At 70.7% G+C, this 57,465-nt stretch carries 50 protein-coding genes (1 of these 50 only partly in view); 30 read left to right on the top strand and 20 right to left on the bottom strand.

Features of this window, described 5'->3' with window-relative positions; all coding sequences use genetic code 11:
• Both ABZ915_RS32775 and ABZ915_RS32770 read right to left on the bottom strand, forming a co-directional pair.
• Nucleotides 1-336 carry the 5' portion of an anthrone oxygenase family protein gene (locus tag ABZ915_RS32775; protein ID WP_361810753.1) on the bottom strand. The gene continues 144 nt to the left of window position 1, outside the view, so the window shows 336 of its 480 coding nt (coding positions 1-336); its start codon is at nt 334-336; the stop codon falls past the left edge of the window.
• 126 nt (nt 337-462) lie between these two features.
• Nucleotides 463-1,158, bottom strand: a complete 696-nt coding sequence (locus ABZ915_RS32770; protein ID WP_361810751.1) for a DUF2293 domain-containing protein — start codon at nt 1,156-1,158, stop codon at nt 463-465.
• Nucleotides 1,159-1,220: 62 nt separating this feature from the next.
• Here ABZ915_RS32770 and ABZ915_RS32765 point away from each other — a divergent pair, with 62 nt between their 5' ends.
• Entirely contained in the window at nt 1,221-1,862 is a 642-nt protein-coding gene (locus tag ABZ915_RS32765) for a uridine kinase (RefSeq protein WP_361810749.1), read from the top strand.
• A 75-nt stretch (nt 1,863-1,937) separates the two neighbouring features.
• Nucleotides 1,938-2,351 carry a PPOX class F420-dependent oxidoreductase gene (locus ABZ915_RS32760; RefSeq protein ID WP_361810747.1) on the top strand — a complete coding sequence of 138 codons (414 nt, stop codon included), beginning with the start codon at nt 1,938-1,940 and terminating at the stop codon, nt 2,349-2,351.
• An 18-nt stretch (nt 2,352-2,369) separates the two neighbouring features.
• Here the strand turns inward: ABZ915_RS32760 and ABZ915_RS32755 are convergent, their stop codons facing one another.
• Complete coding sequence (locus ABZ915_RS32755; protein WP_361810745.1) at nt 2,370-3,497, bottom strand: magnesium and cobalt transport protein CorA; 1,128 nt, start codon at nt 3,495-3,497, stop codon at nt 2,370-2,372.
• A gap of 149 nt (nt 3,498-3,646) precedes the next feature.
• Here ABZ915_RS32755 and ABZ915_RS32750 point away from each other — a divergent pair, with 149 nt between their 5' ends.
• A complete protein-coding gene (locus tag ABZ915_RS32750; protein WP_361810743.1) occupies nt 3,647-4,456 on the top strand; it encodes a methyltransferase domain-containing protein in 810 nt (269 codons plus the stop codon).
• A gap of 40 nt (nt 4,457-4,496) precedes the next feature.
• Here the strand turns inward: ABZ915_RS32750 and ABZ915_RS32745 are convergent, their stop codons facing one another.
• On the bottom strand, nt 4,497-5,441 hold the full coding sequence (locus tag ABZ915_RS32745; protein WP_361810741.1) for a PfkB family carbohydrate kinase: 945 nt from the start codon (nt 5,439-5,441) through the stop codon (nt 4,497-4,499).
• Nucleotides 5,426-6,334 carry a pseudouridine-5'-phosphate glycosidase gene (locus tag ABZ915_RS32740; RefSeq protein ID WP_361810739.1) on the bottom strand — a complete coding sequence of 303 codons (909 nt, stop codon included), beginning with the start codon at nt 6,332-6,334 and terminating at the stop codon, nt 5,426-5,428. The genes ABZ915_RS32745 and ABZ915_RS32740 overlap by 16 nt, the downstream gene beginning before the upstream one ends.
• 100 nt (nt 6,335-6,434) lie before the next feature.
• Here ABZ915_RS32740 and ABZ915_RS32735 point away from each other — a divergent pair, with 100 nt between their 5' ends.
• The gene (locus ABZ915_RS32735) at nt 6,435-6,863 is read left to right on the top strand and encodes a VOC family protein (protein ID WP_361810737.1); all 429 of its coding nucleotides are present in this window, start codon (nt 6,435-6,437) and stop codon (nt 6,861-6,863) included.
• Between the two features lie 36 nt (nt 6,864-6,899).
• On the opposite strand, the gene ABZ915_RS32730 is transcribed toward ABZ915_RS32735, so the two are convergent.
• Nucleotides 6,900-7,454 (bottom strand): methylated-DNA--[protein]-cysteine S-methyltransferase, encoded by a 555-nt coding sequence (locus ABZ915_RS32730; RefSeq protein WP_361810735.1) that lies wholly within the window; start codon nt 7,452-7,454, stop codon nt 6,900-6,902.
• A 53-nt stretch (nt 7,455-7,507) separates the two neighbouring features.
• Nucleotides 7,508-8,380 (bottom strand): glycerophosphodiester phosphodiesterase family protein, encoded by an 873-nt coding sequence (locus ABZ915_RS32725; protein WP_361810733.1) that lies wholly within the window; start codon nt 8,378-8,380, stop codon nt 7,508-7,510.
• 330 nt (nt 8,381-8,710) lie between these two features.
• Here ABZ915_RS32725 and ABZ915_RS32720 point away from each other — a divergent pair, with 330 nt between their 5' ends.
• The 7 genes from ABZ915_RS32720 to ABZ915_RS32690 all read left to right on the top strand — a co-directional run bounded on the left by ABZ915_RS32720 (nt 8,711) and on the right by ABZ915_RS32690 (nt 17,381).
• Complete coding sequence (locus ABZ915_RS32720) at nt 8,711-9,574, top strand: MHYT domain-containing protein (protein WP_361810731.1); 864 nt, start codon at nt 8,711-8,713, stop codon at nt 9,572-9,574.
• 40 nt (nt 9,575-9,614) lie between these two features.
• Nucleotides 9,615-11,762, top strand: a complete 2,148-nt coding sequence (gene uvrB / locus ABZ915_RS32715) for an excinuclease ABC subunit UvrB (protein WP_361810729.1) — start codon at nt 9,615-9,617, stop codon at nt 11,760-11,762.
• Between the two features lie 164 nt (nt 11,763-11,926).
• Complete coding sequence (locus tag ABZ915_RS32710; RefSeq protein WP_361810727.1) at nt 11,927-12,505, top strand: TerD family protein; 579 nt, start codon at nt 11,927-11,929, stop codon at nt 12,503-12,505.
• 46 nt (nt 12,506-12,551) lie between these two features.
• Nucleotides 12,552-14,516, top strand: a complete 1,965-nt coding sequence (locus ABZ915_RS32705) for a TerD family protein (RefSeq protein WP_361810725.1) — start codon at nt 12,552-12,554, stop codon at nt 14,514-14,516.
• Between the two features lie 222 nt (nt 14,517-14,738).
• A complete protein-coding gene (locus ABZ915_RS32700) occupies nt 14,739-15,740 on the top strand; it encodes a TerC family protein (RefSeq protein WP_361810723.1) in 1,002 nt (333 codons plus the stop codon).
• A gap of 130 nt (nt 15,741-15,870) precedes the next feature.
• Nucleotides 15,871-16,173: a hypothetical protein gene (locus ABZ915_RS32695; protein WP_361810721.1), complete on the top strand. Its 303-nt coding sequence runs from the start codon at nt 15,871-15,873 to the stop codon at nt 16,171-16,173.
• A gap of 110 nt (nt 16,174-16,283) precedes the next feature.
• On the top strand, nt 16,284-17,381 hold the full coding sequence (locus tag ABZ915_RS32690; RefSeq protein WP_361810719.1) for an ionic transporter y4hA: 1,098 nt from the start codon (nt 16,284-16,286) through the stop codon (nt 17,379-17,381).
• On the opposite strand, the gene ABZ915_RS32685 is transcribed toward ABZ915_RS32690, so the two are convergent.
• Together ABZ915_RS32685 and ABZ915_RS32680 are read right to left on the bottom strand one after the other, a co-directional pair.
• The gene (locus ABZ915_RS32685; protein WP_361811063.1) at nt 17,371-18,660 is read right to left on the bottom strand and encodes an MFS transporter; all 1,290 of its coding nucleotides are present in this window, start codon (nt 18,658-18,660) and stop codon (nt 17,371-17,373) included. The two genes, ABZ915_RS32690 and ABZ915_RS32685, sit on opposite strands and share 11 nt — an antisense overlap.
• 94 nt (nt 18,661-18,754) lie before the next feature.
• The gene (locus ABZ915_RS32680; protein ID WP_361810717.1) at nt 18,755-19,801 is read right to left on the bottom strand and encodes a S66 peptidase family protein; all 1,047 of its coding nucleotides are present in this window, start codon (nt 19,799-19,801) and stop codon (nt 18,755-18,757) included.
• Between the two features lie 100 nt (nt 19,802-19,901).
• Between ABZ915_RS32680 and aroQ the strand changes: the two genes are divergently transcribed.
• The gene (aroQ, locus tag ABZ915_RS32675; protein ID WP_361810715.1) at nt 19,902-20,375 is read left to right on the top strand and encodes a type II 3-dehydroquinate dehydratase; all 474 of its coding nucleotides are present in this window, start codon (nt 19,902-19,904) and stop codon (nt 20,373-20,375) included.
• A 26-nt stretch (nt 20,376-20,401) separates the two neighbouring features.
• Here aroQ and ABZ915_RS32670 read toward each other — a convergent pair whose 3' ends face one another.
• From ABZ915_RS32670 to ABZ915_RS32650, 5 genes are all read right to left on the bottom strand, one after another.
• Nucleotides 20,402-21,154 carry an amino acid ABC transporter ATP-binding protein gene (locus tag ABZ915_RS32670; protein WP_361810713.1) on the bottom strand — a complete coding sequence of 251 codons (753 nt, stop codon included), beginning with the start codon at nt 21,152-21,154 and terminating at the stop codon, nt 20,402-20,404.
• Nucleotides 21,151-22,053, bottom strand: coding sequence for an amino acid ABC transporter permease (locus ABZ915_RS32665; protein WP_361810711.1), 903 nt, complete (start codon nt 22,051-22,053; stop codon nt 21,151-21,153). The genes ABZ915_RS32670 and ABZ915_RS32665 overlap by 4 nt, the downstream gene beginning before the upstream one ends.
• The gene (locus ABZ915_RS32660) at nt 22,050-22,934 is read right to left on the bottom strand and encodes an ABC transporter substrate-binding protein (RefSeq protein ID WP_361810709.1); all 885 of its coding nucleotides are present in this window, start codon (nt 22,932-22,934) and stop codon (nt 22,050-22,052) included. The genes ABZ915_RS32665 and ABZ915_RS32660 overlap by 4 nt, the downstream gene beginning before the upstream one ends.
• A gap of 347 nt (nt 22,935-23,281) precedes the next feature.
• Nucleotides 23,282-23,938, bottom strand: a complete 657-nt coding sequence (locus ABZ915_RS32655) for an MBL fold metallo-hydrolase (protein WP_361810707.1) — start codon at nt 23,936-23,938, stop codon at nt 23,282-23,284.
• 45 nt (nt 23,939-23,983) lie between these two features.
• Entirely contained in the window at nt 23,984-24,673 is a 690-nt protein-coding gene (locus ABZ915_RS32650; protein ID WP_361810705.1) for a maleylpyruvate isomerase family mycothiol-dependent enzyme, read from the bottom strand.
• Between the two features lie 223 nt (nt 24,674-24,896).
• Here ABZ915_RS32650 and uvrA point away from each other — a divergent pair, with 223 nt between their 5' ends.
• Nucleotides 24,897-27,896, top strand: coding sequence for an excinuclease ABC subunit UvrA (gene uvrA, locus ABZ915_RS32645; RefSeq protein WP_361810703.1), 3,000 nt, complete (start codon nt 24,897-24,899; stop codon nt 27,894-27,896).
• Between the two features lie 58 nt (nt 27,897-27,954).
• Here the strand turns inward: uvrA and ABZ915_RS32640 are convergent, their stop codons facing one another.
• The 3 genes from ABZ915_RS32640 to ABZ915_RS32630 form a co-directional block, all read right to left on the bottom strand.
• Nucleotides 27,955-28,866, bottom strand: a complete 912-nt coding sequence (locus ABZ915_RS32640) for a carbohydrate kinase (protein ID WP_361810701.1) — start codon at nt 28,864-28,866, stop codon at nt 27,955-27,957.
• Nucleotides 28,863-29,924: a LacI family DNA-binding transcriptional regulator gene (locus ABZ915_RS32635; RefSeq protein WP_361810699.1), complete on the bottom strand. Its 1,062-nt coding sequence runs from the start codon at nt 29,922-29,924 to the stop codon at nt 28,863-28,865. Before ABZ915_RS32635 ends, ABZ915_RS32640 begins: the two co-directional genes overlap by 4 nt.
• Before the next feature lie 122 nt (nt 29,925-30,046).
• Nucleotides 30,047-30,997, bottom strand: coding sequence for a hypothetical protein (locus ABZ915_RS32630; RefSeq protein WP_361810697.1), 951 nt, complete (start codon nt 30,995-30,997; stop codon nt 30,047-30,049).
• A 305-nt stretch (nt 30,998-31,302) separates the two neighbouring features.
• Here ABZ915_RS32630 and uvrC point away from each other — a divergent pair, with 305 nt between their 5' ends.
• The 12 genes from uvrC (at nt 31,303) to pgi (ending at nt 46,959) form a co-directional block, all read left to right on the top strand.
• Nucleotides 31,303-33,375: an excinuclease ABC subunit UvrC gene (gene uvrC / locus ABZ915_RS32625; RefSeq protein WP_361810695.1), complete on the top strand. Its 2,073-nt coding sequence runs from the start codon at nt 31,303-31,305 to the stop codon at nt 33,373-33,375.
• A complete protein-coding gene (rapZ, locus tag ABZ915_RS32620; RefSeq protein ID WP_361810693.1) occupies nt 33,372-34,367 on the top strand; it encodes an RNase adapter RapZ in 996 nt (331 codons plus the stop codon). The genes uvrC and rapZ overlap by 4 nt, the downstream gene beginning before the upstream one ends.
• Complete coding sequence (yvcK, locus tag ABZ915_RS32615; protein ID WP_361810691.1) at nt 34,364-35,431, top strand: uridine diphosphate-N-acetylglucosamine-binding protein YvcK; 1,068 nt, start codon at nt 34,364-34,366, stop codon at nt 35,429-35,431. The genes rapZ and yvcK overlap by 4 nt, the downstream gene beginning before the upstream one ends.
• Entirely contained in the window at nt 35,422-36,411 is a 990-nt protein-coding gene (whiA, locus tag ABZ915_RS32610; RefSeq protein WP_361810689.1) for a DNA-binding protein WhiA, read from the top strand. The genes yvcK and whiA overlap by 10 nt, the downstream gene beginning before the upstream one ends.
• A gap of 149 nt (nt 36,412-36,560) precedes the next feature.
• A complete protein-coding gene (locus tag ABZ915_RS32605) occupies nt 36,561-39,524 on the top strand; it encodes a M14 family zinc carboxypeptidase (RefSeq protein ID WP_361810687.1) in 2,964 nt (987 codons plus the stop codon).
• Nucleotides 39,525-39,775: 251 nt separating this feature from the next.
• The gene (gap, locus tag ABZ915_RS32600) at nt 39,776-40,783 is read left to right on the top strand and encodes a type I glyceraldehyde-3-phosphate dehydrogenase (RefSeq protein WP_361810685.1); all 1,008 of its coding nucleotides are present in this window, start codon (nt 39,776-39,778) and stop codon (nt 40,781-40,783) included.
• A gap of 138 nt (nt 40,784-40,921) precedes the next feature.
• Complete coding sequence (locus ABZ915_RS32595; RefSeq protein WP_361810683.1) at nt 40,922-42,133, top strand: phosphoglycerate kinase; 1,212 nt, start codon at nt 40,922-40,924, stop codon at nt 42,131-42,133.
• 6 nt (nt 42,134-42,139) lie between these two features.
• Nucleotides 42,140-42,916, top strand: coding sequence for a triose-phosphate isomerase (gene tpiA, locus ABZ915_RS32590; protein ID WP_361810681.1), 777 nt, complete (start codon nt 42,140-42,142; stop codon nt 42,914-42,916).
• Between the two features lie 108 nt (nt 42,917-43,024).
• A complete protein-coding gene (gene secG / locus ABZ915_RS32585) occupies nt 43,025-43,261 on the top strand; it encodes a preprotein translocase subunit SecG (protein ID WP_361437046.1) in 237 nt (78 codons plus the stop codon).
• A gap of 223 nt (nt 43,262-43,484) precedes the next feature.
• Complete coding sequence (locus ABZ915_RS32580; protein ID WP_003976875.1) at nt 43,485-43,820, top strand: RNA polymerase-binding protein RbpA; 336 nt, start codon at nt 43,485-43,487, stop codon at nt 43,818-43,820.
• 144 nt (nt 43,821-43,964) lie between these two features.
• Nucleotides 43,965-45,233: an MFS transporter gene (locus tag ABZ915_RS32575; protein WP_361810679.1), complete on the top strand. Its 1,269-nt coding sequence runs from the start codon at nt 43,965-43,967 to the stop codon at nt 45,231-45,233.
• A gap of 73 nt (nt 45,234-45,306) precedes the next feature.
• The gene (pgi, locus tag ABZ915_RS32570) at nt 45,307-46,959 is read left to right on the top strand and encodes a glucose-6-phosphate isomerase (RefSeq protein ID WP_361810677.1); all 1,653 of its coding nucleotides are present in this window, start codon (nt 45,307-45,309) and stop codon (nt 46,957-46,959) included.
• A 45-nt stretch (nt 46,960-47,004) separates the two neighbouring features.
• Here the strand turns inward: pgi and ABZ915_RS32565 are convergent, their stop codons facing one another.
• From ABZ915_RS32565 to ABZ915_RS32555, 3 genes are read right to left on the bottom strand one after another with little or no spacing between them, the layout of a single operon-like run.
• Nucleotides 47,005-49,287, bottom strand: coding sequence for an FtsX-like permease family protein (locus tag ABZ915_RS32565; RefSeq protein WP_361810675.1), 2,283 nt, complete (start codon nt 49,285-49,287; stop codon nt 47,005-47,007).
• 6 nt (nt 49,288-49,293) lie between these two features.
• Nucleotides 49,294-50,046, bottom strand: coding sequence for an ABC transporter ATP-binding protein (locus ABZ915_RS32560; RefSeq protein ID WP_361810673.1), 753 nt, complete (start codon nt 50,044-50,046; stop codon nt 49,294-49,296).
• Nucleotides 50,043-50,558 carry a PadR family transcriptional regulator gene (locus tag ABZ915_RS32555; RefSeq protein ID WP_361810671.1) on the bottom strand — a complete coding sequence of 172 codons (516 nt, stop codon included), beginning with the start codon at nt 50,556-50,558 and terminating at the stop codon, nt 50,043-50,045. The genes ABZ915_RS32560 and ABZ915_RS32555 overlap by 4 nt, the downstream gene beginning before the upstream one ends.
• Nucleotides 50,559-50,688: 130 nt before the next feature.
• Here ABZ915_RS32555 and ABZ915_RS32550 point away from each other — a divergent pair, with 130 nt between their 5' ends.
• The 5 genes from ABZ915_RS32550 to ABZ915_RS32530 all read left to right on the top strand — a co-directional run bounded on the left by ABZ915_RS32550 (nt 50,689) and on the right by ABZ915_RS32530 (nt 57,340).
• Nucleotides 50,689-51,960, top strand: a complete 1,272-nt coding sequence (locus ABZ915_RS32550; protein ID WP_361810669.1) for an ABC transporter substrate-binding protein — start codon at nt 50,689-50,691, stop codon at nt 51,958-51,960.
• 139 nt (nt 51,961-52,099) lie between these two features.
• Entirely contained in the window at nt 52,100-53,746 is a 1,647-nt protein-coding gene (locus tag ABZ915_RS32545; protein WP_361810667.1) for a glycoside hydrolase family 13 protein, read from the top strand.
• Between the two features lie 39 nt (nt 53,747-53,785).
• On the top strand, nt 53,786-55,111 hold the full coding sequence (locus tag ABZ915_RS32540; RefSeq protein ID WP_361810665.1) for an ABC transporter substrate-binding protein: 1,326 nt from the start codon (nt 53,786-53,788) through the stop codon (nt 55,109-55,111).
• A gap of 8 nt (nt 55,112-55,119) precedes the next feature.
• Nucleotides 55,120-56,490, top strand: a complete 1,371-nt coding sequence (locus ABZ915_RS32535) for an ABC transporter permease subunit (RefSeq protein ID WP_361810663.1) — start codon at nt 55,120-55,122, stop codon at nt 56,488-56,490.
• 10 nt (nt 56,491-56,500) lie between these two features.
• Complete coding sequence (locus tag ABZ915_RS32530) at nt 56,501-57,340, top strand: carbohydrate ABC transporter permease (protein WP_361810661.1); 840 nt, start codon at nt 56,501-56,503, stop codon at nt 57,338-57,340.
• Nucleotides 57,341-57,465 lie beyond the last annotated feature (125 nt).

Raw genomic sequence — 57,465 nt, 5'->3', positions numbered from 1 at the left:
GTTGCGCGGCACGTTCGCCACCACGGTCAGTCCGAACGAGCCGAACAGATACAGCGCACTGCCCAGCAGCAGCTCCACCGTCCCGTCGTCCGGCCACAGCACGAAGGTCACCACGGCGATCACGGCGCACAGCACCGCCGACCCCACGAACACGGTCATGAACGCCGGCGTCACCGCCGCCACGTTGATCGCGTTCATCGCCGCGACGCCCTGCGCCGGCGGCAGGGCGGCGAGCCCTCTCATCACGAACGTCGAGAACGCGCAGAAGACCCCGGCCACCAGCCCGGTCCCCAGTACACCCAGCACGACCAGCACCAAGTACGGCCCGTGGATCATGCGCCAACCACCTCCCGCCTCGAATCGGGCGCCGCCACCCGCCCGCCACGACCGCGGCCCGCCATGCGCCGGCCGACACCTGCCCCGATCTCACCCATCCCACCCATCTCGCCTGTCTCATCCATCTCAGCCGACATCCATCCCGGCCGCTCGCCACCCGCCCAGCACCGTCTCCACGACCGCCGCGATTCGCCGTCGCGCCTCGTACCGCTGCACCCCGCTCATCAGCAACTGGTCGTACGGCGTGTCCAGGTGCCGTACGGACGCCACGACCGCCGAGACCACCGCCCCCTCGGTCAGCGCCCGCCCGGCCGCGCTCCGCCCGACCCGCCCGCTGCCGCGCAGGGAGGCGTGCAGGGCGATCGCCCGGGCCCGCTCGGCCGGGCAACCCGGGAAGAGCCGCCGGACCTCCGCCGCGAACGCCTCCGCGAACCGCGTGTCCTCGGTCGCCCTGTGCCGCGCGTCCCGCGCCCGGCGCCGCCGTCGCGCCTCGGCGTCCGCCAGACACCGCTCCTCGGCCCGCGCCAGCGCCCCCTCCTCGACGAGGACGCCCTGCCGCTCGTAGCGGCTCCTGCGCCGGTTGAAGCGCACCACCACCGCCGACAGCGTGCTCTCCTCGCGCGACCTGCGCGTCAGCGCGGTGTCGCCGCGCGGCAGGAAGACCAGATGTCCCAGGTCCGCGCAGTCGAGACAGCGTGGCACGCCCGCCTCCAGCACGAGCAGCGACAGCGGCCCGCGCCGGCACGCGGCACAGCGTTTGCGCCGCTGCGGCTGGATGACGAGAAGTCCGGCGTGGAACGAGGTAGTTGCGGGTCGCACCATATTCGGTTCCTTCCCCCCGGCGCCCGGGCCGGCACGCCATGGGGGTGGGGCCGCGCGGCATCATGGGCCCTGTGCGACTCGAAGCGATCACCTGGGACCGGCTCGGTGAGCTGCTCGCCGACCGGCTGTCCGAGCTGAAGCCCGCCGACGGCGGCTCCTGGCCGCGTGTCGCCTTCGACGGGGCCCCGGCGGCCCGGCCGGGCGACCTCGCCGAACGCGTCGCGCAGGCCCTGCGGGTGCGCGGTCGCCCCTCGCTGGTGGTGGGGACGGAGGGTTTCCTGCGCCCGGCCTCGCTGCGGCTGGAGCACGGCAGGCGGGACGTGGAGTCGTACTACAGCGGATGGTTCGACACCGGTGCCCTGTGGCGCGAGGTCTTCGGCCCGCTCGAAGCCGGCGGCACCGGCCGTGTCCTGCCCGACCTGTGGGATCCCGCCACCGACCGGGCCACCCGCAGCCCCCACGTCCAACTCCCGCCCGGCGGCCTTCTGCTGCTGCACGGCCCCCTCCTCCTGCGCCACTGGTTCCCCTTCGACCTGACCGTCCATGTCCTCCTCTCTCCGGGCGCCCTGCGGCGCCGCACCCCCGAGGCCGACCACTGGACGCTCCCCGCCTTCGAGCGCTACACGGCCGAGACCGACCCCGCCGAGACCGCCGACGTCCTGGTGCGCGCCGACGACCCCCGGCATCCGGCGTGGAACGGCTGACCGGCCACGGCAGCTGGGCGGGGCGTCTTCCCGTGAACCCTTTTATATGCGCGTGCATTTAATTATGCTGGCGCCATGACGATCTCCACAGACGATCGCGTCTCCTTCGACGACTCCGTCCGCACCCTCCTCGACGGCAGGAACTTCGCCGGCGTCGCCACACTCGGCCCCGACGGGGCACCGCAGAACTCGGTGGTCTGGATCAAGCGCGAGGGCGACACCGTGCTCTTCTCCTCCGTCGACGGACGCCAGAAGGTACGCAACCTCCGCCGCGACCCCCGCGTCAGCCTCTCGGTGTTCGACCTGGCGAACCCCTACACCTCGGCCGAGATCCGCGGCATCGCCGAGATCCTCCCCGACGAGGGCAAACGGCTCCCCTACGAGCTGTCGCACAAGTACCTCGGCACGGACCCGCCCGAGGAGAAGGACGACGAGGTCCGCGTGATCGTCAGGATCGTCCCGACGAAGGTCGTGGCCTTCTCGGCCTGACCGGCCCGTCGGCCGGGTTCAGAGCCAGCCGTTGCGCCGGAAGCCGCGGTACAGGGCCAGACACGCCACGGATATGACACCGATGACGAGCGGATAGCCGAACCGCCAGTGCAGCTCCGGCATGTGATCGAAGTTCATGCCGTACACCCCGCACACCATCGTCGGCACGGCGATCACCGCCGCCCACGCCGTGATCTTCCGCATGTCCTCGTTCTGCGCGACCGTCACCTGCGCGAGGTGCGCCTGAAGGATGGAGTTGAGCAGTTCGTCGAAGGCCGCGATCTGCTCCTTGGCCCGCATCAGATGGTCGAGGACGTCGCGGAAGTAGGCCTGTATCTCCGGCGCGACCACTCGGATCGGCTTGGTCGCGAGGTCCTCGATCGGGCGGCCGAGCGGCGCCACGGCCCGCTTGAGTTCGAGGAGTTCACGCTTCATCTGGTAGATGCGGCCCGGATCCACCCGCGCGCCGTTCTCCGCGAACACATCCGTCTCCACCTGGTCGATGTCGGCCTGCACCGAGTCCGTGACGGTCAGATAGTCGTCGACCACATGGTCCGCGATCGCGTGCAGCACCGCCGCCGGCCCCTTGGCGAGCTGCTGCGGATCCGACTCCAGCTCCTCGCGCAGCGGACCCAGGGAGCCGTGCATTCCGTGCCGCACCGTGACCACGAAGTCGTGGCCCACGAACACCATGATCTCGCCGGTGTTGACCACCTCGCTCGTCGCCGTCAGTTGCTCGTGCTCGACATAGCAGACCGTCTTGAACACCGCGAACAGCGTTTCGCCGTAACGCTCCAGCTTCGGCCGCTGATGGGCCTCGACCGCGTCCTCCACCGCCAGCGGGTGCAGGTCGAACAGCTCGGCGAGGCCCGCGAACTCACGGTCCGTCGGCTCGTGCAGCCCCAGCCAGACGAAGCCGTCTCCGCTCTTGCGCACCCGCTCCACGATGTCCACCAGATCGCCGTCCTCGGGGACCCGGACGCCGTCCTGGTACGTCACGCAGTTCACCACCGAGGAACCCAGCGGGGAGCGCGCGGGGTGACTCAGGTCGACCTTCGGCCGCCGCCGGGCCAGCCGCGCCACTCGGCGCAGGCCGCCGGCCCTGCCGAGGCCCGTGACCTTCCGCAGATTCCCTGCCATGGACATCTGGATCTCCTTGCGTGGATCCCCTCGCGTAACGCTTCCGCGCCTTGCCGAGCCAGTTTGCCAGTCCTGCCCGAGCAGCGGGTAAGCCTGTGGAAACGGGTGATTCCGCTTGGTTCCCGCCTGTGGACGAAACATTGGATGATCTCGGTATGACGCCATCCGATTCGACGCCGTCCGACGGGTATCTCCTCGACAACCGGCAGGACGAGGCGGGACAGCGCTTCGACGCCTTCGCCACCCTCTTCGACCCCACGACCTTCCGTCATCTCGAAGGACTCGGCATCGGCCCCGGCCTGCGCTGCTGGGAGGTGGGAGCCGGCGGCACCTCCGTGGTGTCCTGGCTGGCGGAGAAGGTCGGCCCCGCCGGCAGGGTGGTCGCCACGGACATCGACATCTCGCGGGTCGCCGCGGCCGCCCGCCCCCCGGTGGAGGCGCTCGTCCACGACGTCGGCGCCGAGGAGCCGCCGGGGGAGGGCTTCGACCTGGTGCACGCCCGGCTCGTCCTCGTCCATGTGCCGGACCGGGAGAGAGCGCTCCGGTCGATGGTCGAGGCGCTGCGGCCCGGCGGACGGCTCCTGATCGAGGACGCCGATCCCGCCCTACAGCCCCTGCTCTGCCCCGACGAGCACGGCCCCGCGCAACAGCTCGCCAACCGGCTGCGGCACGGCTTCCGCAAGCTGCTCGCCGACCGCGGTGCCGACCTGTCCTACGGCCGCAAGCTTCCCCGCCTGCTGCGCGAGGCCGGCTTGCGCGACGTGCAGGCCGACGCCTACTTCCCCATCGCCTCACCCGCCTGCGCCGTCCTGGAGTCCGCCACCGTGCGCCAGATCCGCGAGCGGCTCGTGACCGCGGGGCTGGCCACCGACGAGGACATCGACCGGCACCTGTCCAACATCGCCGCCGGCTCCATGGACCTGGCCACGGCACCGATGATCTCGGCGTGGGGGCGGAAGGCGTAGAGCGTCCCCGGTCAGTTCCCTCCGGGCCGGGCCGGCGCCGTCACCCGGGCGCCGACGGCCTGCCGCCCACCCGTTCCACCGCCCGAGCCCCCGCCCGGCAGCCCGCGACCGCCGCCTCCTCGGGGGCCGCGCCCGCGAGGAGCGAGGCGAGGAACGCGCCGGTGAAGGCGTCCCCGGCGCCCGTGGTGTCCCTCGGCGACGCCTGCGCGGCCGGGACCCGGGCCAGCAGGGCGCCGGACCGGGCCACCAACGCACCGTCCGCGCCCGCCTTCGCCACCACCAGCGGAACATGGCGGCTCAGCTTGGCCGCCGCGTCCACCGGATCCGGCAACCCCGTCAGCAGGGCCGCCTCGTCCCGGCTGGGCAGCAGCACGTCCAGCCGTTCGGCGAAGGCGAGGAACCGGCCCACCCCCAGCCGCGCGAGGAAACCCGCCGACGCCGGATCCAGGCTCACGGGCACACCACGGGCCCGCGCCGCCTCCAGGGCCACCGCCGCAAGTGCCCGGCTCGGCTCGGAGAACAGCAGATAGCCCGACAGATGCAGCCGGGCGACCCCGTCCAGCAGCGCGTCGGACCAGTCGGCGGGCTCCAGCCGCAGCGACGCGCCGCTGTCCGTGAGGAACGTACGCTCGGCCGACGCCCCCGTGTCGACCAGGCAGACCACCGTCCCGGTGGCCGCCTCCGGGTCGATGACGAGCCGCGGCCGCACTCCGGCCGCGACCAGCTCCCGTTCGTGCCAGGCCGCCGCTTCCATGCCCACCCGTCCCAGCAGCCGTACGTCCGCACAGCCCGTGTGGGCGGCCCAGCAGGCCACATTGGCGCCGGCGCCACCCGGCAGCGTCCGGATCGCGGCCACCGTGTCGGTGCCTGCCGCGAGCGGCCCCCGGTGCCGGGCGACGACGTCAGTGACGACGTCGCCGACCACCAGCAACGCCCCACCGCCGCGCGCCTGGCCCCCGGCGTCCGCCGTCACCCCCGCGCCCACGCCGCCGCGATCCGCGCCGCCAGCCGGACGTTGCCGCCCACCGCCGCGAGGTTGGCGTTCAGCGAGGCCCCGTCCGTGTGCCTGACCAGATAGTCGAGCAGGAACGGTGTGACCGCCTGGCCGGTGACGCCCTCCTCCTCGCAGGCGCGCAGCGCGTCGGCCAGCACACGCGCGTGCAGTTCCGGGTCGAGCTGCTCCTCCTCCGGGACGGGATTGGCGACGATCAGCGCCGACGCCGGCCCGCGGAGGCCGTCCTGCGCCCGCATGACCTCCGCCACCTGCTGGGGGGTCTCCAGCGTCCAGTCGACGGGGTGCCCGGAGTCGGAGAGGTAGAAGCCGGGGAAGCGGTCCGTGCCGTAACCGGCGACGGCCACACCCAGCGTCTCCAGACGTTGCAGGGTGGCCGGCACGTCCAGGATCGACTTCACCCCCGCGCACACCACCGTTATGCGCGTGCGCGCCAGCAGCCCCAGGTCGGCGGACTCGTCCTGCGTGAGCGTCCACTCCCGGTGCACACCGCCCAGCCCGCCCGTCGCGAACACCCGGACGCCCGCCAGGGCCGCCAGCAGTGCGGTCGCCGACACCGTGGTCGCCCCGCTCGCCCCGGCCGCCACCGCGAGCGGCAGATCCCGGTGGCCCAGCTTGCGGATCCCGTCCTCGTTCGCGACCCGCTCCAACTGCTCCTTGCCGAGGCCGATATGAGGCTGCCCGTCCAGCACGGCGATCGTCGCGGGTACGGCACCCTCCTGCCGTACCGCCTCCTCCAGCTCCAAGGCCACCTGCAAGTTGCGCGGGCGCGGCAGCCCGTGCGCGATGATCGTGGACTCCAGCGCCACCACGGGCCGACGCGCGTCGAACGCCTCACGTACTTCCTCGGAAACCACCAGCACCACGTGCCTGCCTCCTGTCAGTCCGCTCTTCCCTCATCTCTGGCGGGCCGGGCGCCCGGCTAAACGCTTGCGGTCTGTGGTGGCCACCACCAGCCTTGGCCGTATGACCGACAACAGCACACGTCTCGACCACGTCGTCCTATGGGTCAGCGATCCGGCCGCCGCGGCCGACTTCTACGAGAAAGCGGTCGGCCTCGAACCGATCAGAGTCGCCGAGTTCACCGCGGAGACGGTCTCCTTCCCCTCGGTGCGGGTCAACGAGGAGACCATCCTCGACCTAGCGCCCCACACTCTCGCCGAGCGCATGAACATGCTCCCCGGCTCCGCCGACAGCGCGGGCCACCCCGTCAACCACGTCTGCCTCTCCCTGCCGTCGGACGCGTTCGACGCGCTCCGTGCCCGGCTCGAGGAACGCGCCGTCCCGGTGTCCGAGATCGCGCACGACTCCTACGGCGCCCGCGGCAAGGCCAGGCGCAGCTTCTACTTCCGCGACCCCGACGGCAACGTCTTCGAGGCCCGGCACTACGAGTGACCGCAACCCCGGGCCACCCTGGGCCGCCCCGGGCCGTCAGAACAGCGGCTCGGGCAGCACGCCCTCCAGGGCGAGCAGCTTGCGCTTGGTCTCCAGCCCGCCCCCGAACCCGCCGATGCCGCCGTCGCTCTCGACGACCCGGTGGCACGGCACGACGACCGGCAGCGGATTGGCACCCATCGCCGCCCCCACCGCCTGCGCCGCGCCCGGCTGTCCCACCCGCCCGGCCAGGTCGCCGTACCCGACGACCGTGCCGTACGGGACGGCGGAGGCCAGCTCGCGCAGCACCTGCCGGTTGAAGCCGGATATCAGCGACCAGTCCAGCGGCAGCTCGAAGGCGTGCCGCTCACCCGCGAAATACGCCCGCATCTGGTGTGTCGCCTCGGCCAGCAGGGGGGAGCCGGGCGCCTCGACGGGCTCGGTGCCCAGCCGGGCCGCCAGCCGCTCCAGTGCCCGCTCACGCACCGTGTCGGTGGCGTGGAACACGACGTTGACCAGGCCGTCGCCGGTCGCCGCCAGCAGCAGGGGACCGATGTCGGTGCCGACGACGGCCCACACGACCCGCTGCTCGTACTGCCCATGGCTGTCCATGCGCCCCACGGTACGACCCGCCACTGACAACGCCCCGGCCACCGGCCGCGGGCTCAGGACCCGTCCAGCGCCGCCCGCACCACGTCGGGCCGGTTCGTGATCAGGCCGTCGACTCCGTAGTGGGCCACGTTCCGGGCGGTGACCGCGTCGTCGACGGTCCAGGCGAACACACCCATGGGCCTGCCGTGCGGTCCGTCGAACATGTGCACCACGGTGACGTAGCCGGCGGAGATCGATCCGTACGAGGGGTTGATCAGGTCGGCGAAGCCCGCGTACCGCTGGAGGCTGCCCACCGACGGCGTGCCGAGGAAGCCGGTCGTGACACCGGGCTTCAGGTCGTGGACGATGCGCAGGCTGTCCGCGCTGAAGCTCTGCACGATCAGCCGTCCCTGGTGCCCGTGGTCCAGCCAGCCCTCGTTGCTCAGGAGCTTCAGGGTCTGCCCCTCGATGCCCGGGTACAGCTCGGGGTTCTTGATCTCCAGAAGCAGCTTCTGGTGGTTGTGCTCGACCCGGCGCATGTACTCCTTCAGCGTGGGCACGCGCGTGCCCCTGTACGTGCGGCTGAACCAGCTGCCCGCGTCCAGGCGGGCGATCTCGGCGGCCGTGAAGTCCTTCACCTTCCAGGGCGCCCGGCCGGGGAAGACGTCCTCGACGTTCGTGGTGCGGGCGAGGCTGTCGTCGTGGATGACGACCAGTTCGCCGTCCCTGGTGCGCTGGACGTCGTTCTCGACCCAGGAGAAGCCCAGGCCGGCCGCCTTGTCGATGGCGGGCAGGGTGTTCTCCGGAGCGTAGGCGGAGGCGCCCCGGTGGGCGATGACCTCGGGGTGCCCGCCGATGTCGTCCGTCCGGGCGTGGGAGGTGGGGGTCAGCAGGGTGGCAGCCCCCAGGAGTGCGGTGGTCGTGGCGGCGACTGCGCGCGCGTGCATGCGTACTCCTCGCGTCGAGGCGGATGCCGACGGATACCGACTGATACCGATGAATACCCGGCGGAAGCCAACGAATGCGGACAGCATCAGCCTGACAGCAGAGGGTCAACAGTGGTGGGGTGTGTGATGGCCACGGATTGAATGGACTTGCCCAAGTCCGCTCACGGGTGCCGCACAAGTGGGGCAAGGGTGTGTTTCTTTGCCGGAAAATCGTTCGACCATTCCGGTGGGGGTCATACTCTCAGCGACACCCCTGGCCGCCGGAGCGGTCCTGGGCGGGGGCGCTCGTCATACATTCCGGGACGCAAGAGGGCGGGAGGGCAGCCGCACATGCAAGGCACAATCGACGGTTTCAGCTACGGGGTCGTCACCCCGTTGGTGGCCTATCTGATGGCGTGCCTGGGCGGTGCCCTCGGTCTGCGCTGCACCACGCGCTCGATGCTGGTGGCCCACTCCTGGCGTCCCGCCTGGCTGGCCCTCGGCTCGGCCGCGATCGGCTCCGGCATATGGACCATGCACTTCGTCGCGATGATGGGCTTCAGCGTCAAGGAGACGCCGGTCCACTACGACAAACCGATGACGTACGCGAGCCTCGGTCTCGCCATCGTCATGGTCGGCGTCGGGATCTTCATCGTCGGCTACCGGGGAGCCACCGGCACGGCCCTGTTCACCGGCGGCACGATCACCGGTCTGGGCGTCGCGTCGATGCACTACCTCGGCATGGCGGGCATGCGTCTGAACGGCAAGCTCGAGTACAACACCCTCACCGTCGCCGCCTCGGTGGTGATAGCCGTCGTGGCCGCCACCGCCGCCCTGTGGGCCGCCGGTCAGGTCCGGGGATTCCTGTGGAGCGTGGGCGCGAGCCTCGTCATGGGCCTCGCGGTCAGCGGCATGCACTACACCGGCATGGCCGCCCTCAGCGTCCACCTGCACGGTACCTCCGGGACGCCCGGGGGCGAGTCGCCCGCCGCTCTGCTCGCGCCCATGCTGATCGGCCCCCTCGCCTTCCTCCTCCTCGCGGGTGTCGTCGTGATGTTCGACCCGCTGATGGTCATGGGCAAGCCCGACTGGACCCGCGTCGAGCACAAGCCGGGCGTCCCGGCCGGCGCCGTGGCCCACCTGGACCGCCGCCCGTCGCCGCGCCCGGTCCGCCCGCAGGGGCACCGAAGCTCCCGCACCCCGCAGAACCGCTGATCAGCCCCCGTTGTCAGTGCGGGGTCGTACGGTTGACTCCATGCGGCCCGTTTCCCACATCGAACGCACGGTGGCGCCCTTCGAGGTCGTCAGCTCCTACCAGCCCAGCGGCGACCAGCCGACGGCCATCGCCGAGCTGGCCCGACGCATCGAGGCAGGTGAGAAGGACGTCGTCCTGCTCGGCGCGACCGGCACCGGCAAGTCCGCCACCACCGCGTGGATGATCGAGAAGCTCCAGCGCCCCACGCTCGTGATGGCGCCGAACAAGACGCTGGCCGCCCAGCTGGCCAACGAGTTCCGCGAGCTTCTCCCGAACAACGCCGTCGAGTACTTCGTCTCGTACTACGACTACTACCAGCCCGAGGCCTACGTCCCGCAGTCGGACACCTACATCGAGAAGGACTCCTCGATCAACGAGGAGGTCGAGCGACTGCGCCACTCGGCGACCAACTCGCTGCTCACCCGCCGCGACGTCGTCGTGGTCGCCTCGGTGTCCTGCATCTACGGCCTGGGCACCCCGCAGGAGTACGTGGACCGGATGGTCCCCCTCCGGGTCGGCGACGAGATGGACCGGGACGAGCTGCTGCGCCGTTTCGTGGACATCCAGTACACGCGCAACGACCTGGCCTTCTCCCGCGGCACCTTCCGGGTCCGCGGCGACACCATCGAGATCTTCCCGGTGTACGAGGAGCTGGCCGTCCGCATCGAGATGTTCGGCGACGAGATCGAGGCGCTCTCCACGCTCCACCCGCTCACCGGCGAGATCATCAGCGACGACCAGCAGCTGTACGTCTTCCCCGCGTCCCACTACGTGGCCGGCCCCGAGCGCATGGAGCGGGCCGTCAACGACATCGAGAAGGAGCTGGGGGAGCGCCTGGCCGAGCTGGAGAAGCAGGGCAAGCTCCTGGAGGCCCAGCGCCTGAGGATGCGTACCACGTACGACCTCGAGATGCTCCGCCAGATCGGCAGCTGCTCCGGCGTGGAGAACTACTCGATGCACTTCGACGGCCGTTCGCCCGGCTCGCCGCCCAACACCCTGCTGGACTACTTCCCGGACGACTTCCTGCTCGTCATCGACGAGTCGCACGTCACGGTCCCGCAGATCGGCGCCATGTACGAGGGCGACGCGTCCCGCAAGCGCACCCTGGTCGACCACGGCTTCCGGCTGCCCTCCGCGCTGGACAACCGCCCCCTGAAGTGGGAGGAGTTCCAGGAACGCATCGACCAGACCGTCTACCTGTCGGCGACCCCGGGCAACTACGAGCTGTCGCGCGGGGACGGCGTCGTGGAGCAGATCATCCGCCCCACGGGCCTGGTCGACCCGGAGGTCGTGGTCAAGCCCACCGAGGGCCAGATCGACGACCTGGTGCACGAGATCCGCAAGCGCACGGAGAAGGACGAACGCGTCCTGGTCACCACGCTCACCAAGAAGATGGCCGAGGACCTCACGGACTACTTCCTGGAGCTCGGCATCCAGGTGCGCTATCTGCACAGCGACGTCGACACGCTGCGCCGCGTCGAGCTCTTGCGCGAGCTGCGCTCCGGCGAGTTCGACGTCCTGGTCGGCATCAACCTCCTCCGCGAGGGCCTCGACCTGCCCGAGGTGTCCCTGGTGGCGATCCTGGACGCCGACAAGGAGGGCTTCCTGCGCTCCGGCACCTCGCTGATCCAGACCATCGGCCGCGCGGCGCGCAACGTCTCCGGCGAGGTCCATATGTACGCCGACAAGATCACCCCGGCGATGGAGCGGGCCATCGAGGAGACCAACCGCCGCCGGGAGAAGCAGGTCGCCTACAACAAGGCCAACGGCATCGATCCGCAGCCACTGCGCAAGAAGATCAACGACATCGTCGCCCAGATCGCCCGCGAGGAGGTCGACACCGAACAGCTGCTCGGCTCCGGCTACCGCAAGCTGAAGGACGGCAAGGCCGCCAAGGCCCCGGTGCCGGCGCTCGGCGACAAGGCGGCCAAGGGCGCGAAGGCCGGCAAGTCCGCGAAGGGCAAGGCCAAGGACGCGGTGCCCACCGACCGTCCCGCGGCCGAACTCGCCGAGCAGATCGAGGAGATGACCGAGCGCATGCGCGCCGCCGCCGCGGATCTCCAGTTCGAGATCGCGGCCCGGCTGCGTGACGAGGTCTCCGAGATGAAGAAGGAGCTGCGCCAGATGAAGGAGGCGGGCCTGTCCTGAGCCCGGGCCGCCTCGACCGGCCCCGATGCCCGCGTGGAGTGCGGTGTGTTGCAACACCGACACAAAGCGCGGGCCGGGGGTCGGCACTGTCAGCGCCCCTGCGTAGGGTCTTGGTCAACCGCGCGCACTGCGGCAACAGGGGAAATCCGAGAGGGGACACCGCCGTGACCGTCAACATGACCAAGGGTCAGGCCATCAGCCTGGAGAAGAAGGACGGGGGCAGCCTGACCGCGGTTCGCATGGGTCTCGGCTGGCAGGCGGCTCCCCGACGCGGTCTGTTCGGCTCGCGCACCCGGGAGATCGACCTGGACGCCTCCGCGGTGCTGTTCGCCGACAAGCAGCCCGTCGACGTCGTGTTCTTCCGCCACCTGGTCAGCGACGACGGATCCGTGCGGCACACCGGCGACAACCTCGTCGGCGGTGTGGGCCAGGGCGGCGACGACGAGGCCATCCTCGTCGACCTGCAACGCGTCCCGGTCCACATCGACCAGATCGTCTTCACCGTCAACTCCTTCACCGGCCAGACCTTCCAGGAAGTGCAGAACGCCTTCTGCCGTCTGGTCGACGAGACCAACGGCCAGGAGCTGGCCCGCTACACGCTGGCGGGCGGTGGGGCGTACACCGCCCAGATCATGGCCAAGGTGCACCGGTCGGGTTCGGGCTGGACGATGACCGCCCTGGGCACCCCGTCCAACGGCCGTACCTTCCAGGACCTGATGCCGGCGATCCTGCCGCACCTGTAGCGAGCTCGACGACCTGCGCACGACATACGACCAGGGGGGACAGGCGATGACGGCCGAGCTGGTGCGGGGGCAGAACCACCCGCTCTCGCAGGTCCGGCTGGAGATCCGGATCATGGCCGGGGCACCGGTCGTGGCCGGGGCCACGCTCGGCGACGACAGCGGCAAGGTGCAGGGCGTCGAGTGGGTCGCCCACCCGGGCGCCCCCACCCTGCCCGGCCTGGAGGTGTCCCGCCAGGCGGCCGCCGAACACCGTCTCGCGGTGGACCTGGCCGCCATGCCCGAGCACGTGCACCGTGTCGACGTGCTGCTGGCCCTGCCGACGGGGACGGGCGGGCCGCTCCGCTTCGGCGCCGTCGACACCCCCACCGTCGTCGTCACCGACCTCGACGGCACTCAGGTCGCGCGCTACACGATCACCGGCCTGGACGCGGAATCGGCCGTCGTCGCCCTGGAGCTGTACCGCAGACAGGACGCCTGGAAGGTGCGTGCCGTCGGCCAGGGTTACGCCGGCGGCCTCGCCGCGCTCCTCACCGACCAGGGCCTGCCTCAGGCCGACGAACTCGCCGGCAGCATCCAGGAGGCGGTGGCGCGAGGCCTGGCCCGTTCCATACCGGCGCCCGAGCCGCATACGGCGGACGGGGACCGTTCGCGGCAGGCGACGACTCCCGCGCCCGGCTTCGACCCGCCGGGCCCGGCACCCCAGGGCGTCCCGGAGGCGGTACCGCCGTGGCCCCCGCGACCCTACGACGGGCAGACGCCGGCCGTCGGCGCCGACCCGTCCGGGCCCTCCGGCGGCCCCGTCGACTACACGCATCCCGGGCGCCACGCGGCCCCGCCGGCTCCCGCACCCGAGCCGCCCCCTGCCCCGTCGGGTCAGCCCGCGGTGCCGGTCGCGGGCGACGCGGTCGGCTGGTCCATGGACGAACGGCTGTACAACCAGGTCTGGGGCATGTTCGAGGACCTGGCCCGCACCACGGCCGCCTACCGCAGCGCGGTCGACTTCGCCGACTCGCGCCTGGAGAAGGAGCTCGACCGGGTCCTGTCCGACCCGCGCAACCGGCTCGGTTCGGCGGGCGACGCGGCACGCGAGGCGGCCCGCACCAAGCGCGACGAGCTCGTCGACCAGGCACAGGCGGCCCTCGACCGCGACCTCGTCCAGCTCACCTTTGAGGCCGAGGTCGTCGAGCCCGCCCTCCCGCCGGCCTACGCCGGCTGGGACAACCCCGTCTGGCACGGTTACCAGGTCCCGGCGGAGCCGCCGCTCGCCCTGCGCCTGGGCGAACTCCACCTGCCCGAGAGCGCCCCGCTGCGCGTCCCGATGCTGGTCCGGCTGCCGCTGGAGCGCGGCCTGTGGATCGACAGCGGCCGAGTGACGGCACCCGACGGCACGGTCACCGAGCCGGACGAGCTGCGGCACCTGGCCATGGAGACGGCGGTGGCCCTCGCGACCCGGCTGCTCGCCGTACACCCGGCGGGGGAATTCGGCGTCCAGGTGATCGATCCGGCCGGTTCGGCGGCCCAGGCGCTGTTCCCGTTGGTGCGCAGCGGTGTCCTCGCCGCTCCGCCGGCGGCAGGTGCCGCGGGAGTGACGGGCGTCCTGGAGCACCTCATCCAGCGCGTCGACCTGGTGCAGATGGCGGTGCGCGGTGGCGCCACCGAAGCACTGCCGCCCGGTCTGGACACGGCCCGGCAGCTGCTGATCGTGACCGACTTCCCGCACGGCTTCGACGACCGGGCCGTGACCGCACTGCGTTACCTCGCGGACGAGGGCCCGGCCGTCGGCGTGCACCTGCTGATGGTCGCCGACCGCGAGGACGCCGCCGCCTACGGCCCTTTGCTCGACCCGTTGTGGCGTTCCCTCATGCGACTCACTCCGCTGCCCGACGACCATCTCGCGGATCCCTGGGTCGGCCATGCCTGGACGTACGAGCCTTCGCTCGTGCCGCCCGGCAGCGAGGTGCTCCACCACGTGCTCAGCAAGGTGGCGGCAGCTTCTCCCAAGCATAGGTAAAGCGCATCTGAGCTGGGATTTTGATCATTTCTTTGCCAATCGCTTTACTCTTCCTTGGTGATTGGGGTACTGTCTTCCGTACGGAGGGGAGTACTCCCTGACTGCGGCGTACCCGTCAATACGGATCGGACGAGATCCCGGGGCGTCGGCCCATCGCGGGTGGAAGAGACCTCCGACAGCGATGACGCTGACCCTTTGCCGTTACGTACTGCCGGAGGCACAGTGGAAGTTTCCGCCACCCTGTGGGTCCTGACCATCGTCGGCCTCGCCGCTCTCGTCGCGGTCGACTTCTTCATCGGGCGCAAGCCCCATGACGTGTCCATCAAGGAAGCCGGGATCTGGACCGTCGTCTGGATCGCCCTGGCCGGGCTGTTCGGCGTCGGCCTGCTCGTCTTCGGCGGCGGACAGCCCGCCGGAGAGTTCTTCGCCGGCTTCATCACCGAGAAGTCGCTGAGTGTCGACAATCTCTTCGTCTTCGTCCTGATCATGGCGAAGTTCGCCGTGCCCTCGCAGTACCAGCAGCGGGTGCTGCTCGTCGGAGTGCTCATAGCCCTGGTCCTGCGGGCCGTCTTCATCGCCGCCGGAGCAGCGATCCTCGGCAGCTTCTCGTGGGTCTTCTACCTCTTCGGTGCCTTCCTGATCTGGACCGCCTGGAAGCTCATCCAGGAGGCCCGGGCCGACGAGGAGGACGAGGAGTACGAGGAGAACAAACTGCTCAAGGCGGCCGAGCGCAAGTTCGGCGTGGCCGACCGCTACCACGGCACCAAGCTGTGGATCCAGCAGAACGGCAAGCGCGTCATGACGCCGATGCTCGTCGTGATGCTCGCGATAGGTACGACGGACGTGCTGTTCGCTCTGGACTCGATCCCCGCGATCTTCGGCCTGACGCAGGATCCGTACATCGTCTTCACCGCGAACGCATTCGCCCTGATGGGCCTGCGCCAGCTGTACTTCCTCATCGGCGGCCTGCTGAAGAAGCTGGTCCACCTCTCCTACGGCCTGTCCGTCATTCTCGGCTTCATCGGCGTGAAGCTGGTGCTCCACGCGCTGCACGAGTCCGGGGTGCACGTCCCGGAGATCAGCATCCCGGTCTCGCTCGGCGTGATCTGTGCGGTCCTGGCCGTCACCACCGTCACCAGTCTCATGGCGTCCAGGAAGCAGGCGGCGCTCGGGACGGCGCAGTCAGGCGGCGAGAGCGCTCCGAAGGACAGCATCGACGCCTGACCACGTCGGACGTAGCGACAACCAGCACGGGGAGCGGTGCGTGGCGCATTGCCGACCATCGCTCCCGGTGCTTCGTTGGGTGCTGAGCGTGTCCCCGGCCCGGGGGCGCCGTTGCCCGGCGGAGGCGTCCGTGAAGTTCGTCCAGATCATCGAGTTCGAGACCGACCGCATCGAGGAGATGAGGCAGCTTTCCGACGACATGGAGAAGCGCTCCGCAAGCCGCGAGAACGGTCCCACCCGCCGCCTCGTCCTCGGGGACCGCAACCAGCCGGGCCGCTATCTCGCGGTGATCGAGTTCGACTCGTACGAGGAGGCCATGCGCAACAACGACGATCCCGAGACAAGCAAATTCGCCGAGCAGATGACCGCCCTGTGCACCCGGCCGCCGTCCTTCACCGACTGCGACGTGGTGGACATGAGCGAGTTTGGGTAACCGACGCGCTGCACACCCGGTCCGCCGGGGGTCCGCGCCGCGTCGGCACCGGCCCCCGGTGACGAAAGGACTGGAATGCGAACCGTGTACACCTCTGCCACCATCACCGCATGATCGCTCGGCTCAGGTCGCTCACCATCCAGTGGACGTTCCTCGTGCCAGTTCTCGCGGTCGTCCTCCTCGCCCTGACCTGGGGCAGGGATCTGCCCGGCGCGGTCGTCGCGCTGGTCACCGTGGTTCTCGCCGGGTCCGTGCTGGCCGCGGTGCACCACGCCGAGGTGGTCGCCCATCGCGTCGGTGAACCCTTCGGTTCCCTCGTCCTCGCCATAGCCGTGACGATCATCGAGGTCGCCCTGATCGTCACCCTCATGGCCGACGGCGGCGCCAAGAGCGCGACGCTGGCCAGGGACACGGTCTTCGCGGCCGTGATGATCACCTGCAACGGCGTCGTCGGCCTGTGCCTGCTGGCCGCCTCGCTGCGGCACGGCACGGCGGTCTTCAACCCCGAGGGCACCGGTGCCGCCCTCGCGACCGTGGCCACCCTGGCCACCCTCAGCCTCGTGCTGCCGACGTTCACCACCAGCAAGCCCGGCCCGGAGTTCTCCTCCGTGCAGTTGACCTTCGCCGCGCTGTCCTCGCTGATCCTCTACGGACTGTTCGTCGCCACGCAGACCGTGCGGCACCGCGACTACTTCCTGCCGATCACCCGGCAGGGCGGGGTGATCGAGACGGACCACGCCGACGTGCCGACCGCCCGTACCGCGTGGCTCAGTCTGGCCCTGCTCGGCCTCGCCCTGGTCGGCGTGGTCGGACTGGCCAAGGGGGTGTCGCCCACCGTCGAGTCCGGCGTGGCGGCCGCCGGACTGAACCAGGCGGTCGTCGGTGTGATCATCGCTCTGCTCGTGCTGCTGCCCGAGACGATCGCCGCCGTCCGCTCGGCCCGCCGTGACCGCGTGCAGACCAGCCTCAACCTCGCCCTCGGCTCGGCCATGGCCAGCATCGGCCTCACCATCCCCGCCGTCGCCCTCGCCTCCGTCTGGCTCTCCGGTCCGCTCGTTCTCGGCCTGAGCGCGATCCACATGGTGCTGCTCGCCCTGACGGTGGTGGTCAGCTCGCTGACGGTGGTGCCGGGCCGGGCCACACCGCTGCAAGGAGGCGTCCACCTGGTGCTGTTCGCCGCCTACCTGGAGTTGGCGATCAACCCGTAGCCGGTCGGCCGGCGACCGGTTCCACCGCCCCGACCGCCGGCACCGGACGCGTCTCGGGCAGCAGCGCGAAGCACCCGAGGCTGAACAGCGCGACCCCGGTCAGATAGGCGCCCACGCCCCAGGGCACCCGCCCCGAGTGCTCGGCGAGTGTGGTGGCCACGATGGGCGTGAGGGCGCCGCCGAGTACCCCGCCGAGGTTGTAGCCGACCGCGGCGCCGGTGCAGCGCACCCTCGGCTCGTACAGTTCCGGCAGGTACGCGGCGATCACCGCGAACATGGTGATGAACGCGAGCAGCGCCCCGAGGAAGCCGAGGAACATGAGCGCGGGGGCACCGGTCGCCAGGAGCGCGACCATCGGGAACATCCACAGCGCGGTCGCCGTACAGCCCGCCAGGCACAGGGGCCGCCGCCCGAACCGGTCGCCGAGCAGCGCCATCACAGGGGTGAGCGCCCCCTTCACCGCCACGGCGGCCATGACGCAGGTCAGCATGACGATGCGGCTCACTCCCAGCCGTTCCGTCGCGTAGGCCAGGGACCAGGTCGTCACGGCGTAGAACACCGCGTAGCCGACCGCGAGCGCGCCGGCCGTCAGCAGCACCAGCCGCCAGTGGTGCCGTACGACCTCGACGAGCGGTACGCGCGCGTGGTCCTCGATCTCCAGGAACCGGGGACTCTCCACCAGCGAGGAGCGCAGCCACAGCCCGGCCACGGCCAGCACCCCGGCAGCCCAGAACGGCACACGCCACCCCCACTGCGCGAACTGGGCGTCCGACAATGCCGCCGACAGCGCCAGCATCAGGCCATTGGCCAGCAGGAAACCCAGAGAGGGCCCCACCTGCGGGAAGCTCGACCACAGCGCGCGCCGCCCGGCGGGCGCGTGCTCGGCCGTCAGCAGCACCGCCCCGCCCCACTCCCCGCCGAGCCCCAGCCCTTGCAGGAAGCGCAGGAGCAGCAGCGACAGGGGCGCGGCCACGCCGATCGTGCCGTACGTCGGCACGCAGCCGACCGCGACCGTGGAGGCGCCGGTCAGCAGCAGGGAGGCGACGAGGACCGGCCGGCGTCCGTGCCGGTCCCCGATGTGCCCGAACAGCACCGAGCCCAGCGGCCGGGCCACGAACCCCACTCCGAAGGTCACGAAGGCCGCCAGAGTCCCGGCCACCGGTGAGAAGGTCGGGAAGAACAGCGGTCCCAGGACCAGGGCAGCCGCCGTTCCGTAGGCGAAGAAATCGTAGAACTCGATCGCTGTCCCGGCGAGCGAGGCGGCCCCGAGCCGCAGCATGGAGGGCGCCCTTACGGTGCGTACGTCGTGCATGCCGCGTCAACTACCCACGGTGACCGGTGGTTACGGGGGCGTGCGGGGGCACGTCCCTGTGTCAGTAGGTGACCGTGATGCGCCGGGCGGGGCCGTCGACGCGGACGGTACCCCCGTAGGGAATGACCAGTTGCGGATCCGTGTGCCCGAAGTCCACGTCGAAGACGGCCAGCGTGTCCGGGGCGTACGCGCTCAGCGCCATCTGCACGGCCTCGCGCTGCTCGGCGGCGTACCGTGCGCCCTCCTCCGGACTGTTGGGGTGCTCGAAGGACCAGGTCTTCGCGCGGCCCATCAGGAGCGCCGGGAAGCGCCGCAGCAGGCCGCGCTCGCCCATGCCGCGCAGGATCCGGAAGACCTCCGTGCCGCTCGGCAGCTCTTCCGAGGTCTCCAGGAAGAGCACGCCGCCGTCGTACACGGACAGGTCGTGCGACACCTCCCGGTCGGCCATCAGCAGCCAGGAGAGGATCTCCAGGTTGCCGCCCCAGGCCCGGCCCTCCACCACGCGGTCGGCGCCCAGCCAGGTCCATCCGGTGCCCGGCCGGGTCGACGGTTCCGCCTCGAAGGTCGCCGGGTCGGCCCAGTCGCGGTTGACGTCGTTCCAGTGCTCGGCGGGCCGCAGTTCGTACGGGCCCGAGGTGAACAGTGCCGCCCGCAGGGAGTCGGCGGTCCGCGGGTGCATGGCTCCGGGGCGGCCCAGTTCGCACATCACGCTCGCGCCGTGGTAGGCGACCACTCCGGCGTTGTACAGGAACGCGAGCAGGTTCGTGTTGTCGCTCATCCCGAAGAAGGGCTTCGGGTTGGCCCGCAGCAACTCCCGGTCCAGCAGCGGCAGGACGGTGATCTGGTCGTCGCCGCCGATCGACGCGATGACCGCCTTGACCGACGGGTCGGCGAAGGCCGCGTGGATGTCGTCGGCCCGTTCCCGGGGAGTGGCCCCCATCTTCCGGGTCGTCGGGTACTCGACCGGTTCGAGGCCGTACCCCTCGCGCAGCCGTTCCAGGCCCAGTTCGTAGGGGCGCGGGAAGAGCTCGGGCAGGCCGTCGGAGGGCGAGACGACGCCTATGCGGTCACCGGGCGACGGCTTGGGAGGGTACGAGGGCGTGGTCATGCCCGGGAGCGTAGGGCCCGCGCCCCCTCGTTTCACCGTGATAAACCGGGGGTGAGCAGCGGTCCCCGGGGCCGCTCACGCCGAACGGACCGGAGGAACCGTGACCCGCACCCTGGCCAACGCCCCGATCATGATCCTCAACGGGCCCAATCTGAACCTGCTCGGCCGGCGCCAGCCCGAGATCTACGGCTCCGACACGCTCGCCGACGTCGAGGCCCTGTGTGTCAAGGCGGCGGCCACGCACGGCGGCACGGTCGACTTCCGGCAGTCCAACCACGAGGGGGAACTGGTCGACTGGATCCACGAGGCGAGGCTCAACCACTGCGGGATCGTCATCAACCCGGGCGCCTACTCGCACACGTCGGTCGCGATTCTGGACGCGCTCAACACCTGCGACGGCATGCCGGTGCTGGAGGTCCACATCTCCAACATCCACCAGCGCGAGTCGTTCCGGCACCACTCGTACGTCTCCCTGCGCGCCGACGGCGTCATCGCCGGATGCGGCGTGCAGGGCTACGTGTTCGGAGTGGAGCGGGTCGCGGCGCTGGTGGGGGCGGAGCAGACCGAGGCGTAAGCCCCGAGCGCCATGGCGCCCGCCCCTTACAGGCGGCCCGCCTCCACGATCCGCCGCAGGAAGCGCCGTGTGCGCTCCTGCTGCGGATCGCCGAAGACCTGCTCGGCGGTGCCGCGCTCCAGCACGACCCCTCCGTCCAGGAAACAAACCTGGTCCGCGACATCACGGGCGAAGCCCATCTCGTGCGTCGCCAGCACCATGGTCATGCCGTCGTCCTTCAGATCGCGCACCACGGTGAGCACCTCGCCGACCAGTTCCGGGTCGAGGGCCGCGGTGATCTCGTCGAGCAGCAGCAGCCGGGGGCGCACCGCCAGGGCGCGCACGATCGCCACCCGCTGCTGCTGACCACCGCTCAGCCGGTCCGGGTACGCGTCCGCCTTGCCGCCCAGCCCGAGCCGCTCCAGCAGCTCCCTGGCGCGTTCCTCGGCCTCCGCACGGGGCACGCCGTGCACCCGGCGCGGGGCCAGGGTGATGTTCTCCAGCACGCTCATGTGCGGGAAGAGGTTGTACGCCTGGAAGACCACGCCGATACGGCGCCGGACGGCGTCCTGGTCGACGCGTGGGTCGGTGATCTCCTCGTCGTCCAGCCAGATCGCGCCGTCGTCGATCTCCTCCAGCAGGTTGGCGCACCGCAGCAGCGTCGACTTGCCGGAGCCGGAGGCGCCGATCAGCGCGGTCACCGTGTGCGGGGCGACCTCGAGGCCGACGTCCCGCAGCACGACCGAGCCGCCGAAGGTCTTGCGGACGGACTCCATCCGCAGGACAGGCGCGTCGCTCATATGGATCCTCCCTGGGCCCGCTGCCGGTCCATCCTGGCCGTCACCCAGTCCGTGAGACGGGTCATCGGAATGGTCAGCGCCACGAAGACCAGCCCGGCGAGGATGTACGGCGTGTAGTTGAGGCTGCGTTGGGCGATGATGTCGGCCGCCCGTACGGCATCGATCGCGCCGCCGATCGAGACGAGCCCGGTGTCCTTCTGGAGCGACACCAGGTCGTTCAGCAGGGGCGGCACCTGACGGCGTACGGCCTGGGGGAGCACCACGTACCGCAGCGCCTGCCGATTGGTCAGACCCAGCGAGCGGGCCGCGGCGCGCTGCGAAGGATGCACGGACTCGATGCCCGCGCGGAACACCTCGGCGACGTACGCGGAGTACGTCAGTGTCAGCGCCGTACCGCCCAGCAGCACGGGATCGACGGTCACGCCCTGGAGGCGCAGCGCGGGTACCCCGAAGACCACGATCATCAGGTTGATGATCAGTGGCAGACCGCGGAAGAAGTCCGTGTACGCCGCCGCCAGCACCCGCAAGGGGAAGAACACGGGCCCCGGCAGTGTGCGTGCGATGGCGATCAGCATGCCCAGGACGAGCACCAGTACGCCGCAGATCAGCAGCAGCCGGACGTTGAGCCACAGACCGTCGAGAACCTTGGGGAAGGCCTCGCGCGCGTAATGCCCGTCGAAGAAGGTCTCCTTGGTGCGCTGCCAGCCCGGTGCGCTGACCACGACCACGTACAGGACGACGACCGTGACCAGGGTCGACAGCGCGGCGATCGCGGTCGCGCGGCGGGCGCGGGCGCGCTTGTGGCGCTCCCGCTCCAGGCGTCGCTGCGAGGGGACGTACACGTCCCGCATGCCGTCGTTGCCGGAGTCCTCCCCGGCCTCTTCCTTCGTGACCGTCACTTGAGCACCGGAGCGTCGACGGCGTCGGACAGCCACTGCTTCTCGATCTTCGCGAGCGTGCCGTCCTTGCGCAGGCCGTCCACGGCGTCGGAGACGCACGAGGTGAGGGCGCTGCCCTTGTCGAGCACCAGCCCGAACTGCTCGGGCGTGCCGCCCTGGTTCTCGAACTGGCCGACGATCTTGGCGCTCGTCACCTGTGCCTCGGTGACGTAGAAGGCAGTCGGCAGGTCGACGACGATCGCGTCCACCTGGCCGTTCCTGAGCGCCGAGACGGCCTGGTCGTTCTTGGAGTACGCGGCCGCCGCCTGAGACGGCTTCACCACGTCGCTGATGTAGTCGAGGCTCGTCGTGCCCACCTGGGCCCCCAGCTTGAGGCCCTTGAGGTCCGCGATGTTCGTCGCCTTCGCGGCCTTGCTGCCCTTGAGCGCGATGACGGCCTGGCGGACGTCGTAGTAACCGGAGGAGAAGTCCACGGCCTTCTTGCGCTCGGCGCTGACGGACACCTGGTTGATGTCGAAGTCGAAGGTCTTCACAGCGGGTGCGAAAGCCTTGTTGAAGGGGACGCTCTGCCAGACGACGGCGCTCTTGTCGTAGCCGAGCCGCTGCGCCACGGCGTAGGCCACGGCCGACTCGAAGCCCTTGCCGTTGGCGGGCTTGTCGTCCTTGAACCAGGGTTCGTACGCCGGCTCGTCGGTGGCGATCGTCAGCCTGCCGGAGGACTTGGTGGCCAACTTGCCCTTCACACAGCTCTTCCCGGCCGATGCGGACGGAGTGGCGGCGGCCTTCTCCTCGGGCTGCGGAGCGCAGCCGACAGCGGTGGCGAGCAGGGCTATGGCCGCGGAGGCGACGGCGCGGCGCAGTGCGCGAGGGGCGAGTTGCATGGCGGGAGAGTGGCAGCAGGACGCCTGTTTGTCGAGGTCAAAGCGCCAACTGTCCGCATATTGGGAGCGGGTGTTGCATTTTCGTGAACACGTCTACGTGGGGCTGGCCTGGGCCGCCGGCCGAGGGCGGGGAAAAGTAGACCGGCGGCCCGATCCGCGCGGGTGCCGTCTTCCCGCGCGTGGCTCCTACCAGTTGAGCGCGCAACAACGCGCCCCGCGACCGCGCACGCGCCGTCAGCACGTGTGCGCGATTCACACGGGGCGCGCAAGCGGCTCGCGCGGGACGCTCGTACGCACTCACGCGGGGCGCGGGGACGCGGGGTACGCGCCGCCGTTCTGACGGGGCCTCACCACCCGCGCGCGTGCCACTGAGGAAGGTGCGGTCGCTCGGCGCCCAGGGTGGTGTCGTTGCCGTGGCCCGGATAGACCCAGGTCTCGTCCGGCAGCACGTCGAAGATCTTCGTCTCCACGTCGTGGATCAGGCTGGCGAACGCCTTCGGGTCCTTGAACGTGTTGCCCACGCCGCCGGGGAAGAGACAGTCGCCGGTGAAGACGTGCGGGTGGCCGTGCGGGTCGTCGTAGACCAGCGCGATGGAGCCCGGGGTGTGCCCCACCAGATGGCGTGCGGTGAGTTCCACGCGCCCCACCCGGACGGTGTCGCCGTCGTCGACGAGGACATCGGTCGGCACGGGGATGCCGTCGGCGTCCTCGCGGCCCGCGTACGTCCGGGCGCCCGTGGCCGCGACGACCTCGGCGAGCGCCTGCCAGTGGTCACCGTGCCGATGCGTGGTGACGACGGACGCGATGCCGTCGTCACCGATCATCCCCAGCAGAGACCGCGCCTCGTTGGCGGCGTCGATCAGCAGCTGCTCGTCCGTGGCCCGGCAGCGCAGCAGATAGGCATTGTTCTCCATGGGACCCACCGCGATCTTGGTGATCATCAGGTCCTTGAGTTCATGCACGTCGGCCGGTCCGCCGACCGTCACCTCTCCGCGGTACGTCATGTCGATCAGCCTATAGGGGGGAGCCGTCCACAGGCCGCTCGTGCGCTACAGCGGGGGCAGCGACGGCAGTGCGCCGCCCTTCACCGCGAGCCCGGACCCGTCGCGGCGGCCGGCGAGCCAGCCGAGCAGGTCGGCGGCCGAGCCCTCGATGGAGATCGGGCCTCCCTCGGCGCCGCCGCCGGTGGTCCAGATCCGGCCGTCGTCGGTGCGCAGGCCGGTCGAGGGCACGTCCTTGTGGCCGCCGAAGCGCTCCGCGAGGAAGTCGGTCTCCCGCTCCGTGAACTCCGCCGGCAGATCCTCCAGCTCGTATCCGATCCCGAGGTCCACATGGTGCAGCTCGACCTCGATCCAGCGCCGGAACGGCACCCGGGCCGCGGAGTCGGTGACACCGTTGCGCAGCTCCACCGTGCGCGAGAAGTCCGCGGGTGCGGCCCCCGTCTCCTGGAAGCGGGCGGAGCTCTCTCGCAGGTCGGCGAGCTGGACGTCCAGGGGGCGCGGGGCGTCCCGCTCGATGTCGGCGTCCCGGGCGTCCGCCGACTCGTACATGGGACGTCCCTCGAGGACGTTGACGAGCGCGTCCGCGTTGCGGGCGAGGTGGGCCAGGACGTGGCCCCGGGTCCAGCCGGGCAGCCGTGACGGCTCGGTCACAGCCGCGTTGTCCAGTCGGGCCGCTGCGCTGAGGAGCCGCTCGGTCGCCTCCCGTACAGAGGCCAGGTCACGCGCGTGATCAATCATGGTGCCGACCCTAGCTCCGCCACCCGTTGGGGTGAAGGTGGTGAAGCTGTGCCGTAAATCGAATGCGCGTGCTATATGGTCGTGCGTGGCGTCGGGCATGCTGGATGGCCGGGGATTGTTATGCAACCTGGAATCCGACCGGCGTTGTCAGTGGCTCCCCCTAGTCTGAAGAAGCACGGGGGCCCCGCCCCTGTCACTTCTCTCAAGAAAGGTGCGGACCGGCGTGGCCGACCGTCTCATCGTCCGTGGCGCGCGCGAGCACAACCTGAAGAACGTCTCGCTCGACCTGCCTCGGGACTCGCTCATCGTCTTCACGGGCCTGTCCGGGTCGGGCAAGTCCTCCCTGGCCTTCGACACCATCTTCGCCGAGGGCCAGCGGCGCTACGTGGAGTCGCTCTCCTCGTACGCCCGCCAGTTCCTCGGCCAGATGGACAAGCCGGACGTCGACTTCATCGAGGGCCTCTCCCCGGCCGTCTCCATCGACCAGAAGTCGACCTCGCGCAACCCGCGCTCGACGGTCGGCACCATCACCGAGGTCTACGACTACCTGCGTCTGCTGTTCGCGCGCATCGGCAAGCCGCACTGTCCCGAGTGCGGCCGCCCGATCTCGCGCCAGTCGCCGCAGGCCATCGTCGACAAGGTCCTGGAGCTGCCCGAGGGGAGCCGCTTCCAGGTGCTCTCGCCGCTGGTGCGCGAGCGCAAGGGAGAGTTCGTCGACCTCTTCGCCGACCTCCAGACCAAGGGCTACAGCCGCGCGCGTGTGGACGGCCAGACCATCCAGCTCTCCGAGCCGCCCACGCTGAAGAAGCAGGAGAAGCACACCATCGAGGTGGTCGTCGACCGCCTGACGGTGAAGGACTCCGCCAAGCGCCGCCTCACCGACTCCGTGGAGACCGCCCTCGGCCTGTCCGGCGGCATGGTCGTGCTCGACTTCGTCGACCTCCCCGAGGACGATCCCGAGCGCGAGCGCATGTACTCGGAGCACCTGTACTGCCCGTACGACGACCTGTCCTTCGAGGAGCTCGAGCCCCGCTCCTTCTCCTTCAACTCGCCCTTCGGCGCCTGCCCCGAGTGCACCGGTATCGGTACGCGCATGGAGGTCGACCCGGAGCTGATCGTCCCGGACGAGGACAAGTCCCTCGACGAGGGCGCCATCCACCCCTGGTCGCACGGGCACACCAAGGACTACTTCGGCCGCCTGGTCGGTGCACTCGCGGACGCGCTGGGATTCCGGACGGACATCCCCTTCGCCGGTCTGCCGCAGCGCGCCAGGAAGGCGCTGCTGTACGGCCACAAGACGCAGATCGAGGTCCGCTACCGCAACCGGTACGGGCGCGAGCGCGTGTACACCACCCCCTTCGAGGGCGCCGTCCCCTTCGTCAAGCGCCGGCACAGCGAGGCCGAGAGCGACGCCAGCCGCGAGCGCTTCGAGGGCTATATGCGCGAGGTGCCCTGCCCCACCTGTGAGGGCACCCGCCTGAAGCCGATCGTCCTCGCGGTCACGATCATGGAGAAGTCGATCGCCGAGGTCTCCGCGATGTCCATCAGCGACTGCGCGGAATTCCTGGGCGAGCTGAAGCTGAGCGACCGCGACAAGAAGATCGCCGAGCGCGTGCTGAAGGAGGTCAACGAGCGGCTGCGGTTCCTGGTCGACGTCGGCCTGGACTACCTCTCGCTCAACCGCGCGGCCGGCACCCTCTCCGGCGGCGAGGCCCAGCGCATCCGCCTGGCCACCCAGATCGGCTCCGGCCTCGTCGGCGTCCTGTACGTCCTCGACGAGCCGTCCATCGGCCTGCACCAGCGCGACAACCACCGGCTGATCGAGACCCTGGTCCGGCTGCGGGACATGGGTAACACGCTGATCGTCGTCGAGCACGACGAGGACACCATCAAGGTCGCCGACTGGGTGGTCGACATCGGCCCCGGCGCCGGCGAGCACGGCGGCAAGGTCGTGCACAGCGGCTCCCTGAAGGAACTGCTCGCCAACGCCGAGTCGCAGACCGGCCAGTACCTGTCCGGCAAGAAGTCGATCCCCGTCCCGGACATCCGCCGCCCCCGCGACCCCTCGCGGCAGCTCACCGTGCACGGCGCCCGGGAGAACAACCTCCAGGACATCGACGTGTCCTTCCCGCTCGGCGTGTTCACGGCCGTCACGGGTGTGTCCGGCTCCGGCAAGTCGACGCTGGTCAACGACATCCTGTACACGCACCTGGCCCGCGAGCTGAACGGCGCGCGCAACGTCCCCGGCCGGCACACGCGCGTGGACGGCGACGACCTGGTCGACAAGGTGGTGCACGTCGACCAGTCGCCCATCGGCCGCACCCCGCGGTCGAACCCGGCGACGTACACCGGCGTCTTCGATCACGTCCGCAAGCTGTTCGCGGAGACGACCGAGGCGAAGGTCCGCGGCTACCTCCCCGGCCGCTTCTCCTTCAACGTCAAGGGAGGCCGCTGCGAGAACTGCGCGGGCGACGGCACGATCAAGATCGAGATGAACTTCCTCCCGGACGTCTACGTCCCGTGCGAGGTCTGCCACGGTGCCCGGTACAACCGGGAGACCCTGGAGGTCCACTACAAGGGCAAGTCCATCGCCGACGTCCTGAACATGCCGATCGAGGAGGCCACGGACTTCTTCGAGGCCGTCCCGGCGATCGCCCGCCACCTCAACACGCTGAAGGACGTCGGCCTCGGCTACGTCCGTCTCGGGCAGTCCGCGACCACCCTGTCCGGCGGTGAGGCACAGCGCGTGAAGCTCGCCAGCGAGCTCCAGCGCCGCTCCACCGGCCGCACGGTCTACGTGCTGGACGAGCCGACCACCGGCCTGCACTTCGAGGACATCAGCAAGCTCCTCAGGGTCCTCTCCGGCCTGGTCGACAAGGGCAACACGGTCATCGTCATCGAGCACAACCTCGACGTGATCAAGACCGCCGACTGGATCGTCGACATGGGCCCCGAGGGCGGTGCCGGGGGCGGCCTCGTCGTCGCGGAGGGCACTCCCGAGCAGGTGGCCGGGGTTCCGGCCAGCCACACCGGCAAGTTCCTCCGGGAGATCCTCCAGCCGGAGACGATCAGCGACGCCACGCCGCCGGTGAAGACGACGGCGAGGAAGACGGCCACGGCCCGGACCGCCAAGGCAGCCAACAGCACGGCGACCGGCAAGGCCGCCGGAGCCACGAAGAAGGCGGCACCCGCGAAGCGGACGACGCGGGCACGCAAGGCCTGAGAGACGCAAGAAGCGGTGCCCCGCGGGAACTTCCCGCGGGGCACCGCCCGTTCCACCGTCAGACGTCCCCCAGTTCGGCGGCGAACGGCGGCTCGGCTCCCGCCCGTGAGCAGGTGATCGCCGCCGCGCGCGCCGCGTACCGCAGCAGCCGCGTCCAGCCGTCCGCGCCCAGGGCGGCGACGGCCCCGGGGGAGAGGGCGTCCTGGCCGGCCAGACCGTGCAGCAGGGCGGCGTTCACCGTGTCACCGGCGCCGATGGTGTCCACGACGTCGACCTTCACACCCGGTACGGAGTGCTCCGCGCCCTCCCGGGTGAAGACGGTGAGACCGTCGCCGCCCCTGGTGATCACGACGGCCGAGGGGCCTGCGGCCAGCCAGTCGCGCGGGGTGCCGCCCAGCCACCGGGCGTCCTCCTCGGAGAGCTTGAGCAGGGTCACCGACGGCAGCCAGCTCTTGAAGCGCGCCCGGTAGGCGTCCGCGTCGGGGATCAGGCCCGGCCGGATGTTCGGGTCGAGCGCCGTGAACAGGCCCTGCCCGGCCGCGGTCCGCATCAGCTCCTCGTAGGCGCTCGCCCCTGGTTCCAGGACGAGCGAGCAGGTGCCGAACGACACCGCGCGGGTGCCGGCGGGCAGGCGGGCGGGAGCCGTGAACAGGCGGTCGGCGGTGCCCTCGACATAGAAGGAGTAGGCGGCCGAGCCGTCGGTGCCGACGGTGGCGACCGCGAGGGTGGTCGGTTCCGTGCCGCGCTGCACGGCCGAGACGTCCACGCCCGCCTGCCGCAGCCCGTCGAGCAGGGCCTCGCCGAAGGCGTCGTAAGAGGTGCGGGAGCAGAAGGCGGTGGGGGAGCCGAGGCGGCCCAGCGCCACGGCCGTGTTGTAGGGGCCGCCGCCGCGTGCCGGCTGTAGCCCGGCGAGGGGCCCCGGGCCCCGCGGTACCAGGTCGATCAGTGCCTCACCGGCGACGACGATCACGAGTCGGTTCCTTTCTCGGGGCACCCGCACGATGTGCGGTGGACGAAGGAGCAGGGCAGCCGGACGGTCCGGGCGGGACCGTCCGGTGCGGCGAGGCGGTCGAGGAGCACCCGGACGGCCCGTGCCCCGAGGTCCCTGCTGGGCTGGGCGACCGCGGTGAGCCTCGGGGAGAACAGATCGGCCCAGGCGAAATCGTCGAAGCAGCACAGGGCGACGTCGCCGGGGACGGTGAGGCCCCGCTCGCGCAGGGCGCGCAGGGCGCCGATGGTCATCGCGTTGTTGGCGGTGACGAGCGCCGTGGGCGCGGGGGTGAGCGCCAGCAGGGCCGCGGTCGCCCGCTCGGCGCCGGCCGACTCGGAGTCGCCGAAGACCTCGAGGCGTTCGTCGCGGGCCAGCCCAGCGGCGGCCAGGCCGTGCCGGTAGCCGGCGATCCGCTCGCTGGTGGTGCTCAGCCCGGGCAGCCCGGCCACCAGCCCGATCCGCCGGTGGCCGAGCCCGGCGAGGTGGGTCACGAGCCGGATCATCGGTTCGGTGTTCTCCGCGCAGACCTGGTCGAAGCGCGTGCCGGTGCCGGTGCCGGTGCTCGTGCCGGTACGGTCGTCGATCACCCGGTCGATCACCCGGTCCAGGAACACGGCCGGTACGCCGTGCCGGCCGAGGTAGGCGACGAGGTCGCGGGGGTCCGCGGACGGGGCGATGATCATGCCGTCGACGCGGCGCTCGTGGAGGAGCTGGACGACCTTGCGCTCGTGCTCGGGGTCGTCGTGCGGATCGGCGATGAGGAGGCTGTATCCCTCCTGAAGGGCGGCGGCCTCGACCCCCTGGAGGATCTCCGTGAAGTACGGGTTGCTGATCGCCGACACCGCGAGCCCGATGGAGCGGGTACGGGAGGTCACCAGGGAGCGGGCGAGGGTGTTGGTCGTGTAGCCGAGCTCGTCGACGGCGTCCAGGACCGCCTGGCGCGTGTGCGGCAGCACCGGGCGGGTGCCGTTGAGCACGTGCGAGACGGTCGCCACCGAGACTCCGGCGCTCCGGGCGACGTCGGCCATGGTCGGCATGGGACGGGTTCCCTCCTGGGCCGGGGCGGCTCTCCTGAGCGGGAAAATATCCCATCCGAGTGCCCGGCGTAAACGCTTGCGCAAACGTTTACGTCCCAGGAATCGACTCCGGGCGGCCGGGCTCAGCCCCAGTCCCAGCAGATGCCCACGATGCCCGGCCGGGTCCGCGGCTCGACCAGATGCACCGAGCGGTGCAGCCCGCTGAGCGGCAACTCCTGCCGCCCGCTGCGCGGGGCCGCCGTCGAGTGCTGGGCGAACCGATGGCACCGCACCGGCACCGCCCCCGCGGTGAAGCGCACCTGGAGGGCGTACTGCCCGCCGGGGAAGCCGAAGCCGCGCGCGTACTCGCGTGAGACTCCGGCCGTGCCGTCCTCGACGCCGTACCGGAAGAGGAAGGTGTCGCCGGACCGCAGCCGGGTGTCGAAGAGCAGCTCCGCGACGAGCAGTCCGCTGTCCTGGTCCCAGCGGATCCGGCCGGTACGGCAGTTCTCCAGCGCGTGCACCGTCATGCGCTGCGGCGCGCAGCCCGGGTCCCCGTGGTGGACGGCCACGAAGCGGTCCACGCCGTCCCGGTGGGCGCGCACGATGTGGTGCGACTCGCGGCCGGCCAGTTCACGGCGCGCGCCGATCCGTATCCGCTCGTGGTGGCCGAGGGTGTGCAACCCGCCGTCGAGGGCCCAGCCCAGGTCGGCCTGGAGCCGCTCCAGGACGTCGGAGGCCTCGACCAGGGAGCGGTACGACCGGGACGCCGCCGGGCGTGCGGCGGCCCGGCTCTCCTCGGACTCGGCAAGCAGCCGGATCAGCGACTCGTCCGGCAGCTGAAGGATCTCCTCCAGGGCCCGCACGGCGCGCAGCGACTCGGGGCGCTGCGGGCGCCGGGCGCCCTGCTGCCAGTAGCTCAGGCTGGTCACGCCCACCTTGACCCCGTGGCGCGAGAGATGGTGCTGCACGCGCTGGAGCGGAAGCCCGCGGGCGGCGATCGCGGCGCGCAGGGCGACATGGAAGGGGCCGCCCCGCAGGGCCGTGTCCAGTTCCGCGGTGGCGACGCCCGCGCGCTGTGTGACGTGCGGCATGCAGAGGGGCCTTTCTGTGAAGGTTCACTACGGCTGGTCAGACCGTTGGCAACAGGCCCTCGGGCCCGGTCGGGGCCACCCCGTCGGCGCCGGTGTGTCCGCACATCTGTACGCCGTATCCGTGCGCCGTCGTTCACGGCCCCCGAGTTCCCCCGCATTGAAGCGTGTTGACCTTGCTCCGACAACACCTCGCGTTCGGCCGCCGTACACACGTGGCCGAGGCACGACCCCCGGGCGGCCGGGCGGCGCACGGCGTTGTCCACAGGCCCGTCGCGGTGTCGGTCCCCGCAAGTAGGGTGTGAGACATGGCCGACCCCTCCAGCTACCGCCCCACCCCGGGAGACATCCCGGACTCTCCCGGGGTCTACAGGTTCCGTGACGAGCACCGCCGGGTGATCTACGTCGGAAAGGCGAAGAGCCTGCGCCAGCGCCTGGCGAACTACTTCCAGGACCTGGCGAACCTCCACCCCCGCACCCGGACGATGGTCACCACCGCCGCGTCCGTCGAGTGGACCGTGGTGTCCACGGAGGTCGAGGCGCTCCAGCTGGAGTACTCGTGGATCAAGGAGTACGACCCTCGGTTCAACGTCAAGTACCGCGACGACAAGAGCTACCCGTACCTCGCGGTGACGATGAACGAGGAGTTCCCCCGGGTGCAGGTGATGCGCGGTCACAAGAAGAAGGGCGTCAGGTATTTCGGCCCGTACGCGCACGCGTGGGCGATCCGCGACACCGTCGACCTGCTGCTGCGCGTCTTCCCGGTGCGCACCTGCTCGGCCGGCGTCTTCAAGAACGCCTCCCGCACCGGCCGCCCCTGTCTGCTCGGCTACATCGGCAAGTGCTCGGCCCCCTGCGTCGACCGGATCTCCGCCGAGGAGCACCGCGAACTGGCCGAGGAGTTCTCCGACTTCATGGCCGGCCGCACGGGCACCTACCTGCGCCGTCTGGAGAAGCAGATGATGGCGGCGGCCGACGAGATGGAGTACGAGCGGGCCGCCCGCCTGCGCGACGACATCGAGGCCCTGAAGAAGGCCATGGAGAAGAACGCGGTCGTGCTCGCCGACGCGACCGACGCCGACCTCATCGCCGTCGCCGAGGACGAGCTGGAGGCGGCCGTCCAGATCTTCCACGTCCGCGGCGGGCGCGTGCGCGGCCAGCGTGGCTGGGTGACCGACAAGGTCGAGGAGGTCACCACCGGCGCCCTGGTCGAGCACGCCCTCCAGCAGCTCTACGGCGAGGAGCGCGGCGACGCGGTCCCCAAGGAGGTCCTGGTCCCCGCCCTGCCCGAGCCGGTCGAACCGGTCCAGGAATGGCTGACCGGGCGCCGCGGCTCGAACGTCTCGCTGCGCATCCCGCAGCGCGGCGACAAGAAGGCGCTCATGGAGACCGTGCAGCGCAACGCACAGCAGGCCCTCGCCCTGCACAAGACCAAGCGCGCCTCCGACCTCACCACCCGCTCCCGCGCCCTGGAGGAGATCGCCGGGGCCCTGGAACTGGACAGCGCCCCCCTCCGGATCGAGTGCTACGACATCTCGCATCTACAGGGCGACGACGTGGTCGCCTCCATGGTCGTCTTCGAGGACGGCTTGCAGCGCAAGAGCGAGTACCGGCGCTTCCAGATCAAGGGATTCGCGGGTCAGGACGACGTCCGCTCCATGCACGAGGTGATCACCCGCCGCTTCCGGCGCTACCTCGCCGAGAAGGAGAGGACCGGCGAGTGGGTCGACGAGAGCTCCGAGGACGGCGGCACGGGGGACGGAGACGTCAGGGAAGGCCTCAAGGACGACGACGGCCGCCCCAGGAAGTTCGCCTACCCGCCGCAGCTCGTCGTCGTCGACGGCGGGCAGCCGCAGGTCGCCGCCGCCCAGCGGGCCCTGGACGAGCTCGGGATCGACGACATCGCCGTGTGCGGCCTCGCCAAGCGCCTGGAGGAGGTCTGGGTGCCGGGCGAGGACGACCCGGTGGTCCTGCCCCGCACCAGCGAAGGCCTCTACCTGCTCCAGCGCGTCCGTGACGAGGCGCACCGGTTCGCGATCACCTATCAGCGGACCAAGCGCGCCAAGCGGTTCCGCGCCGGCCCCCTCGACGACGTGCCCGGACTCGGTGAGACCCGCAAACAGGCGCTCATCAAGCACTTCGGCTCGGTGAAGAAGCTGCGGGCCGCCACCGTCACCCAGATCCAGGAAGTGCCCGGCATAGGCCGCAAGACGGCCGAGACCATCGCCGTGGCACTCGCGCAGGCGGCCCCGGCCGCACCCGCCGTGAACACGGCGACCGGAGAGATCATTGAAGACGAGGAACCCGAGACGACGGCGGGTGACTCGGGGGAGCCCGTGACCGCGGGCGCCCCGGACGAACGACGGGGGCAGGAGACATGAACGAGCACGACGCACAGCCCACAGCGGACCGAGATCCGGCACACAAGGACACCGGTGAGGATCAGCAGCAGGTCCAGGACAACGGAGCACAGGTGAGTACGGGCAGCGAGACAGCCGGGGCCCCCGACACGGCCATCCCCGAGCTGGTGATCATCTCCGGCATGTCCGGAGCCGGCCGTTCGACGGCCGCCAAGTGTCTGGAGGACCTCGGCTGGTTCGTCGTCGACAACCTCCCGCCCGCCCTGATCCCCACCATGGTGGAGCTCGGCGCCCGCTCCCAGGGCAACGTGGCGCGGATCGCGGTCGTCGTCGACGTACGCGGCCGGCGTTTCTTCGACAACCTGCGCGAGTCCCTCGCGGACCTCGACACCCGGGGCGTCACCCGCCGGATCGTCTTCCTGGAGTCCTCCGACGAGGCCCTGGTGCGCCGCTTCGAGTCGGTGCGCCGCCCGCACCCCCTCCAGGGCGACGGCCGGATCGTCGACGGCATCGCCGCCGAGCGGGAACTGCTGCGCGAGCTGCGCGGTGACGCAGACCTGGTGATCGACACCTCCAGCCTCAACGTGCACGAGCTGCGCGCAAAGATGGACGCCCAGTTCGCCGGCGAGGAGGAGCCCGAGCTACGGGCCACCGTGATGTCCTTCGGCTTCAAGTACGGCCTCCCCGTGGACGCCGACCTGGTCGCGGACATGCGCTTCCTGCCCAACCCGCACTGGGTCCCGGAGCTGCGTCCGTACACCGGCGTCAACGAGGAGGTGGCCGCGTACGTCTTCAACCAGCCCGGCGCCAAGGAGTTCCTCGACCGGTACGCGGAACTGCTGCGGCTCATCGCGGCCGGCTACCGCCGCGAGGGCAAGCGCTATGTGACCATCGCGATCGGCTGCACCGGCGGCAAGCACCGCTCGGTCGCGGTGTCGGAGAAGCTCGCCGCGCGCCTCGCGGCCGAGGGCGTGGAGACGGTGGTCGTCCACCGGGACATGGGACGGGAATGACGGAACGTACACCGCGGCTGAGCAGGCTGCGCCGGATGGTGCCCGAGGCCAGGGCCGGCCGGCCCGCGGAGGTCCGTGGCGGCCGGCCCCGCCGCCGCGGGACCCAGCCCAAGGTCGTCGCCCTCGGCGGCGGCATGGGCCTGTCCGCCTCGCTCGCCGCGCTGCGCCGGATCACCGGCGACCTCACCGCCGTCGTCACCGTGGCCGACGACGGCGGTTCCAGCGGGCGCCTGCGCGACGAGCTGGGCGTGCTGCCGCCCGGCGACCTGCGCAAGGCGCTGGCCGCGCTCTGCGGTGACGACGACTGGGGCCAGACCTGGGCCCGGGTCATCCAGCACCGCTTCCAGTCCCAGGGCGACCTGCACGAACACGCGGTCGGCAACCTGCTGATCGTCGCCCTGTGGGAGCAGCTCGGCGATCATGTGCAGGCCCTGGACCTGGTCGGGAAGCTGCTGGGTGCGCACGGGCGCGTGCTGCCCATGTCCGCCGTGCCGCTGGAGCTCCAGGCCCTGGTCAAGGGGCACGACCCGGAGCACCCGGAGGAGGTGGGGACCGTGCGCGGGCAGGCCACCGTCGCCCTCACCCCGGGCGAGGTCCAGTCCGTGCACCTGGTGCCGCACGACCCGCCCGCCGTCCCGGAGGCCGTCGCCGCCGTCCTGGACGCCGACTGGGTGGTGCTCGGCCCCGGCTCCTGGTTCTCCTCGGTCATCCCGCACCTGCTCGTCCCCGAACTCCTGGACGCCCTCACGGAGACGAAGGCACGCCGGGTACTCTCCCTGAACCTCGCCCCGCAGCCCGGAGAAACCGAGGGCTTCTCTCCGCAGCGTCATTTGGAGGTTTTGGGGCGACACGCCCCTAAACTCGCCCTGGACGTGGTGCTGGCCGACGAGGCCGCCGTGCCCGACCGCGACTCGCTCACCGAGGCCGCCAAGCGGCTGGGAGCCGCGGTCGAGCTGGCGCCCGTGGCCCGGACCGACGGGACCCCGAGGCACGACCCGGAGCTGTTGGCCGCCGCGTACGACCGTATTTTTCGGATGCATGGAAGGATCGGCCCATGGCGATGACGGCAGCGGTGAAGGATGAGATCTCCCGGCTCCCCGTCACCCGGACCTGCTGCAGGAAGGCGGAGGTCTCCGCCATTCTGCGGTTCGCCGGCGGCCTTCACCTGGTGAGCGGGCGCATCGTGATCGAGGCGGAGCTGGACACCGCGATGGCGGCCCGCCGCCTCAAGCGGGACATCCTGGAGATCTTCGGCCACACCTCCGAGCTGATCGTGATGGCCCCCGGCGGGCTGCGCCGCGGCTCGCGGTACGTCGTGCGGGTGGTCGCCGGCGGCGACCAGCTGGCCCGGCAGACCGGTCTGGTGGACGGCCGGGGCCGCCCGATCCGCGGCCTGCCCCCGCAGGTGGTGTCCGGCGCGACCTGCGACGCCGAGGCGGCCTGGCGCGGGGCCTTCCTGGCGCACGGCTCGCTGACCGAGCCCGGCCGCTCCTCCTCCCTGGAGGTGACCTGCCCGGGGCCGGAGGCCGCGCTGGCGCTGGTCGGCGCCGCCCGCCGGCTGTCCATCGCCGCGAAGGCCCGCGAGGTCCGGGGCGTGGACCGGGTGGTCGTCCGTGACGGCGACGCGATCGGAGCCCTGCTCACCCGGCTCGGCGCGCACGAGTCCGTGCTGGCCTGGGAGGAGCGCCGGATGCGCCGCGAGGTGCGGGCCACCGCGAACCGGCTCGCCAACTTCGACGACGCCAACCTGCGCCGCTCGGCCCGTGCCGCCGTCGCCGCCGGTGCCCGCGTCCAGCGCGCCCTGGAGATCCTCAGCGACGAGGTCCCCGAGCACCTCGCGGCCGCCGGGCGGCTGCGCATGGAGCACAAGCAGGCCTCCCTGGAGGAACTGGGCGCCCTCGCCGACCCCCCGCTGACCAAGGACGCGGTCGCCGGCCGTATCCGCCGTCTGCTGGCGATGGCCGACAAGCGCGCCTCCGACCTCGGCATCCCCGGGACCGAGGCCAACCTCTCCGAGGAGCTGGCCGACAACCTGGCGGGGTGATTGACGGCTTGTCAGATCGCCGGTGTCCGAGCCCAGTTGGGTGATCGGCACCGGCGTTTTGCTGGCCATGAGGCGCCCTTGACTCGATCATGATGTGTCATGAGCCTGGCAGATGTTCGCCACGTGGCGAACCACGGCAAGGGGGGTTCATGAGACACAGAGCGAGATCGATCCTCGCTGTCGGCGCGCTTCTCCTCGGCGGAGCGAGCCTCGCACCCATCGCCCAGGCACAGAGCGGTACCCCGGCCAAAGCTGACGCCAACAGCGACAACGAGGTCAAGGTGTTCCGCGCCGAAGTCACCCAGAAGCAGGTACCCCTGCTGCTCGCGGCCGGACAGGACGGCAACGAACTCGGCGAGCAGACGGCCGGACCCGGCAAGCACACCGTCGAGGTCTACCTCACCGGCCAGCAGGCGAAGAAGCTCGAGAAGCAGGGCGTCGACCTCACCGAGCACACACTTTCCGCCAGGTCCGCGACCCGCGTCGAGGACGCCGCCCAGGGCGTGTTCCGCCCCTACAGCGGCAGCGGCGGCCTGAAGGAGGAGATCCTCCGGACCGCCCAGCAGAACCCCGGCCTCACCAAGGTCGAGTCCATCGGCAAGACCGTGGGCGGCCAGGACATCCTCGCGCTCAAACTGACCAAGGGCGCGAAGAGGTCCAAGGACGGCTCCAAGCCCTCCGTGCTGTACATGTCCAACCAGCACGCGCGCGAGTGGATCACGCCGGAGATGACAAGGCGGCTGCTCCACTACTACCTGGACGGCTACAAGACGGACAAGCGGCTCAAGAAGATCGTCGACTCGACCGAGCTGTGGTTCGTCCTCTCGGCCAACCCCGACGGCTACGACTACACCTTCAAGAACTCCGCCACCCGCCTGTGGCGCAAGAACCTGCGGGACGTCAACGGCGACGGAGTCATCTCCACCGGGGACGGCGTCGACCTCAACCGCAACTTCGCCTACAAGTGGGGCTACGACGACGAGGGTTCGTCACCCAACCCCACCAGTGAGACCTACCGCGGCGCGAGCCCGGAGTCCGAGCCCGAGACCAGGGACCTCGACGGCTTCGAGAAGCGCATCGGCTTCAGGTACGCCGTCAACTACCACTCCGCCGCCGAACTCCTCCTCTACGGCGTCGGCTGGCAGGTCGCCACCGCGACCCCGGACGACGTCCTCTACAAGGCACTCGCCGGAACCCCCGGCAACTCCGCGATCCCGGGCTACCACCCGCAGGTCTCCTCGGAGCTGTACACCACCAACGGCGAGGCCGACGGCCACGCCTCCAACGTCAACGGCATGGCGATGTTCACCCCCGAGATGTCGACCTGCCAGACCGCGTCGAACCTCGACCCGAACGATGCCTGGAAGGCCTCCGACTGCCAGTCGGTCTTCAACTTCCCCGACGACGAGAAGCTGATCCAGCAGGAGTTCACCAAGAACATCCCGTTCGCGCTCTCCGTCGCCGAGACCGCCGCCCACCCCGACAAGCCGGCCTCCTCGGTCGGGCTGAGCGCCGCCGACTTCACCCCGGCGACGTTCCCGACGTCGTACTCGCGCGGTGCCGACCAGCAGGTCTCCGTCGTCGTCCGCAAGTCCGTGCGGGACAAGGAGCTCAAGTACCGCGTCAACGGCGGCCGCACGCGGGACCAGGCGCTCAGGCACTGGAAGGGCGGCGAGACCTACGGCGGTGAGGACAACCTCTACTTCGACGAGTACCGGGCCAAGGTCCAAGGCGGCCGGCCCGGCGACAAGGTCGAGGTGTGGTTCACCGGCGGGACGAGGACCGGCAAGCGCACCTCCAGCGCGCACTTCACGTACACCGTGGCCAAGCGGCCCGCGGCGGACACCCTCGTGGTCGCCGAAGAGGGCGCGGCCGCCACTCAGGCGCAGAAGTACGTGGACGCGCTGAAGGCGGCCGGCCGCAGGGCGATCGTCTGGGACGTCGCCACACAGGGAGCGCCCGACGCGCTCGGCGTGCTGAAGTACTTCAAGACGGTCGTGCACTACTCCGGCACGAGCGGCCCGGGCAACGCCACCCAGCTCCAGCTGCGCGCCTACCTCAACGAGGGCGGCAAGCTGATCGAGGCCGGTGAACTGGCCGGCGGCAACGTCGCCCTCGCCGACGGCACCCTGTCGGACGACTTCAGCCAGTACTACCTCGGCGCCTACTCGCGCACCTCGCTCACCGGGGCCACCGGCTTCACCGGCTCCGGCGCCCTCGGCGGCTTCACCGGCGCCCTCGGCGACGCACCCGGCAACCCGCTCGACAAGGCCGGCACCTACTCCGTCACCTCCGACGAGCTGTCCAAGGCCACCTACCCGCAGTTCGCCAGCGCGGGGGCGGGCCAGTTCGCCGGGACCGTCAACCCGTACGGGCCGTACACGGGCTCGTACATGGCCGCGGCGGTGCACACCGACGACGCCTACAAGCGACTCACCCGCACCATCGACCTCACCGGCGTCGGCGCGGCCGACAAGCCGACGCTGCGTACCCGCCTGCTGTGGGACACCGAGCCGGGCTACGACCACGCGGTGGTCGAGGTGCACACCACCGGCGCCGACGACTGGACGACGCTTCCGGAGGCGGGCGGCGCCACCTCCACGGCGGTGCCGGCCGACTGCGAGTCCGGGTTCCTGGTCAACGAGCACCCGTGGCTCAAGCACTACCTGACCGTCGCGGCCGGCGGCTGCACCGCCAAGGGCAGCAGCGGTTCCTGGAACAGCCTCACCGGCAGCTCGAACGGCTGGCGGTCGGTCGACTTCGACCTGAGCGCCTACGCCGGGAAGTCCGTCGAGGTCTCGATCGCGTACATCACCGACCCGGGCACCGGCGGCCGCGGCGTACTCGCCGACGACGCCTCGCTCGTCGTCGGCGGAACGGCCAAGGAGACCGAGGGCTTCGAGACGTCGCTGGGCGCCTGGAGCGTGTCCGGGCCGCCCCCGGGCAGTCCGGCGGTCCTGAAGGACTGGACGCGCACTGGAGCCTTGTTCAAGACGTACGGAGCGGTCACCACGGACCGGACCGTGCTGCTCGGCTTCGGCCTGGAACAGGTTCCGGCGGCGGCCGACCGGAAGGCCCTGGTGAGGAAGGCCCTTGAGGCACTCGACAAGTGAGCCGACGCGCTCACGAACGAGTGATCCGGGTGCCCGATCGGCCCTGACACTCCATAGCGAAATGGGGTGATCCCGGCGCAGAACCGGGGCGGTCCGTACCCCTACTGGCGGGTACGGACCGCCCTGCCGTGTATGGGGCATCTGGATGTCACCAGCGGGGCCCCAGGGAGGTAGGGTCGGGGGTGGTCGGGGACATCCCAAATACAGCTCGCCGGCGACGAGCGCCGGCGTACCAACGAGGAGATCGGTTAGTGACGATCCGCGTAGGCATCAACGGCTTCGGCCGCATCGGTCGTAACTACTTCCGCGCGCTGCTGGAGCAGGGTGCGGACATCGAGGTTGTGGCTGTCAACGACCTGGGTGACACGGCGACCACCGCCCACCTGCTCAAGTACGACACGATCCTGGGCCGCCTCAAGCAGGAGGTCTCCCACACCGCCGACACGATCACCGTCGACGGCCACACCATCAAGGTGCTCTCCGAGCGCAACCCGGCCGACATCCCGTGGGGCGAGCTGGGCGTCGACATCGTCATCGAGTCGACCGGCATCTTCACCAAGAAGGACGACGCCGCGAAGCACATCGCCGGCGGCGCGAAGAAGGTCCTCATCTCGGCCCCGGCCAAGGACGAGGACATCACCATCGTGATGGGCGTCAACCACGACAAGTACGACGCGGCGAACCACCACGTCATCTCCAACGCCTCCTGCACCACCAACTGTGTGGCGCCGATGGCGAAGGTCCTCGACGAGAACTTCGGCATCGTCAAGGGCCTGATGACGACGGTGCACGCCTACACGAACGACCAGCGCATCCTGGACTTCCCGCACAAGGACCTGCGCCGCGCCCGTGCCGCCGCCGAGAACATCATCCCGACCACCACGGGTGCCGCCAAGGCCACCGCGCTGGTCCTGCCGCAGCTCAAGGGCAAGCTGGACGGCATCGCGATGCGCGTCCCGGTCCCGACCGGCTCGGTCACCGACCTCGTCGTCGAACTCGGCCGTGAGGTCACCAAGGAAGAGGTCAACGCCGCCTTCCAGAAGGCCGCCGAGGGCGAGCTGAAGGGCCTCCTCGAGTACACCGAGGACGCGATCGTCTCCTCCGACATCGTCAACGAGCCGGCCTCCTGCACCTTCGACTCCTCCCTGACCATGGTCCAGGACGGCAAGAACGTGAAGGTCATCGGCTGGTACGACAACGAGTGGGGCTACTCCAACCGCCTCGTCGACCTGACGGTCTTCGTCGGCAACCAGCTCTGATCGCCGAAGCAGGCATCTCGGTGTGAGGACAGGGCTCGGGCAGCGCAAGGACGCGCTGCCCGAGCCCTGACTCACGTGCAGATCAGGCCCTCTTTACGATCACGAGCATCACGAGCCCTCCTTTAGGAGTCCCCCTCAATGAAGACGATCGACGAACTTCTCGCCGACGGCGTGGACGGCAAGCGGGTCTTCGTCCGTGCCGACCTCAACGTGCCGCTCGCCGACGGCACCATCACCGACGACGGCCGTATCCGCGCCGTCCTGCCCACCGTCAAGGCCCTCGCCGACGCGGGCGCCAAGGTGGTCGTCGCCTCGCACCTGGGCCGGCCCAAGGGCGCCCCGGACCCGGCCTTCTCGCTGCTGCCCGCCGCCGAGCGGCTCGGTGAACTCCTCGGCACGCCGGTCGCGTTCGCCCAGGACACGGTCGGCCCCGCCGCCCACGCCGCCGTGGACGGCCTTCAGCCCGGCCAGGTCGCGGTCATCGAGAACCTGCGCTTCAACCCCGGCGAGACCTCCAAGGACGACGCCGAGCGCGGCGAGTTCGCGGACCGGCTCGCGGCCCTCGCGGACGTATACGTCGGCGACGGCTTCGGCGCCGTGCACCGCAAGCACGCCTCGGTGTACGACCTGCCGGCCCGTCTGCCGCACTATGCCGGCTACCTCATCGCCACCGAGGTCGGCGTCCTGAAGAAGCTCACCGAGGACGTCAAGCGCCCCTACGCCGTCGCGCTCGGCGGCGCCAAGGTCTCCGACAAGCTCGCCGTCATCGACGAGCTGCTCGGCAAGGCCGACCGGATCCTCATCGGCGGCGGCATGGCGTACACCTTCCTGAAGGCCAAGGGCTACGAGGTCGGCAGCTCCCTCCTCCAGGAGGACCAGCTCGAAGCGGTCACCGAGTACATCGAGCGCGCCGAGAAGACCGGCGTCGAACTCGTCCTGCCCGTCGACACCGTCGTCGCCCCCGAGTTCCCGGACCTGAAGACCAAGGCCCCTGGCAACGCCACCATCGTCGCCGCGGACGCCATGCCGGCCGGTCAGATGGGTCTCGACATCGGTCCCGAGAGCGGCGCGCTGTACGCCGCGAAGCTCGCCGACGCCCAGACCGTGTTCTGGAACGGCCCGATGGGCGTCTTCGAGCACCCCGACTACGCCGAGGGCACCCGGGCGGTCGCCCAGGCCCTCGTCGAGTCCAAGGGCTTCACCGTCGTCGGCGGCGGTGACTCCGCCGCCGCCGTGCGCATCCTCGGCTTCGACGAGAACGCGTTCGGACACATCTCGACCGGAGGCGGCGCCTCCCTCGAATACCTCGAGGGCAAGACGCTCCCCGGCCTCGCCGCACTGGAGGACTGACCCCGCATGACCACTCGCACGCCGATCATGGCGGGCAACTGGAAGATGAACCTCAACCACCTCGAGGCCATCGCGCACGTCCAGAAGCTCGCCTTCGCCCTCGCGGACAAGGACTACGAGGCCGTCGAGGTCGCCGTCCTGCCGCCCTTCACGGACCTGCGCTCGGTGCAGACCCTGGTCGACGGCGACAAGCTGAAGATCAAGTACGGCGCCCAGGACATCTCGCAGCACGACTCCGGCGCCTACACCGGCGAGATCTCGGGTCCGATGCTGGCCAAGCTGAAGTGCACGTTCGCGGTCATCGGCCACTCCGAGCGCCGCCAGTACCACAACGAGACCGACGAGCTGGTCAACGCCAAGGTCAAGGCCGCCTACAAGCACGGCCTGACCCCGATCCTGTGCGTCGGTGAGGAGCTGGACGTCCGCGAGGCGGGCAACCACGTCTCCCACACCCTCGCCCAGGTCGAGGGCGGTCTGAAGGACCTCCCGGCCGAGCAGGCCGAGTCGATCGTGATCGCCTACGAGCCCGTCTGGGCGATCGGCACCGGCAAGGTCTGCGGCGCCGAGGACGCCCAGGAGGTCTGTGCCGCCATCCGCGGCAAGATCGCCGAGCTGTACTCGCAGGAGGTGGCCGACCAGGTCCGCATCCAGTACGGCGGCTCCGTGAAGTCCGGCAACGTCGCCGAGATCATGGCCAAGGCCGACATCGACGGCGCCCTGGTCGGCGGCGCGTCGCTGGACGCGGACGAGTTCGTCAAGATCGTGCGTTTCCGCGATCAGTGAGCCCGGCCGTGAGTAGGCGGTAGCGGCGATCCGTCGTACTCTTGCGGGGGCACAGCGAGTGCGCCGTGCCCCCGTCGTCCATCCGAATCCGAGGAAGTTGGTCCAGCCGTGGTTTTGGGGTTCTCGATCGCCCTGATCGTCTTCAGCCTGCTGATGATGCTGCTGGTGCTGATGCACAAGGGGAAGGGCGGCGGCCTCTCCGACATGTTCGGTGGCGGCATGCAGTCCTCCGTCGGCGGCTCCTCGGTCGCCGAGCGCAACCTCGACCGGATCACGATCGTGATCGGTCTGCTGTGGTTCGCGTGCATCGTCGTCCTCGGCCTGCTGATGAAGTCGAACAGCTGATCCCAGCTGATCAGCGCCGCACAAGCCCACATATTCCGTACGCAACGCCCCATGTTCGGTACGCGCTCCTGAGCGCGGCCTATCATGGGGCTTGCGTCTTTAGAGCGGGGCTCTTGTAACTCCAATCACTGGACGCGCGTTGGGCCTTACGTAGACTGAGGCGCTCGCAGCGAAGCGAAACGCCGACTCGCTTTGCGGCACCATCACGCAGGGAGTTACGACCGTGGCAAGTGGCAACGCGATCCGAGGTAGCCGGGTCGGGGCGGGGCCGATGGGCGAGGCCGAGCGCGGCGAGTCCGCGCCGCGTCTGCGCATCTCCTTCTGGTGCTCCAACGGGCACGAGACACAGCCCAGCTTCGCCAGCGACGCACAGGTGCCCGAGACCTGGGACTGCCCGCGTTGCGGCTTCCCGGCCGGTCAGGACCGGGACAACCCGCCGGACCCGCCGCGCACCGAGCCCTACAAGACGCACCTCGCGTACGTCAGGGAGCGGCGCAGCGACGCGGACGGCGAGGCGATCCTCGCCGAGGCGCTCGCCAAACTGCGGGGCGAGATCTAGGAGTTGAGAACCGGCTGGGTGCCTGCGGGCGCCTGGCCGGAGCTGTCTCTCCCGCCGGTTCCCCCGCCGGTTCTCCTCCGGCCGACGGCCGATTGTCAGTGGTGCCCTCTACGGTTCGTGTCAGGTCAGCCGTGAGGGGGAGTCGTGACGACGGTCGAGAGCGCGGGCAGGGCCGCGCCCGCGTGGCGTGGGGGTTTCGGGCGGTTGTGGACGGCCGCCGTGGTGTCCCGGTTCGGGGACGCGTTACGGACGTCCGCGCTGCCCCTGCTCGCCGTGCGCCTCACCGACGAGCCGCTCGTCATCGCCTCGGTGACCGCCTGCGGGTACGTACCCTGGCTGCTGTTCGGACTGCTGGGCGGCGCCGTCGCGGACCGGGTGGACCAGCGGCGCGCCATGTGGGCGGTCGACACGGTACGGGGCCTGCTCGTCGCCGGTTTCGCCCTCGCCGTGGGACTCGGGCATGCCTCGATCCCCTTGATGCTGGCACTCGCCTTCGCGCTGACCACCCTCCAGACCCTCTTCGACAACGCCTCCACGGCCCTGCTTCCGTCCCTGGTGGACAGCGAGGCCCTGGGCGCTGCCAACGCCCGGCTGATGACCGGGCAGCAGCTCGCCGGCGGCCTCCTGGCGGGCCCTTTCGTGCCGCTGCTGCTGACCGCGGGGGCCTTCATGCCGTTCGCGGCCGACGCGGGTACGTACCTGGTGGGCGCCGCCCTGGTGGCCTCCCTGCGGATACGGCCGGCCGAGCGGGAGCCGCGCCCGGCCGGCAGCACCCTGCGCGCGGAGATCGGCGCCGGCATACGCGCCCTGTGGCGAGACCGGGCGCTGCGGGCGGTCTGCGTGGCCACGCTGCTGTGCAACATCGGCATGGGCGCCCTGATCGCCACGCTGGTGCTGCACGTGACCCGCTGGCTGGACGCGGGCAACGCGGCCTTCGCGGCCGGGATGACGACGTACGCGGCCGGAAGCCTGCTCGGCGGCTTGGTCGCCCAGCGGATCGCGCGGCGCACCGGGCGGGTCGGGGCCCTGCTGGTCGCGGGCTGCGTGCAGACCTCGTCCCTCGTCCTCATCGGCACCGTCCGGCACCTCGGCGCCCTCCTCGCCGGGATGCTGCTGCTGGGCGCGATGGGCATGGTGTGGAACGTCAACCAGGTCACGCTGATGCAGCAACGAAGCCCCGCGGCGATGATGGGGCGCATCGCGTCCGCCTTCCGCACCGCCTCGACCTCCGGCGCGCCGCTCGGCGCCCTGCTCGGCGGCGCCGTGGCCCGGGCCTGGGGGCTGAACGTGCCCGCCCTGTTCGCGGCCGTGCTCTTCGCTCTGGCCGTCACCTCGTTGATACCGGCGCGTCGGCCGGACGTACCTGTTGTTGCAGCGGACGACGGTGCGACGACCGCTCACGTCACGCGCTGATCAACTAGGTTGGATCCGGCAGCGGGGCAAGGTACGCAGCAGGGACAGGTAGGAAAGAAGGCTGAAGTCCGAAATGAACGCAGACGGCCGTACCAGGCTCAACCAGACGCCCGAGTGGACCGCTCTCGCCAAGCACCGGGAGGAACTCACCGACACCCATCTGCGGGACCTGTTCGCCGCGGAGCCGGGGCGCGGCGCCGGGTACACCCTCCAGGTCGGTGACCTGTACGTCGACCACTCCAAGCACCTGGTCACCGACGAGACGCTGCGGCTGCTGCGCGAGCTGGCCGCCGCCACCGGCGTCTTCGGCCTGCGGGACGCCATGTTCCGTGGCGAGAAGATCAACACGACCGAGCACCGGGCGGTCCTGCACCTTGCGCTGCGGGCCCCGCGTGACGCGGTGATCGAGGTCGACGGGGAGAACGTCGTCCCCGCGGTGCACGCCGTGCTCGACAAGATGAGCGACTTCGCCGAGCGCGTCCGTTCCGGCGAGTGGACGGGGCACACCGGCAGGCGCATCAAGAACGTCGTCAACATCGGCATCGGCGGCTCGGACCTGGGCCCGGCGATGGCGTTCGAGGCGCTGCGCGCCTACACGGACCGCGGCCTCACCGTCCGCTTCGTGTCGAACGTCGACGGGGCGGACCTGCACGAGGCCACGCATGACCTGGACGCGGCGGAGACGCTGTTCATCATCGCCTCCAAGACCTTCACCACCATCGAGACCATCACCAACGCCACCTCGGCCCGCGCATGGCTGCTGAGCGAGCTGGGCGCCGGGCAGGAAGCCGTCGCCAAGCACTTCGTGGCCCTGTCGACGAACGCCGACAAGGTCGGTGAGTTCGGCATCGACACCACCAACATGTTCGAGTTCTGGGACTGGGTCGGCGGGCGGTACTCGTACGACTCGGCGATCGGGCTGTCCCTGATGATCGCCATCGGCCCGGACCGGTTCCGGGAGATGCTGGACGGTTTCCGGATCGTCGACGAGCACTTCAGGACCGCGCCCGCGGAGTCCAACGTGCCGCTGCTGATGGGGCTGTTGGGCATCTGGTACAACAACTTCTTCGACGCCCAGTCGCATGCGGTGCTGCCCTACAGCCACTACCTGTCCAAGTTCACCGCCTACTTGCAGCAGCTGGACATGGAGTCCAACGGCAAGTCCGTGGCGCGGGACGGGCAGGAGGTCGAGTGGCAGACGGGGCCCGTGGTGTGGGGGACGCCGGGCACCAACGGGCAGCACGCCTACTACCAGCTCATCCACCAGGGCACGAAGCTGATCCCGGCGGACTTCATCGGCTTCGCCGAGCCGGTCGCGGAGCTGCGTGACGAGCTGAAGGCGCAGCACGATCTGCTCATGGCCAACTTCTTCGCCCAGACCCAGGCGCTCGCCTTCGGCAAGACGGCGGACGAGGTGCGGGCAGAGGGGGTGTCCGAGGAGCTGGTGGCGCACAAGACCTTCAAGGGCAACCGGCCGACGACGACGATCCTCGCGCGTGAGCTGACGCCGTCCGTGCTCGGTCAGCTCGTCGCGCTGTACGAGCACAAGGTGTTCGTGCAGGGCGCGGTGTGGAACATCGACTCCTTCGACCAGTGGGGCGTGGAGCTCGGCAAGGTCCTCGCCAAGCGGGTCGAGCCGGCGCTGACGGAAGGGGCCGAGGTGCCGGGGCTGGACGCGTCGACGACGGCGCTGGTCGCCAAGTACCGGGCGCTCCGCGGGCGTTGACGGTCAGCTGAGGCGGGGCCCCGTCTCTGGGGCTCCGCCGGGCCCTCAGGCCACCGCGCTCAGTGTGTCCGCCAGCCTTCGGCGGGCCGCTCGGGTGGCCGGGAGGGTGGCCAGGGTGGCGGCGCCCAGGACCGCGGCCAGGGCGAAGGGCAGGAGGAGCAACGGGGACGGGGACTGGGCGATCCCCGCGCCGATGCCGCTGGAGCGGCCCTGGGTGTCGATCAGCCAGTGGGCCAGGGGGAGGCCCAGGGCCGTGCCGGCGAGGACGGCGGCGAGGGCCGTGCAGCTCGTCGCCGTGACGGTGATCGCGGTGATCTGGCGCGGGGACATGCCGATCGCCTTGAGCGCCAGCAGGTCCCGCTCGCTCTCGCGCACCGTGCCGCCGATCGCGGTCAGCAACTCGATGAGGCCGATCAACGCCAGCACGGCGATCAGCCCGGCCACGACGCCGCGCAGCGCGGACAGGCCGTCGGCCGGGTTGGTGACGGCGTGCACGTCGAGGTGGCCGCGGCCGGCCCTGGTCAGGTCGGCGGCGACGCGCTGCGGCTCGGCGGACGGCCGCAGGCGCAGCTGGTACAGGGTGGGGGCCAGCCGCGGGTCGTTCTCGCGGAGGGTGTCCAGGGAGGTGGAGATGACCCGGCCGGCGTTCTCCGGTTCGATGCTGCGGCCCACGATGTGCAGGATCTGCGGCTGGTCGCCGACCGTCATCCGGACCCAGTCGCCGACACGCACGTCGAGGAGGTCGAGCAGGCCCTGCCCGGCCACCGCCTCGTCGGGACCGTTCGCGGGGCGGCCCGCGGCGAGCGTGTACGGGTAGGGGTCGCGGTGGGTGCCGAGGCCCCGCAGGGCGATCGTGGCGGTCTGGCCCGGGACGAGGGCGGCCACCTCGACTCCCGGGTAGACGGCGGCGACCCGGGGGTCGTGGTCCAGCAGGGACCGGGCCTCCCCGTCGCTCATGCCGCTGTCCGCGCGTACGGTGAGCGCCGCCGGGAGACCCATCCGCTCGGGGCTGCGGTGGAAGCGGTCGATGGTGGTCCAGGCGCTCATCGCGACCACGATCAGCAGCAGGGGCAGGGCCAGTCGCCCGATCGTGGCGAGCGTGCGCGGCCGGCGGGTGAACGCCTGGTGCCAGCCCAGGACGAGCGCCGGTGGCAGGCGTAGGCCCAGGGCCCGGCGCGCCAGGCCCGTCAGGCGGCCCCCGGCCGGAGCGGCGGGGCGGGGCACCGGCACCGGCGGCACCCGTCCCGCCCGCCAGGCCGCGAGCCCGGTGACCGCGCCGATGAACAGCACCGCGCCCACCGGCACCGCGGACAGGGCGACCGTGTGTCCGGGCAGCCCCTGCCACACGCCGACCGCGTCGCCGAGCCGGCCGGGGATCGAGGTGCCCAGCCCCTGGATCAGCCCGGCGGCGGCCACGGCGCCCAGCAGGGCGTACGCGACATGCTGGAGCAGGAAGATCCGGACGACCTGGGCAGGGGTGAAGCCGATCGCCTTCAGGACCGAGATGTCCCGCAGATGGCCGCGGATACGGGTGCCGATCGCGCCGTGCACCGCGAACCCGGCGGCGAGGAGCGCGCCGAGGCCGAACAGGCCCAGCACCTGGCCGAGCAGCCGGTTGTCGCCCTGCGCCTCGGCCCGTGCCTGCTGCCAGGTGGAGACCTCGCCGACCGCGCCCGCGCCGAGCACGGTGACGGCGCGCTGGACGGCGTAGTCGGTGTCCTCGGGATCGGTCAGCCGCAGCCCGATCACCCGGCCGCCCGGCCCGCGCAGGGCGGACGGCGGGGCCCAGACCAGTCCGGGCTGCTCGCCCGCCCGGTAGCGGGGTTCGGCGCTGTCGGCGACGCCCACGACGGTCAGTCTCCGGGCGGTGCCGGGCACGGTGAGCGTGTCCCCGGGCTCGGCCAGCAGCGCACGGGCGAGCCGGCTCTCCAGGACGACACCGTCGGGGTCGCCGGCGTCGAGCCAGTGGCCCGAGGTGAGCTGCGGGCGGTCCACGGCAGGCTTCCCGGAGGTGGCACGCAGTTCCACGGAGGCACGGGTGCCGCGCGAGGAGACGGTGGCGGACTCGGTCCGGTAGGGACCGGCGACGGACGCCACGCCGTCGAGTGAGGCGAGCCGGCCGGTGTCCGCGGACCGCACGGTGTGGATCCACACGTGGGCGCCGCGGGACTGGGTGAAGACCCGCTGCCAGGGGTTGGTCGCATAGCCGAACAGCGCCGTGGCCAGCAGCAGCGCGCCGACGATGCCGGCGGTGGCCAGCACGATGAACAGCGCCTCACCGCGATGCGTGCGCAGATCGGAGTGCGCCCAGCGCAGGGTGGCTCGCACGGGTGGTCAGTCCTTCAGTTCCAGCACGCCGGCCAGCCCCGTACGCCGGCGCGACGGTGTGCCGTCCAGTTCCGCGTCGTCGGCGATCCGCCCGTCGAAGAAGCTGATCACGCGGTCGGCGGCGCTCGCCAGCCGGGCGTCGTGGGTGACCAGCAGGATGCTCTGCCCCCGGTCGTGGAACCGGGACAGCAGCCGCATCACCTCGCGGGTGCCCTTGCTGTCCAGGCTGCCCGCGGGCTCGTCGGCCAGCAGCAGCGGGGGATGGTTGACCAGGGCGCGGGCGAGCGCGACCCGCTGCTGCTCGCCGCCGGACAGCTCGCCCGGCATGCTGCGCTCCTTGCCCTCCAGGCCGAGCTCGGCGAGCAGCTCCTCCCGCTCGGCCCGTGCCTGCTTCGGCGAGCGGCCGACCAGCAGCGCGGGCAGCTCGACGTTGTCGGCGACCGACAGATTGGAGACCAGGTTGAAGAACTGGAAGACGATCCCGATCCCTTTCCTGCGCTCCTCGGCCCAGCGTGCCTCGCTGTAGCCGTCGGTGCACCGGCCGTCCAGCCAGATGCTGCCCTCGTCGGGCCGCTGGAGTCCGCCCAGCAGATGCAGCAGCGTCGACTTGCCGGCCCCGGACGGGCCGGTGACCGCGACGAACTCGCCCCGCCGCACGGACAGGTCGACCCCGCGCACGGCACGGGCGGGCGCGCCCTCGCCGTAGTGGGTCTTGACCAGGCCCTCGGCACGCAGCAGCGGAGCGGGGCTCTCGCTCACTCCAGCTCCTCCAGTTCCTCCTGGCACCGTTCCAGCCAGTCCAGGTCGGCCTGTAGGTGCAGCATCGCGCCCTCGATCAGCAGATGGGCGATTCGGTTGTCCCGGCTCTCGGCCGCGGCCAGCTTCGACAGATCACGCATGGTGTTGAGGTACTGGCGCCGCTGCTTGTTGATGAGGGCGATCTGGTCGGCGAGACCGGTCTGCGGGGCGAGGGCGAGTTTCATGAAGAACTCGTCCCGCACCCGCGGTTCGTCCTCGGGCTCCTCGAACCAGACGCGCAGCGCCTCACGCCCGGCTTCGGTGAGGCGGTAGACCTTTTTGTTGGGCCGGCTGGACTGCTCGACGTCCTCGCCCTCGATCAGTCCGGACTTCTCGAGGCGGCCGAGGGTCACATAGATCTGGCCGACGTTCGGCTGAGGGTACGCGGAGCCCAGCTGTTGCTCAAGGCCCTGCTTCAGCTCGTAACCGTGGGCGGGACCGCGCGCGAGGAGTGCCAGGAGGGGCAGGCGCACTCGTGCTCTCCTCCTAGTCTGCGTAATGTGCTCCAGGCCCTAGTATCGCCCATACCTAACAGGTATACATGGCCTCTGACCCGTCGGCGAGGGTGCCGATGGGCCGGTGTACGTGTTCAGGGAGGAACCTATGCGGTGGATGCGCGCCGCCGGTAGGGGCCTTCTCGTCCTCGTCGTGGTCATGACCGGGTACATCGTCTCAGGCACACGCGCCGACGAGGGCGGCACCGGGGACCGCGGCCCGCTCACCCTGGCCACCGCCGGGGACCTCACCGGCTATCTCGGCCCGCTGCTCCAGGGCTGGAACCGCACCCACCCCGGCGAGAAGGTCACCCTCGTCGAGCTGCCGGACTCCGCCGACGAGACCCATGCGCAGATGACCACCGACCTGCGCGACGGCGACCGCAGCCGGTTCGACGTGCTGAACATCGACGTCAACTGGACCTCCGAGTTCGCCGCCGCCGGCTGGATCCGGCCCCTGCCGAGAGACCGCTTCCCCCTCGGCACCTTCCTGAAGCCGGTCGTCGACACGGCCACCTACGACGGACACCTGTACGCCGTCCCGTACGTCACCAACGCCGGCCTGCTCCTGTACCGCAAGGACATCCTGGACAAGGAGGGCGTCCCGCCGCCGCGCACCTGGGCCGAGCTGGAACACGACGCGAAGACCATCGCGCCGAAATACGGACTTGACGGGTACGCGGGCCAGTTCCTGCCGTACGAGGGACTCACGGTCAACGCGGCCGAGGCCGTCTACTCGGCGGGCGGGACCATCCTCGGCGACGAGGGGGAGCGCGTCACCGTGAACTCCGCGGCCGCCCGCGAGGGCATCGGTTTCCTGGCGCGCGGCTTCCGCGAGGGCTGGATCCCGAAGCAGGCGCTGACGTACAAGGAGGAGGAGTCCAAGGACGCCTTCCAGGGCGGCCGGCTGCTCTTCCTGCGCAACTGGCCCTACGCGTACGCCCTCGCCTCGGCCAAGGGCTCCGAGGTCGCCGGGAAGATCGGCGCCGTACCGCTGCCCGGGCCGGACGGGCCGGGGAAGAGCGTCCTCGGCGGCTCCAACCTGGCCGTGAACACGCATGCCCGGCACCCCGATTCCGCCGCGCGCCTCATCGCGTACCTCACCAGTGAGCCCGTCCAGCGCCAGGTCCTCACGCGCGGCTCGCTGCCGCCCGTACGTGCCGCGCTGTACCAGGACCCCGAGCTCGTACGGGAGTTCCCGTACCTGCCGACCCTGCGCGCCGCCCTGGGCGCCGCCAAGCCGCGCCCCAAGAGCCCGCACTACGACCAGGTCAGCCTGGTGGTGCAGGCGGTCGTGCACGACGCGCTGACCGGGCAGGAGACGCCCGAGGCGGCCGTGCGGCGGCTGGCGCGGGAACTCGACGCCGTCGCCCGTCGATAGCCGCATAGTTACTTGTTAGGTAACGCGGACATCTCATCTGGGCTCAAAGCGCCCTGATAAGTCCGGATTTCATCCACCAACTCCTCAGTAGCATCTGTTCTCTTCATTGACACCTCTGTGACGCGCCTACCTAACATGCATGCATAACGGCTGCCCTTCACAGAGACAGGCCACAGGGTTGAACAGGCATCATTGGTGGCGTGACGCGGTGATCTACCAGGTCTACGTCCGCAGCTTCCTCGACAGCACCGGCGACGGCATCGGCGATCTGGCCGGCGTCCGGGCCGGGCTGCCGTACCTGAAGAAGCTCGGCGTCGACGGCATCTGGCTGAGCCCCTTCTACCCCTCGCCCCAGCACGACCACGGCTACGACGTGGCCGACTACTGCGGGGTCGACCCGCTCTTCGGCGACCTCGCCGAGTTCGACCTGCTGGTGGGCGCGGCCCGGCGGCTGGGCATCAAGGTGCTCCTCGACATCGTCCCCAACCACTGCTCCAGCGAGCACCCGTGGTTCCGCGAGGCGCTGGACAGCGCACCCGGCAGCCCGGCCCGGAACCGCTTCCACTTCACCGACGGCCGTGGCCCGGACGGCGGCGAGCCGCCCAACAACTGGCACGCGATGTTCGGCGGCCCGGCCTGGACCAGGGTCGGCGACGGTCAGTGGTACCTGCACATGTTCACGCCCGAGCAGCCCGACTGGAACTGGCGCGACCCCGGAGTGTCCGCCGAGTTCGACCGGATCCTGCGCTTCTGGCTGGACCGCGGTGTGGACGGCTTCCGCATCGACGTCGCCGCCGGTCTCTACAAGCACCCGGACCTGCCGGATTCCCCGGACCCGGAGGCCGACGCCCGCACCCGCGACTCGGTCAACCCGCTCGCCTGGAACCAGCCCGAGGTGCACGAGGTGTGGCGGCACTGGCGGTCGGTGTGCGAGGAGTACACGGCACGCGACGGCCACGAGCGGCTCCTCGTCGGCGAGGTCTCGGTCCCGTCCGCCCGCGAACACGCCCGGTACGTCCGCCCCGACGAACTCCACCAGGCCTTCTTCTTCGACCTGCTCAGCGCCCCCTGGGACCCCGAGGCCTTCCGCAAGGTCATCTCCGAGGCCATGGCGGACATCGCCGGCACGGGCTCCACGGTCACCTGGGTCCTCAACAACCACGACCAGGTCCGCACCGTCACCCGCTACGGCGAACCCGCCACCGGGAGCAGCGGCCTCGGCACCGCCCGCGCCCGCGCCGCCGCACTGCTGATGCTGGCGCTGCCCGGAGCCGCGTACATCTACCAGGGCGAGGAGCTGGGCCTGCCCGAGGTCGTCGACCTGCCCGACGACGTGCTCACCGACCCGATCTTCCGGCGCACCGGCAGCCGCGCCCGCATCCGCGACGGCTGCCGGGTGCCGCTGCCCTGGTCCGGGCAGGCCTCCCCGTTCGGCTTCACCTCCGGGGCGGAGAGCGCCAAGCCGTGGCTGCCGCAGCCCGAGTACTTCGCCGAGTACGCCACCGACCGCGCCCTCGCCGACACCCGCTCCTTCTGGCACCTGTACCGCGACGGCCTCCAACTGCGCGCCGCGCTCCCCCAGTTGGGTGAGGGCTCGCTTCGCTGGCTGGACACCCCGCCGGGCGTCCTCGGCTTCGCCCGCGGCGACGGCCTGGTCTGCGCCGTCAACTTCGGTACGGCGCCCACGCCCGCTCCGGTCTCCGGTACCCCCCTGCTGTCCAGCGGCCCCTGCCCGGCCGGGGTGCTCCCCGGTTCCACGGCCGCCTGGTGGATCAACGATCTCTGATCGCCCGTCACCTCCCCACCCTTCGAAGGGACATCAACGATGATGCGACGACGCACCACCCTGCTCACCGGCTGCACCGCCCTCGTCCTGGCGCTCGGCGCGACCGCCTGCGGCGGCGGCCCGGTCTCCGCCGGCGGCGGCGACAAGGCGCTCAGCGGCCAGACCGTCACCGTGGCCGGTGTCTGGTCCGGCAGCGAGCAGAAGAACTTCCAGAAGGTGCTGGACGCGTTCACCGCGAAGACCGGCGCCAAGACGCAGTTCGTGTCCACGGGCGACAACGTCTCCACCGTCGTCGGCAGCAAGATCGAGGGCGGCAACGCGCCCGACGTCGTCATGGTGCCGCAGGTCGGCGTGCTCCAGCAGTTCGCGAAGAAGGGCTGGCTGAAGCCGCTGTCCACCACCACCGAGAAGTCCGTGGACGCGGGCTACGCGCCGGTCTGGAAGAAGTACGGCAGCGTCGACGGCACCCTCTACGGCCTGTACTTCAAGGCCGCCCACAAGTCGACCGTCTGGTACAGCCCCGACGCCCTCACCCAGGCCGGGGTCAAGCCGCCGAAGACGTACGCCGAGCTGCTGAAGGCCGGGCACACCGTCTCCGACTCCGGGCTGGCCGCCTTCGCGGTCGCCGGACAGGACGGCTGGACCCTGACCGACTGGTTCGAGAACATCTACCTCTCCCAGGCCGGCCCCGAGAAGTACGACGCCCTCGCCGCCCACAAGCTGAAGTGGACCGACGCGAGCGTGGTCAAGGCGCTCGGTACGCTCGGCAAGCTCTTCAAGGACAAGCAGCTGATCGCGGGCGGCCAGAAGGAGGCCCTCAACACCGACTTCCCCGGCTCGGTGGAGAAGGTGTTCGGGCCCAAGCCCGAGGCGGGCATGGTCTACGAGGGCGACTTCGTCGCCGGCGTGGCCCACGACCAGTTCGGCAAGGCCATCGGCAAGGAGGCGAACTTCTTCCCGTTCCCGGCGGTCGACGGCGGCAAGGCGCCGGTCGTCAGCGGCGGTGACGCGGCCGTGGTGCTGAAGGACGGCAAGAACTCCAAGGCCGGGATGAAGCTCCTGGAGTACCTCGCCACCCCCGAGGCCGCGGCCGTGTGGGCGAAGGCGGGCGGCTTCCTCTCCCCGAACAAGCAGCTCGCCCTGGCCTCCTACGGCGACGACGTCACCCGCGCCACCGCCAAGTCCCTGATCGCGGCGGGCGACTCGGTCCGCTTCGACATGTCCGACCAGGCACCCGCGTCCTTCGGCGGCACCAAGGGCGTGGGGGAGTGGAAGCTGCTCCAGGACTTCCTGCGTGACCCGTCCGACCCGAAGGGGACCGCGGCGAAGCTCGAGGCCGCGGCGGCCAAGGCCTACCAGGACTGAGCCGGCAGATGACCGCAACCACACTCGTGAAGCAGAAGGGGGCGGGCTCCCCGCCGCCGGGCTCGCTCGCCGAGCGCGCCCGGCGCTCGCGGCGGCGCGGCCGGATCGGCGCCCTGCTCTTCGTCTTCCCCGCACTGCTCCTGCTCGGCGCGCTCGTCGTCTACCCGGTGCTGTTCTCCGTCGGCCGGAGCTTCTTCGACGCCTCCGGCTCGCGCTTCGTCGGCGCGGACAACTACACGGAGATGTTCCGCGACCCGGCGACGCTCAAGGCCGTCCGGAACACGACCATCTGGGTGGTCGTCGCCCCGGCCCTGCTGACCGGGCTCGGTCTGATCCTCGCCGTCCTGGTGGAGAAGGTCCGCTGGGCCACGGCGTTCAAGCTGCTGCTGTTCATGCCGATGGCCGTGTCCTTCCTCGCGGCGGGCATCATCTTCCGGCTCGCCTACGACGAGGACCCGAACAAGGGCGTCCTGAACGCCGCCGTGGTCTCGGTCCACGACGCCTTCGAGGGCACCTCGTCGTACCCGACGGCACGGGCCCGTGCGGGACAGGAGCTGACCCCAGGGCACGACGGCTCGTACGGGACGAAGGCCGCCGTGTCACCGGGCGACCTGGTGACGCTCCCCATGGTCGGCGTCCTGCCCAAGGACCTGCCGAAGGGCGCCGCGCCCGCCTACCCGGCGGCCGGGGAGAAGGGCGCTGCCGATGAACTGCGCGGCGTCGTCTACCTGGACTTCACACCGGGTGGTGGCGGCGAGCAGGGCAAGGTCGACCGGCGGGAGAGCGGGCTGCCCGGCATGAAGGTCGAGGCGGTGCGCGGCGGGCGGACGGTCGCGAGCACGACGACCGCGTCCGACGGCTCCTTCCGCTTCTCCGGGCTGCACACCGGCTCGTACACGCTGAAGCTGCCCGAGTCGAACTTCGCACCGCCCTACCAGGGAGTCTCCTGGCTCGGCCCGACCCTCGTCACGCCCGCGATCATCGGCGCCTACCTCTGGATCTGGACCGGATTCGCGATGGTGCTGATCGGCGCCGGGCTGTCGACCCTGCCCCGGGACGCCCTGGAGGCGGCCCGGATGGACGGCGCGAACGAGTGGCAGATCTTCCGCCGCATCACGGTCCCCCTGCTCGCCCCCGTCCTCACCGTGGTCTTCGTGACCCTGGTGATCAACGTGATGAAGGTCTTCGACCTCGTCTACATCATCGCGCCCGGACCGGTGCAGGAGGACGCCACCGTACTGGCCACCCAGATGTGGCTGGTGTCCTTCGGCGGCGGCAACAACCAGGGCCTCGGCAGTGCGCTGGGCGTGCTCCTGCTGCTGCTGGTGATCCCCGCGATGGTCTTCAACGTCCGCCGCTTCCGAAGGAGTCAGCGATGAGGAGTCAGCGATGAACGCGGTCAGGCGGGGCCTCGGCAACGGCCTGGTGCAGGCCTTCCTGGTGGTGATCGGCCTGGTCTGGCTGACCCCGCTCGCGGGCCTGTTCCTCTCCTCGCTGCGCTCGGCACAGGACACGGCCAAGGGCGGCTGGTGGACGGCGCTGGCGAGCCCCGGACAGCTGTCCTTCGACAACTACTCGGCGCTGCTCAAGAACGCCGGGATGACCCAGGCCTTCTGGAACACGGTGCTGATCTCGGTGCCGGCGACCGTCCTCGTCGTCGTCCTCGCGTCCCTCGCCGGATACGCCTTCGCCTGGCTGGACTTCCCGGGCCGGGAGCCCGTCTTCCTGCTCGTGGTCGCCCTGTTGGTGGTGCCGGTGCAGATCGGTCTGCTGCCGGTCGCCAAACTCTTCGGTCAGCTCGGCCTGTTCGGCACGATTCCCGGCGTCGTCCTGTTCCACGTCGCCTACGGTCTGCCGTTCGCGGTGTTCCTGCTGCGCAACTACTTCGCCGAGATGCCCAAGGAGATGCTGGAGGCGGCCCGCATGGACGGCGGCAGCGAGTGGCGGATCTTCACCCGCCTCGTCCTGCCCGTGGGCCGGCCCGCCATCGCCAGCCTCGCCATCTTCCAGTTCCTCTGGGTCTGGAACGACATGCTGGTCGCCCTGCTCTTCGCCGACAGCTCCTCCCAGCCGCTGACGGTCGAACTCCAGTCCCAGATCAGGCAGTTCGGCAGCAACATCGATGTCCTCGCACCCGGCGCCTTCCTGTCGCTGATCGTGCCGGTGGTCGTGTTCTTCGCGTTCCAGCGGCACTTCGTGCAGGGGGTGATGGCGGGGTCCGTGAAGTAGGAGCGCGAAGAAGAAGGGGCGGGGGGGGGGGGGGCCCCCCCCCCCCCCCCCCGCCCGCCCCGCCCCCCCCCCCGCCCCCCCCCCCGCCCCCCCCCCCCCCCCCCCCGGGGGGGCCCCCCCGCCGA

The organism is Streptomyces sp. NPDC046915 (assembly GCF_040644935.1).
GTDB lineage: Bacteria > Actinomycetota > Actinomycetes > Streptomycetales > Streptomycetaceae > Streptomyces.
Note: the sequence above shows the minus strand (reverse complement) of the source record. Positions and strands in the feature narration are given on the sequence as shown.

What these genes read in the sequence shown, in the direction of transcription:
- whiA (WP_361810689.1), top strand. Translation starts at nt 35,422, where the DNA reads ATGGCGATGACGGCAGCGGTGAAGGATGAGATCTCCCGGCTCCCCGTC.
- ABZ915_RS32760 (WP_361810747.1), top strand. Translation starts at nt 1,938, where the DNA reads ATGACGATCTCCACAGACGATCGCGTCTCCTTCGACGACTCCGTCCGC.
- ABZ915_RS32670 (WP_361810713.1), bottom strand. Translation starts at nt 21,154, where the DNA reads ATGAGCGACGCGCCTGTCCTGCGGATGGAGTCCGTCCGCAAGACCTTC.
- ABZ915_RS32650 (WP_361810705.1), bottom strand. Translation starts at nt 24,673, where the DNA reads ATGATTGATCACGCGCGTGACCTGGCCTCTGTACGGGAGGCGACCGAG.
- yvcK (WP_361810691.1), top strand. Translation starts at nt 34,364, where the DNA reads ATGACGGAACGTACACCGCGGCTGAGCAGGCTGCGCCGGATGGTGCCC.
- ABZ915_RS32770 (WP_361810751.1), bottom strand. Translation starts at nt 1,158, where the DNA reads ATGGTGCGACCCGCAACTACCTCGTTCCACGCCGGACTTCTCGTCATC.
- ABZ915_RS32720 (WP_361810731.1), top strand. Translation starts at nt 8,711, where the DNA reads ATGCAAGGCACAATCGACGGTTTCAGCTACGGGGTCGTCACCCCGTTG.
- ABZ915_RS32735 (WP_361810737.1), top strand. Translation starts at nt 6,435, where the DNA reads ATGACCGACAACAGCACACGTCTCGACCACGTCGTCCTATGGGTCAGC.
- ABZ915_RS32680 (WP_361810717.1), bottom strand. Translation starts at nt 19,801, where the DNA reads ATGACCACGCCCTCGTACCCTCCCAAGCCGTCGCCCGGTGACCGCATA.
- ABZ915_RS32750 (WP_361810743.1), top strand. Translation starts at nt 3,647, where the DNA reads ATGACGCCATCCGATTCGACGCCGTCCGACGGGTATCTCCTCGACAAC.
- ABZ915_RS32635 (WP_361810699.1), bottom strand. Translation starts at nt 29,924, where the DNA reads ATGCCGACCATGGCCGACGTCGCCCGGAGCGCCGGAGTCTCGGTGGCG.
- ABZ915_RS32535 (WP_361810663.1), top strand. Translation starts at nt 55,120, where the DNA reads ATGACCGCAACCACACTCGTGAAGCAGAAGGGGGCGGGCTCCCCGCCG.
- ABZ915_RS32705 (WP_361810725.1), top strand. Translation starts at nt 12,552, where the DNA reads ATGACGGCCGAGCTGGTGCGGGGGCAGAACCACCCGCTCTCGCAGGTC.
- ABZ915_RS32530 (WP_361810661.1), top strand. Translation starts at nt 56,501, where the DNA reads ATGAACGCGGTCAGGCGGGGCCTCGGCAACGGCCTGGTGCAGGCCTTC.
- ABZ915_RS32730 (WP_361810735.1), bottom strand. Translation starts at nt 7,454, where the DNA reads ATGGACAGCCATGGGCAGTACGAGCAGCGGGTCGTGTGGGCCGTCGTC.
- ABZ915_RS32655 (WP_361810707.1), bottom strand. Translation starts at nt 23,938, where the DNA reads ATGACGTACCGCGGAGAGGTGACGGTCGGCGGACCGGCCGACGTGCAT.
- ABZ915_RS32765 (WP_361810749.1), top strand. Translation starts at nt 1,221, where the DNA reads ATGGGCCCTGTGCGACTCGAAGCGATCACCTGGGACCGGCTCGGTGAG.
- ABZ915_RS32690 (WP_361810719.1), top strand. Translation starts at nt 16,284, where the DNA reads ATGATCGCTCGGCTCAGGTCGCTCACCATCCAGTGGACGTTCCTCGTG.
- ABZ915_RS32595 (WP_361810683.1), top strand. Translation starts at nt 40,922, where the DNA reads ATGAAGACGATCGACGAACTTCTCGCCGACGGCGTGGACGGCAAGCGG.
- ABZ915_RS32685 (WP_361811063.1), bottom strand. Translation starts at nt 18,660, where the DNA reads ATGCTGCGGCTCGGGGCCGCCTCGCTCGCCGGGACAGCGATCGAGTTC.
- rapZ (WP_361810693.1), top strand. Translation starts at nt 33,372, where the DNA reads ATGAACGAGCACGACGCACAGCCCACAGCGGACCGAGATCCGGCACAC.
- ABZ915_RS32630 (WP_361810697.1), bottom strand. Translation starts at nt 30,997, where the DNA reads ATGCCGCACGTCACACAGCGCGCGGGCGTCGCCACCGCGGAACTGGAC.
- tpiA (WP_361810681.1), top strand. Translation starts at nt 42,140, where the DNA reads ATGACCACTCGCACGCCGATCATGGCGGGCAACTGGAAGATGAACCTC.
- ABZ915_RS32725 (WP_361810733.1), bottom strand. Translation starts at nt 8,380, where the DNA reads ATGCACGCGCGCGCAGTCGCCGCCACGACCACCGCACTCCTGGGGGCT.
- ABZ915_RS32660 (WP_361810709.1), bottom strand. Translation starts at nt 22,934, where the DNA reads ATGCAACTCGCCCCTCGCGCACTGCGCCGCGCCGTCGCCTCCGCGGCC.
- uvrB (WP_361810729.1), top strand. Translation starts at nt 9,615, where the DNA reads ATGCGGCCCGTTTCCCACATCGAACGCACGGTGGCGCCCTTCGAGGTC.
- ABZ915_RS32755 (WP_361810745.1), bottom strand. Translation starts at nt 3,497, where the DNA reads ATGTCCATGGCAGGGAATCTGCGGAAGGTCACGGGCCTCGGCAGGGCC.
- uvrC (WP_361810695.1), top strand. Translation starts at nt 31,303, where the DNA reads ATGGCCGACCCCTCCAGCTACCGCCCCACCCCGGGAGACATCCCGGAC.
- ABZ915_RS32540 (WP_361810665.1), top strand. Translation starts at nt 53,786, where the DNA reads ATGATGCGACGACGCACCACCCTGCTCACCGGCTGCACCGCCCTCGTC.
- ABZ915_RS32605 (WP_361810687.1), top strand. Translation starts at nt 36,561, where the DNA reads ATGAGACACAGAGCGAGATCGATCCTCGCTGTCGGCGCGCTTCTCCTC.
- ABZ915_RS32545 (WP_361810667.1), top strand. Translation starts at nt 52,100, where the DNA reads ATGCATAACGGCTGCCCTTCACAGAGACAGGCCACAGGGTTGAACAGG.
- pgi (WP_361810677.1), top strand. Translation starts at nt 45,307, where the DNA reads ATGAACGCAGACGGCCGTACCAGGCTCAACCAGACGCCCGAGTGGACC.
- ABZ915_RS32550 (WP_361810669.1), top strand. Translation starts at nt 50,689, where the DNA reads ATGCGGTGGATGCGCGCCGCCGGTAGGGGCCTTCTCGTCCTCGTCGTG.